General features: G+C 61.5%; 47 protein-coding genes and 1 pseudogene (2 of these 48 cut by a window edge). 16 read left to right on the top strand and 32 right to left on the bottom strand.

The features are described from left to right. Together IQ25_RS16460 and IQ25_RS16455 are read left to right on the top strand one after the other, a co-directional pair. Positions 1–427, top strand: partial view of a carboxylesterase/lipase family protein gene (locus IQ25_RS16460; protein WP_144907364.1) — the 3' end only. It extends 1,241 nt beyond the left edge of the window; 427 of the gene's 1,668 nt are visible here — the last part of the coding sequence; its start codon lies beyond the left edge, outside the window; its stop codon occupies positions 425–427. Positions 428–518: 91 nt separating this feature from the next. Further along, complete coding sequence (locus IQ25_RS16455) at positions 519–1,520, top strand: LacI family DNA-binding transcriptional regulator (RefSeq protein ID WP_144907363.1); 1,002 nt, start codon at positions 519–521, stop codon at positions 1,518–1,520. On the opposite strand, the gene IQ25_RS16450 is transcribed toward IQ25_RS16455, so the two are convergent. Next, positions 1,517–2,707: a glycoside hydrolase family 68 protein gene (locus IQ25_RS16450; protein WP_158637777.1), complete on the bottom strand. Its 1,191-nt coding sequence runs from the start codon at positions 2,705–2,707 to the stop codon at positions 1,517–1,519. The genes IQ25_RS16455 and IQ25_RS16450 overlap by 4 nt on opposite strands. Before the next feature lie 327 nt (positions 2,708–3,034). Here IQ25_RS16450 and IQ25_RS16445 point away from each other — a divergent pair, with 327 nt between their 5' ends. Both IQ25_RS16445 and IQ25_RS16440 read left to right on the top strand, forming a co-directional pair. Beyond that, positions 3,035–5,380 carry a TonB-dependent receptor gene (locus tag IQ25_RS16445; protein WP_144907361.1) on the top strand — a complete coding sequence of 782 codons (2,346 nt, stop codon included), beginning with the start codon at positions 3,035–3,037 and terminating at the stop codon, positions 5,378–5,380. Between the two features lie 261 nt (positions 5,381–5,641). After that, the gene (locus IQ25_RS16440; RefSeq protein ID WP_258537053.1) at positions 5,642–6,430 is read left to right on the top strand and encodes an alpha/beta hydrolase; all 789 of its coding nucleotides are present in this window, start codon (positions 5,642–5,644) and stop codon (positions 6,428–6,430) included. Between the two features lie 1,144 nt (positions 6,431–7,574). Here the strand turns inward: IQ25_RS16440 and IQ25_RS16435 are convergent. From IQ25_RS16435 to IQ25_RS16420, 4 genes are read right to left on the bottom strand one after another with little or no spacing between them, the layout of a single operon-like run. Then, the gene (locus tag IQ25_RS16435) at positions 7,575–9,956 is read right to left on the bottom strand and encodes a xanthine dehydrogenase family protein molybdopterin-binding subunit (RefSeq protein WP_144907359.1); all 2,382 of its coding nucleotides are present in this window, start codon (positions 9,954–9,956) and stop codon (positions 7,575–7,577) included. Continuing rightward, positions 9,953–10,471, bottom strand: a complete 519-nt coding sequence (locus IQ25_RS16430) for a (2Fe-2S)-binding protein (RefSeq protein ID WP_118073339.1) — start codon at positions 10,469–10,471, stop codon at positions 9,953–9,955. The genes IQ25_RS16435 and IQ25_RS16430 overlap by 4 nt, the downstream gene beginning before the upstream one ends. A 42-nt stretch (positions 10,472–10,513) precedes the next feature. Beyond that, the gene (locus IQ25_RS16425; RefSeq protein WP_118073340.1) at positions 10,514–11,509 is read right to left on the bottom strand and encodes an aldo/keto reductase; all 996 of its coding nucleotides are present in this window, start codon (positions 11,507–11,509) and stop codon (positions 10,514–10,516) included. 21 nt (positions 11,510–11,530) lie between these two features. Beyond that, a complete protein-coding gene (locus IQ25_RS16420; protein WP_144907358.1) occupies positions 11,531–12,358 on the bottom strand; it encodes an SDR family oxidoreductase in 828 nt (275 codons plus the stop codon). Between the two features lie 142 nt (positions 12,359–12,500). On the opposite strand from IQ25_RS16420, the gene IQ25_RS16415 reads away from it, so the two are divergent. Next, positions 12,501–13,442, top strand: coding sequence for a LysR family transcriptional regulator (locus tag IQ25_RS16415; protein WP_144907357.1), 942 nt, complete (start codon positions 12,501–12,503; stop codon positions 13,440–13,442). Positions 13,443–13,757: 315 nt separating this feature from the next. On the opposite strand, the gene IQ25_RS16410 is transcribed toward IQ25_RS16415, so the two are convergent. Continuing rightward, positions 13,758–15,161, bottom strand: coding sequence for a vanadium-dependent haloperoxidase (locus tag IQ25_RS16410; protein WP_144907356.1), 1,404 nt, complete (start codon positions 15,159–15,161; stop codon positions 13,758–13,760). 422 nt (positions 15,162–15,583) lie between these two features. Between IQ25_RS16410 and IQ25_RS16405 the strand changes: the two genes are divergently transcribed. Beyond that, on the top strand, positions 15,584–16,216 hold the full coding sequence (locus IQ25_RS16405; RefSeq protein ID WP_144907391.1) for a tyrosine-type recombinase/integrase: 633 nt from the start codon (positions 15,584–15,586) through the stop codon (positions 16,214–16,216). A gap of 492 nt (positions 16,217–16,708) precedes the next feature. On the opposite strand, the pseudogene IQ25_RS16400 reads toward IQ25_RS16405, so the two are convergent. Beyond that, positions 16,709–17,140 (bottom strand): annotated as a pseudogene (locus IQ25_RS16400) (transposase); the annotation flags it as partial. A 60-nt stretch (positions 17,141–17,200) separates the two neighbouring features. On the opposite strand from IQ25_RS16400, the gene IQ25_RS16395 reads away from it, so the two are divergent. Together IQ25_RS16395 and IQ25_RS16390 are read left to right on the top strand one after the other, a co-directional pair. After that, positions 17,201–17,941, top strand: coding sequence for a hypothetical protein (locus tag IQ25_RS16395; RefSeq protein WP_144907355.1), 741 nt, complete (start codon positions 17,201–17,203; stop codon positions 17,939–17,941). Between the two features lie 312 nt (positions 17,942–18,253). After that, entirely contained in the window at positions 18,254–19,102 is an 849-nt protein-coding gene (locus tag IQ25_RS16390; protein WP_144907354.1) for a hypothetical protein, read from the top strand. Positions 19,103–19,159: 57 nt separating this feature from the next. Here the strand turns inward: IQ25_RS16390 and IQ25_RS16385 are convergent, their stop codons facing one another. Continuing rightward, a complete protein-coding gene (locus IQ25_RS16385) occupies positions 19,160–20,047 on the bottom strand; it encodes a hypothetical protein (RefSeq protein WP_144907353.1) in 888 nt (295 codons plus the stop codon). Between the two features lie 670 nt (positions 20,048–20,717). Here IQ25_RS16385 and IQ25_RS16380 point away from each other — a divergent pair. Then, positions 20,718–24,401 carry a MobA/MobL family protein gene (locus IQ25_RS16380; protein ID WP_158637776.1) on the top strand — a complete coding sequence of 1,228 codons (3,684 nt, stop codon included), beginning with the start codon at positions 20,718–20,720 and terminating at the stop codon, positions 24,399–24,401. A gap of 76 nt (positions 24,402–24,477) precedes the next feature. Continuing rightward, a complete protein-coding gene (locus IQ25_RS16375; RefSeq protein WP_144907351.1) occupies positions 24,478–25,029 on the top strand; it encodes a MucR family transcriptional regulator in 552 nt (183 codons plus the stop codon). Positions 25,030–25,667: 638 nt separating this feature from the next. Here the strand turns inward: IQ25_RS16375 and IQ25_RS16365 are convergent. The 3 genes from IQ25_RS16365 to IQ25_RS21190 form a co-directional block, all read right to left on the bottom strand. Next, on the bottom strand, positions 25,668–26,450 hold the full coding sequence (locus IQ25_RS16365) for an enoyl-CoA hydratase/isomerase family protein (protein WP_144907350.1): 783 nt from the start codon (positions 26,448–26,450) through the stop codon (positions 25,668–25,670). Between the two features lie 107 nt (positions 26,451–26,557). Next, positions 26,558–27,691, bottom strand: coding sequence for an acyl-CoA dehydrogenase family protein (locus IQ25_RS16360; RefSeq protein ID WP_144907349.1), 1,134 nt, complete (start codon positions 27,689–27,691; stop codon positions 26,558–26,560). 299 nt (positions 27,692–27,990) lie between these two features. Then, positions 27,991–28,155: a hypothetical protein gene (locus IQ25_RS21190; RefSeq protein WP_181447265.1), complete on the bottom strand. Its 165-nt coding sequence runs from the start codon at positions 28,153–28,155 to the stop codon at positions 27,991–27,993. A gap of 263 nt (positions 28,156–28,418) precedes the next feature. Here IQ25_RS21190 and IQ25_RS16350 point away from each other — a divergent pair, with 263 nt between their 5' ends. Then, on the top strand, positions 28,419–29,387 hold the full coding sequence (locus IQ25_RS16350) for an NAD(P)H-dependent flavin oxidoreductase (RefSeq protein ID WP_144907348.1): 969 nt from the start codon (positions 28,419–28,421) through the stop codon (positions 29,385–29,387). Between the two features lie 90 nt (positions 29,388–29,477). Here IQ25_RS16350 and IQ25_RS16345 read toward each other — a convergent pair whose 3' ends face one another. The 11 genes from IQ25_RS16345 to IQ25_RS16295 form a co-directional block, all read right to left on the bottom strand. Then, on the bottom strand, positions 29,478–31,079 hold the full coding sequence (locus IQ25_RS16345) for a GMC family oxidoreductase (protein WP_144907347.1): 1,602 nt from the start codon (positions 31,077–31,079) through the stop codon (positions 29,478–29,480). 14 nt (positions 31,080–31,093) lie between these two features. Beyond that, positions 31,094–32,539, bottom strand: coding sequence for an aldehyde dehydrogenase family protein (locus IQ25_RS16340; RefSeq protein WP_144907346.1), 1,446 nt, complete (start codon positions 32,537–32,539; stop codon positions 31,094–31,096). 159 nt (positions 32,540–32,698) lie between these two features. Then, complete coding sequence (locus IQ25_RS16335; protein WP_144907345.1) at positions 32,699–33,631, bottom strand: NAD(P)H-dependent flavin oxidoreductase; 933 nt, start codon at positions 33,629–33,631, stop codon at positions 32,699–32,701. 12 nt (positions 33,632–33,643) lie between these two features. After that, positions 33,644–34,930 (bottom strand): FAS1-like dehydratase domain-containing protein, encoded by a 1,287-nt coding sequence (locus IQ25_RS16330; protein ID WP_144907344.1) that lies wholly within the window; start codon positions 34,928–34,930, stop codon positions 33,644–33,646. A gap of 195 nt (positions 34,931–35,125) precedes the next feature. Continuing rightward, positions 35,126–35,971 (bottom strand): enoyl-CoA hydratase-related protein, encoded by an 846-nt coding sequence (locus IQ25_RS16325; protein ID WP_144907343.1) that lies wholly within the window; start codon positions 35,969–35,971, stop codon positions 35,126–35,128. 213 nt (positions 35,972–36,184) lie between these two features. Next, the gene (locus tag IQ25_RS16320; RefSeq protein ID WP_144907342.1) at positions 36,185–37,189 is read right to left on the bottom strand and encodes an NAD(P)H-dependent flavin oxidoreductase; all 1,005 of its coding nucleotides are present in this window, start codon (positions 37,187–37,189) and stop codon (positions 36,185–36,187) included. A gap of 134 nt (positions 37,190–37,323) precedes the next feature. Then, positions 37,324–38,109 (bottom strand): SDR family NAD(P)-dependent oxidoreductase, encoded by a 786-nt coding sequence (locus IQ25_RS16315; RefSeq protein WP_144907341.1) that lies wholly within the window; start codon positions 38,107–38,109, stop codon positions 37,324–37,326. Positions 38,110–38,123: 14 nt separating this feature from the next. Then, positions 38,124–39,053: an SDR family NAD(P)-dependent oxidoreductase gene (locus IQ25_RS16310; protein WP_144907340.1), complete on the bottom strand. Its 930-nt coding sequence runs from the start codon at positions 39,051–39,053 to the stop codon at positions 38,124–38,126. 8 nt (positions 39,054–39,061) lie between these two features. Further along, positions 39,062–39,838 (bottom strand): thioesterase family protein, encoded by a 777-nt coding sequence (locus IQ25_RS16305; RefSeq protein ID WP_144907339.1) that lies wholly within the window; start codon positions 39,836–39,838, stop codon positions 39,062–39,064. Next, positions 39,835–40,782 carry an acyl-CoA dehydrogenase family protein gene (locus IQ25_RS16300; RefSeq protein ID WP_144907338.1) on the bottom strand — a complete coding sequence of 316 codons (948 nt, stop codon included), beginning with the start codon at positions 40,780–40,782 and terminating at the stop codon, positions 39,835–39,837. The genes IQ25_RS16305 and IQ25_RS16300 overlap by 4 nt, the downstream gene beginning before the upstream one ends. Before the next feature lie 3 nt (positions 40,783–40,785). Beyond that, entirely contained in the window at positions 40,786–41,931 is a 1,146-nt protein-coding gene (locus tag IQ25_RS16295) for an acyl-CoA dehydrogenase family protein (RefSeq protein ID WP_144907337.1), read from the bottom strand. A gap of 112 nt (positions 41,932–42,043) precedes the next feature. Between IQ25_RS16295 and IQ25_RS16290 the strand changes: the two genes are divergently transcribed. Further along, the gene (locus IQ25_RS16290; protein ID WP_144907336.1) at positions 42,044–43,174 is read left to right on the top strand and encodes a FadR/GntR family transcriptional regulator; all 1,131 of its coding nucleotides are present in this window, start codon (positions 42,044–42,046) and stop codon (positions 43,172–43,174) included. A gap of 86 nt (positions 43,175–43,260) precedes the next feature. Here the strand turns inward: IQ25_RS16290 and IQ25_RS16285 are convergent, their stop codons facing one another. The 4 genes from IQ25_RS16285 to IQ25_RS16270 all read right to left on the bottom strand — a co-directional run bounded on the left by IQ25_RS16285 (position 43,261) and on the right by IQ25_RS16270 (position 47,124). After that, positions 43,261–44,055: a FadR/GntR family transcriptional regulator gene (locus IQ25_RS16285; protein WP_144907335.1), complete on the bottom strand. Its 795-nt coding sequence runs from the start codon at positions 44,053–44,055 to the stop codon at positions 43,261–43,263. Between the two features lie 99 nt (positions 44,056–44,154). After that, positions 44,155–45,078, bottom strand: a complete 924-nt coding sequence (locus IQ25_RS16280; protein WP_144907334.1) for an SDR family NAD(P)-dependent oxidoreductase — start codon at positions 45,076–45,078, stop codon at positions 44,155–44,157. A 117-nt stretch (positions 45,079–45,195) separates the two neighbouring features. After that, positions 45,196–46,236: an aldo/keto reductase gene (locus tag IQ25_RS16275; protein ID WP_144907333.1), complete on the bottom strand. Its 1,041-nt coding sequence runs from the start codon at positions 46,234–46,236 to the stop codon at positions 45,196–45,198. Positions 46,237–46,359: 123 nt separating this feature from the next. Beyond that, positions 46,360–47,124, bottom strand: a complete 765-nt coding sequence (locus tag IQ25_RS16270; RefSeq protein ID WP_144907390.1) for an enoyl-CoA hydratase/isomerase family protein — start codon at positions 47,122–47,124, stop codon at positions 46,360–46,362. A 124-nt stretch (positions 47,125–47,248) separates the two neighbouring features. Here IQ25_RS16270 and IQ25_RS16265 point away from each other — a divergent pair, with 124 nt between their 5' ends. From IQ25_RS16265 to IQ25_RS16255, 3 genes are read left to right on the top strand one after another with little or no spacing between them, the layout of a single operon-like run. Continuing rightward, a complete protein-coding gene (locus tag IQ25_RS16265; protein ID WP_144907332.1) occupies positions 47,249–48,859 on the top strand; it encodes a class I adenylate-forming enzyme family protein in 1,611 nt (536 codons plus the stop codon). Positions 48,860–48,879: 20 nt separating this feature from the next. Beyond that, positions 48,880–49,944: a phosphotransferase gene (locus IQ25_RS16260; RefSeq protein ID WP_158637775.1), complete on the top strand. Its 1,065-nt coding sequence runs from the start codon at positions 48,880–48,882 to the stop codon at positions 49,942–49,944. Position 49,945: 1 nt separating this feature from the next. Continuing rightward, positions 49,946–50,731, top strand: coding sequence for a tyrosine-protein phosphatase (locus IQ25_RS16255; protein WP_144907330.1), 786 nt, complete (start codon positions 49,946–49,948; stop codon positions 50,729–50,731). Between the two features lie 3 nt (positions 50,732–50,734). Here IQ25_RS16255 and IQ25_RS16250 read toward each other — a convergent pair whose 3' ends face one another. From IQ25_RS16250 to IQ25_RS16230, 6 genes are all read right to left on the bottom strand, one after another. Further along, positions 50,735–51,280, bottom strand: a complete 546-nt coding sequence (locus IQ25_RS16250) for a TetR/AcrR family transcriptional regulator (RefSeq protein ID WP_144907329.1) — start codon at positions 51,278–51,280, stop codon at positions 50,735–50,737. A 256-nt stretch (positions 51,281–51,536) separates the two neighbouring features. Further along, positions 51,537–52,754, bottom strand: coding sequence for a cytochrome P450 (locus tag IQ25_RS16245; RefSeq protein ID WP_158637774.1), 1,218 nt, complete (start codon positions 52,752–52,754; stop codon positions 51,537–51,539). A 67-nt stretch (positions 52,755–52,821) separates the two neighbouring features. Continuing rightward, the gene (locus IQ25_RS21065) at positions 52,822–54,117 is read right to left on the bottom strand and encodes a hypothetical protein (protein ID WP_158637773.1); all 1,296 of its coding nucleotides are present in this window, start codon (positions 54,115–54,117) and stop codon (positions 52,822–52,824) included. Positions 54,118–54,123: 6 nt separating this feature from the next. Then, positions 54,124–54,609, bottom strand: a complete 486-nt coding sequence (locus IQ25_RS16240; protein WP_158637772.1) for a VOC family protein — start codon at positions 54,607–54,609, stop codon at positions 54,124–54,126. A 10-nt stretch (positions 54,610–54,619) separates the two neighbouring features. After that, positions 54,620–55,759 (bottom strand): sulfotransferase family protein, encoded by a 1,140-nt coding sequence (locus IQ25_RS16235; protein ID WP_158637771.1) that lies wholly within the window; start codon positions 55,757–55,759, stop codon positions 54,620–54,622. A 5-nt stretch (positions 55,760–55,764) separates the two neighbouring features. Beyond that, positions 55,765–56,778 carry an alcohol dehydrogenase catalytic domain-containing protein gene (locus IQ25_RS16230; RefSeq protein ID WP_158637770.1) on the bottom strand — a complete coding sequence of 338 codons (1,014 nt, stop codon included), beginning with the start codon at positions 56,776–56,778 and terminating at the stop codon, positions 55,765–55,767. Positions 56,779–56,896: 118 nt separating this feature from the next. Between IQ25_RS16230 and IQ25_RS16225 the strand changes: the two genes are divergently transcribed. Beyond that, positions 56,897–57,671: the 5' portion of a helix-turn-helix transcriptional regulator gene (locus IQ25_RS16225; protein ID WP_144907324.1), read on the top strand. 296 nt of this gene lie beyond the right edge of the window; only the first 775 of its 1,071 coding nucleotides appear in the window; its start codon is at positions 56,897–56,899; the stop codon falls past the right edge of the window.

Raw genomic sequence — 57,671 nt, 5'->3', positions numbered from 1 at the left:
AGGGCCGGAGGACAAGCCCTTCGCACTATGGTCACGCATGGCTACGGCGCCGATCCGTCAGGCAGTGATCGATCAGGCGCGGCGCCGACTGCAAGCCGGCTCCGCGCCGACGTGGCTGTTCTGGTTTACGTGGCAATCGCCAGTTCTGGAGGGGCGACCGATGGCATTTCATTGCCTCGACATCCCGTTCTGGTTCGGCAACGCCCAGACTTGTGCTTCGATGACTGGTGGAGGCTGGGACGCGCTGGTACTTTCAGCCAGCATGGTCAGGTCGCTGCTGGCATTTGCCGCCGATGGCATGCCCGAGGCCAAGGACCTTCCGACGTGGCGCGCGGTTTCAGGTGATGACCTGGCCTCGCTGCAGTTGGCCGATCGACCGGTCATGGTCCGCGAAGTCGATGCCGCAGAGCGAGCAGCCATCGGATGATTACGCGCTTGCAGTTTGCCACCGGCAGCGCTGAGTGTAGGTGTTTGCAAACGCGTACCAAGCGCGTCAGGCCGAAGTAATTGTTGAGAGCATGGTCAGCGTCAAGAATCTCAAGGAATTTGCCGAACTCGCGGGTGTATCCACGGCCACTGCATCGCGGGCGCTTACCGGTTCCGGGCGCGTGAGCGACGATACGCGCAAACGTATTGCCGCCTTGGCCGAAAAGCTGGGATATCAGCCGAACATCGCCGCCCGCAATCTGCGCACGCAGCGAACGATGACCATCGGCGTGCTGGTCCCGTTGGGGCACGAAGCGCTGCAGCACCTGTCGGACCCGTTCTTCAACACGATGACCGGCTTTCTGGCCGATGCCTTTGCCGAACACGGCTACGACATGCTGCTGTCGCGCGTGCTGCCGCGCAACGACCGCTGGATGGACCGCTTCATCGGCAGCGGGCGCGTCGACGGCATCGTCGTCGTCGGCCAGTCGGACCAGTTCCACGTCATCGAGACGGTTTCGCGCCGCTACGAACCCATGGTGGTCTGGGGCGGTCATTCGCCGGGGCAGCACCATTGCTCGATCGGTTCCGACAATCGCCTTGGTGGCAGGCTGGCTGCGATGCACCTGATCGAGCGGGGCTGCCGACGGATTGCCTACGCCGGCCCGGTCGAAGGATCGGAGTTCGGCGAACGCGTGGATGGTGCCCGGCTGGCGCTACTCGAAGCGGGCATGGCCCCTCTGCTCGAACTGCCGACCCATTTCGAACCCGATGCCGCTTATGCGGACGTTCGGGAAAAACTGGGCGAACTGGCCAAGATGCCTGACGGGATCGTCGCAGGATCGGACGTGACGGCGATCAGCGTGATCCGGGCCCTGCGCGATCTGGGGCAACGGGTACCGGACGACGTCCGCGTGATCGGCTATGACGGGTTGCCGATTGGCGAGCACATGAGTCCCCCGCTGACCACGATTGACCAGCAGTTGCGCCACGGGGCAGAGCTCCTGACGAAGACGCTGCTGCGGCGGATCGGCGGAGAGGAAACCCAATCCAGCCAGATCGAGCCGCACGTGATCGTGCGCGGATCTACCTAGAACCCGATCTGGAACACGCGCGACGTTGCGCCATCGAGGGTGATGCGGAAGAATGGCGCCGGGTATCCTGCAAACCCTGCGCGGCGCTGTTCAGCCGTGGTGATCGTTGCAGGATCTGAAACGCCCGGAAAATCGGCGAAACCGATGACCTGCAGATCGTCCATCACCCACCAGCTGTACTCCTGCGCGGGGGCCTGTTCGGGATTGCCGGCAACAAGTCCGCTGCCGTTGAGCAACGTGTAAGGTCCCAGCGGCCCCTCTGCGACCGCGCCGTAGAGCCCGGTCGGCCCGGAGAGCCCGCAAGCGGCGAAGACCTTCCGCTGGGTCGACCAGAACAGGTAATAGCGACCATCGACAAGCCGCATGTGCGGTCGCTCGAGCTCGTTGTTCAGGCCTGCTGCGCTCAGCACCGGCGGCAACAGGCGCCACCCCGAAGCGGCGGCACCGTCGGCCTCGGCTACGCCGATAACGCCGGTCCACCGCGATGACGAGCGGGCACAGGAGCCGGTCAGGAACAGGAATGTCCGGCCGCTTGCCGGATCACGAAAGAAGCCCGGATCGCGAAAGCCGATGATCTCGCCACCGGTACCGGTGATCTGGTTGGCGACCATGTAGTCGCCGCCGTCTGCCACCACCGATTCAACCGGGGCGGACCAGTCCGACAGAATGAAGCTGCCTTCGGACGCTTGGAACCGGCAGCGCGCCTCGAACAGACGCTGCTCGAGCGTGACCGCCACCGAACCGCGTCGACCGGCCGCCGTGAAGTAGACCGTCAGGCGTTCGCGCGCGTCGTCAAGAACGGCTGAGCCGGACCATTCGCGATCCCCGGGCGTGAAGCCATCGGGAAACACCGGTTGATGCAACGTCCATTGTCCGTTGCGCTCGCTGGCCAGATGAATACGGGCGATGGCATGGCGGGCATCGGGATCCGGTTGGGCGGGAGCCGTCAGCACCATCCACAAGGCCGCGCCATCGAAGCGCGGCAGGCTGCCGTCCGCCTGTTCGACCGGCCACATGTCCCACAGATCGAAGCCGGCTATGTGGGCATCCGGCATCGGCAGGAAGGCGGGGATGGTGTTCGCCTCGGACATGATCAGTCCGGCAAGGTCGGCAAGAGACCACGTCGTCTGCGCAGCGCCGGGGACCGGGGCAACACGTTTGCCAGTCTCGGAAACGGTGATTGCCATCCTGCGCTCATCCTCCTGCCGGATCACACGTCCGAGTACGGCGCGTAATCGATAACACATCTGTCCAATTGCCCGTTCCAGCTGCAGGGATCCTTTGCAGAGGAAACGACGGACACGTGCCAGCAAGCTTGGCCATGATCACGAGCGAACCGCTCCCGCCATTGCCAGCACTCGATTGCACTCACCTCTCCTAAGCTAGAGCAATCGATTGCGCAATTCTATCTTTTGTGATGAAAGGTGCAGCGAATCGGACGGCGCCGGAACAGTCGCCTCTGACCAGGCAGGTGGCACTTTCATTCGGAAGGCCACGGAAGAGAGGGAACACCAATGCATATCCGTTCGGTCCTGCTGGCATCAGCAGCCTTTGCCGCATCCGCCGTTTCCGCGCAGGCGCAGGATGGCTCCGCCACGCCGGAGGATGAAGCGGCTACCGCACCCGCCGAGATCGTCGTCACCGCGCAGAAGAGCAGCGAGCGGCTGTCCAAGGCGCCGGTTGCGGTCAGCGTCGTGGCGCAGTCTCTGCTTGATCGCCAGGGCCTTACCACCAGCGAGCAGATCGCGACCACGGTGCCCACGCTCAAGCTTTCGCAGAACGGGTTTGCCATTCGCGGGATCGGTTCGAACAACGGCTTCAGCGGCTATTCCACGGTCGCCACGCAGTTCGACGGGATCTACAATCCCTCGCCCGTCGCCCTTTCGCTGGCGCTGTTCGATCTGAGCGCCATCGAAGTGCTGCGCGGGCCGCAGGGTACGGTCTATGGCCGCAATGCAACGGCGGGCGTGGTCAACATCAACACGGCCGATCCGGGTCGCGATTTCGGCGGCAGCGCCAGCCTGCAATACGGCCGCTTCAACGATATTCGCGCGCAGGCCGCCGTCGATCTGCCAATAAGCGACCTGCTGCGCGTGCGCGTGGCCGCGTTCCATCAGGTCAACGATGGCTACGGGCCAAAATTCGCCGCACGCCGCTTTGACAAGGCCGATCTGTCCGCCGTGCGCGTGACGACGATCTTCGATCCGGCTCCCACCCTCAGCTGGCGCCTGTCGGGCTCCTACGCCCGCAATACTGGCACGGTATCTTCAGTATTCCTGCGCAATTACAACGTCTATCCGCAGGCGGACCTCGTTGCCGGTACGTTCGGCCCGGTCACAATCGTGCCGTCGGACGCGATCAATCCCGGCCTCGACACGGTGACCAGCAACAAGCAGGACATCACCAGCTACGACTTGCGTTCGAAGCTGACGTGGAGCGCTACCGAAAACCTCAGCCTGACCTATCTGGCCGGTTATTCGCTGCTCAAGAATGATGGCGTGACCGCATCGACCGGTGTCTTCTCGCAGGAATATATCGATCACCGCACGAAGACCTGGTCGCACGAAATCGACGTGAACTACCAGAATGGCCCGCTCAAGCTCGTCGGCGGCGCGTTCCTCTATGAAGACCGCCAGCCTTCGGGCACGCGCCTGCTCCATGCGGGCAACACTGCGCCAGCGCCGTTCAATCTGGTCTTCAACATCTTCGGCGCGAAGGTCGTCGGGGCCGGCAACCAGATCTCGACGATCGACGCGGTCGACGTCGTCAACACGTATGCCGGCGTCGGCAGCAAGTCGCGCGCGCTGTTCGGGCAGGCGACTTTCGCGGTAGTGCCATCCGTCCGCCTGGTGGCGGGCATCCGTTCCACTTGGGACACGGTGACCAGCCATGAACAACAACTGGTCTGCCCCGGTCAGTCGTTCACCCGCACCACTATCGATCCTGACACCTGCCCCACCTTCACCATCGCCTATACCGACGATCGCAACCGCCCGAGCGCGAAGTACAGCAAGGTCAGCTGGAAGCTGGGCATAGACGCCGATGTGACCGAGAACCTGCTCGCCTACGCCACGGTTTCGACCGGCTATCGCGGCGGCGGCCTGCAGCCCAGCTCCAACCCGGCAGGCTTCCGCGGCTATGCCCCGGAGACTGTCGACAACTTCGAGGCAGGCCTGCGCGCCAACCTGATGGGCGGCCGCCTGTTCCTTGGCGCCACCGCGTTCCAGATGAACTACAAGGACCTGCAGGTATCCTCAATCATCGTCGATCCGGTGCAGGGCCCGATCCCGGTGACGACCAACGCCGCACGCGCGCGCATTCGCGGGCTGGAGCTGGAAACGACGTTCCGGCCGACCCGGGCCGACCGCTTCACCGCTTATGTCTCGTGGCTGGATACGAAGTTCCTGCGCTTTGCCAACGCGCCCGACAATCTGCGTTCTGCCGATACGCTCTACAACATCTTCGCACCGATCCTCGGCTTTGTCCCCATCGCACCGGCGGTGGCCGATTACTCGGGCAACCGCCTGCCTTTTGCACCGCGTTTCAGCGGACGGTTCAGCTATGCACACGAATTCGAGACAGCGTCGGGCTGGAAGATCACTCCGGCGGTGGATTTCTTCGCGCAAACGGCAACTTTCGCCAGTGTTGACAATGCCGTGCAGGGCCGGATCGTTGGCTACACCAAGACCGACCTCAACCTGCAGTTCGATGAACCGTCGGGCCATGCCTACCTCAACCTGTTCATGAACAATGTCGAGGATCGCCGTATCCCCACCACCATCGTACCGGTGTGGAGTTCGACCACGGCGAGCTATGCCCTGCCGCAAGCTTATGGCGTGCGTGTGGGTTTCAAGTACTGATCCCACCAACGGTGACAAGTGATGCGCCGGGGCCGATGGCCCCGGCAACACGGGCGGGAGTAGGTGATGTCGATGCCGATGGACCGCAGGCAGATGGTGCTGGGGAGTGGATTGCTGTTGATGAGTTTACCGGCCAATGCCGCACGTGAGCCGCTGAAGATTCCGCAAGGAGCAGGGCCTCTGCCCGAGGAGTGGATTGCCGCGCCATCGATTGCCTTGTGGGATGGCCCACCGCCCGGAAGTCCGCATGTTGCTCCCAAAGTGGCGACAACGCTCGATCCGACATTCATCACCGGGGTAGTGCGGCCGGAGATGCGCGTGTTCCGCCCCGCCAGAAGCAACGGGCGGGCCATCCTGGCGATCCCGGGCGGGGCTTACACGTTCGTGTCGATCAGGAACGAGGGTACCGACGTCGCGCGCGTGTTCACCGAGATGGGCTACACCGTCTTCGTGCTGGTCTACCGCCTGCCGGGTGAAGGATGGGCCGATCGGGCAAACGTACCACTGCAGGATGCGCAACGAGCGATGCGCCTCATCAAGAGCAAGGCGGCAGGTTTCGACTTTGCCCTCGAGAACGTTTCTGTCATCGGCTTTTCGGCGGGCGGACACCTTGCAGCATCTCTGATCACCGGTGGCTTGGAAAAGACCTATGAGCCCCGTGATATGGCGGACAAACTTGATCCGATACCCAGCTGTGCAGCTTTGATCTACCCGGTCATCAGCGCCGAGCCGCCATTCACGCACCAACAATCAGCGCAGATGCTGCTGGGCGCTTCGCCTTCCATTGAGGCAATCGCGAAACGCTCACCCGCGCTTCATGTCGGCCAGCAGACGCCGCCAACCTTCATCGTTCATGCCTTGAACGACGAGCCGGTGCCATATCAGAATTCGCTGCTTTACCTTGAAGCAATGCGCAAGGCCAACCGTCCGGTCGAAATCCACCTGTTCGAGGAGGGGGGCCACGGCTTCGGCATCGGCCCGTCAAACGCAACGGCGGGGCAATGGCCACAACTTTGCGGGGCATTTATCTCAAGACATTCCCAAGCTTAAGCCTCACGACGAAGAAATGTTTTACGACTCAGGACGAGCCTTCCCGAACATGCGCCGTTGCCCGATGGTGGATTTGTACGGTATCGTGCAAGGTAAGTTCCTCGGCACCGAAATGAACGCGTTTGGCTCAGTTTGAAAGGTACAATTTTGTCGATCACCGCCTTGCCGGGGTAAATCAACTCATAGTATTTACTGCCATCAGTTTAATCTTATTTTTGTCTAAACCGCCTTTCCGTCAGCCCGCTTCAGCAAAGGCTAACCGTCTTGATCGGGTCGACTTCGGCCATACGCTTTGTCAAGCAGAAGAGGACTGTAATCGATAAATCCAAATGAAGCGCGAACGATCGGGTTTAAGGCCAGAATAGCTGATGCGGAATGCTTGAACTATGCGAATTACTGTAATTTCCGCCTGCGAATGAGCCGCGCGTAATACAGCCATCAAGCTTTCGAATGATGATTTTTGGATCGTCGCCGTCCGACGAGTAAAGCGGCACGCCCTTGCGCGGCCGGAGTATAACGCTAGGTTCGTACAGAAGATCTGCAACGTGGAAGTGAGTAGCCCTTAAATTTCTTGACGCCTTCGATCCTAATTTTGAGGATAGGAGGCGACGATTGGGAAGCGCAATTTCAGCGATGAGTTAAAGCGTGAAGCGGTGGCCCAACTCACCCAGCGCGGTTATCCACTCGCCTTCGGACGGGACCCTGGCCTTCCTGGCTGGCTCAAAGCCGACCTCGGCTTCGGCTAACTGCCAAGCAGAAGATGCCGGTCAGCAACCAGCCATTTGCAATCGCGATCTTTGCCGGCTCACTCACTGAGCGTCAGGTGTTGGCGATAGACCCGCTATCCAACTCAACATGCGGAATGACGGGATTGTCCCAAGCCACGTCATTCTAGTTTGGCTCTCCAATACTGAACGTATGACCGGATTCGACGCTGTGAGAAAGCCTGTTGAACGTCGCCTTTCAAGGCGGCACTCGCCGCGAGTCTGTTGCCCATCGAAGGGACGGCAGCCGACCCACTCATGCCATTCCAGGCTAACGCGGGAATGTCAGCTTCGGCCCAAAACTTGCCTCTTGTTTTCGGTGAAATCGATTATCTGCAGCGTCCGAAACCCGGCTTAGCGTCCACCGGGCTTCTTGGCTATCAAGCGTGAAGCTTGATGGCCGCTCGAACATATTCGGGCTTTAGAGGAATGCGCCTGATGGGCTTTCCAGTCGCATCCATGACTGCCGCCGCAATGGCAGGCGAGGCCAAGGCATTAGCGCTCTCTGAGCCTTGGCCGTAAATGCCCACGGTGGGGTTGTCGGTGATTACAACCTTCAGTTCGGGCATCTCAGCCATGGTGAGGATGGGATAGCCAGTCCAATCCTTGGCCGTCACCGCGCCCTTATCGAAGCTCAGCTCCTCGTGCAGCGCCTGGCTCACGCCCATCAGGCAACCGGCCTGGATCTGACGACGCAATTGGAGCGGGTTGATCACGATGCCCACGTCGGCAACGATCGTCATGCGCTCGACCTTGACTTCGCCGCTTGCGGGAATGACCGTGACCTGCGCAGCGCAGGCCCAGTAGCCATTGTCGCGCAGCATGATTGAAACGCCTTGCCCTTTGACCGGATCGCTGCCGTGGCTTTTGGCCTGGGGTGAGGGCGATGGCCGGTCCTCCCACTTCGCTTCGGTGCGCAACCGCTCAAGGATCGCCACAAAACGCGGATCGCTGACATGGTCGAGCCGGAACTGGAGCGGGTCCTTGCCTGCCAGCATCGCCGCTTCGCTGATCGCGATCTCGCGCGGGCAGTTTTGCTGGAACTGGATTGGGGTGCGCATGGAATGACTGCGCAAGCCTACCACGTCTGTTGCCTCATGCTGGCCGGGGTGCGCGCCTCCCTTGGCCTGTTCGAGCACAGCAGGCACAGTGCCGTAGACCCAGGTGTCGCTCATGTTCAGCACTGTGCTCTGAAAGCCATACGTGGTGGCAGGGGATGGGGCGGGGATGACCGGCATGCCCGCCAGCAATGCGCCGACCAAACGGTCATCCTGCATCCCAGGCCCTATGTGTGATGCTACATAGGCTGCCATCCTTCCGGCATCATCGAGCGCGATGCGGATGTCCGAGATCATCGCCGGTGATTGCGTCGACCATTGCATGTCGTCGGAGCGCATCCATTGCACACGCACTGGTCGCCGCAATTCGCGCGAGAGAAGGACCGCCTCGTCCTCGCTTCCGGCGCTGCCGCCGTTGGAGCGGCCATAATGCCCTGCGCCGGGATAGGTGCGCACCACCACCTTGTCTTCATCGCTCCCCAGCATCAGCGCGATCATCCGCCGCAGGTGCTGCGGGTTCTGGCTATGCGTGTGAAGCCAGACCGAGCCATCCTCGCGATAGTCGGCAAGACTGACCATCGGGCTGATAGGGGCATGCTTATGGTATGGCATCAGATAGCTTGCCCGAAGTTCACGCGTAGTCTTGACCGACGAAGCATTGCCCTTGTTCGCGCGACCATCGCGCACTGGTGTGGGGTCTTCAGTCGCCATCATTCTCAGATGGTCTTCCAAGCGCTCGCTAGGGGGCAGTCCTTCCCACTTTGACCATTCGCAACCGTCGGCGACCGACTGTGCAGCCTGAACCGCCTCCCATTCATCCGGAGATACGACGGCAAGCAGGTTGCCGATCCTTACCAGTCGTGCGCCGGGGAACTGTTTGCCATCCAGCTTGCCCGGCGCAATCAGCGTCGATCCCAGCGTTGCCGGATGGATCGTGCGTGCATGAAGCATTCCAGGCAGTGTCACGTCGCCCACCCATACGGTCTTGCCAGTAACCTTGGGCGCTATCGAAGGGTTGAATACCGGCTTGCCGATAATGGTGTAGTCCTTCACCGGCTTCAGGGGCGGATCGGCATCCACGCGCAGCCCCATCGGCATGGTCAGGTCACCGGAAATCGGGATGACCAGATGCAGGTCTTCGCCTGCCAGAAGTTCGCCATAGCTTATGGCTTTCGTTGCGCCGGAGATTACGCCTTCGCGAACCGATAGGTTGGCGCGCGGCACCGCGAGCCGCCTGGCCGCCAACTCAAGCGAAGCCTCACGCATCAATGCTGCGACCTTGCGCAGGTTCTGACCATAGCGCAGCAGGCCGAATGTGCCACCCCCATCCGGTGTGCGGTCAGTGTCGCCGGAGACCACCTCTGTCATTGCTTCCAGAGGGACGCAGAGTTCCTCCGCTACGATCTGGCGATACGCGGTGTAGATCGTGCTTTGCCCAAAATCACACTTTCCGGTGCGCAACAGGACGGTGTTATCCGAAAGGATCTCGATCCAGCCATTGACGGTAGCGGCTGAATGCGCATGTAAATTGGCTTTGCTGGCGTTTACCCGCGCAACTGCACTGCGACCACCCATCGCGAAAACGGCAGCGAGTGTGCCTCCCGCAGTGAGGAACCCGCGCCGGCTGACACCCATCAAGCGGGCACCGTGGACATTGATATCGTAGATGATTTTCGCTTCGGACTTCGAGGGTGAACGGATCATGCCGACTCTCCCTGCATCATGAGCTTCGCCGCACGGTGAGCGCCTTCGAGTATTGCGGCATAACTGCCGCAGCGGCACAGGTGCGGCGACGGGCCTGACGTGGTCAAAGCTTCCCGAATGTCCTGATCAGTAGGCTTGGGATTGGCCTCGAGCAGTTCGGTGACCTTGATCATCATGCCGAACTGGCAGATCCCACACTGGGGCACCTGTTCGTCGATCCACGCTTGCTGCACTGGATGAAGCGTGCCTGCGGACATCTTTCCCTTCTGGCTGGCCCAGCGTTGGGGAAGACCGTCCACGGTGGTCACCGGTTTGCCTTCCAGCGCCGAGATAGGGGTCACGCAAGCACGCACTTCCTCGTCGCCCAGCAAGACCGAACAGGCGCCGCACTGGGCAAGTCCGCATCCAAATTTGACCCCCATGACGCCCAGTTCATTGCGCAGGACGTAGAGGAGCGGGGTGTCAGGCGATGCCTTGACCTTACGCTGCTGACCGTTGACCACGATGGTGCTCATGTCGCTACTGCCTTTCCAATTGCTTGCCAGAATCAGAGCCTGTCAAAGACCAGTCGCTGCCTCACCAGCAGGAGTGTAGCGCGCTCCTTCCACGCTTACGGTCGCCAGGAGCGCTTCAATCTCGGCAAGATCCTTAGGCGAGAGGGCGATGTCTGCTGCGCCAAGGTTTTCCTCGAGCCGATGCAGCTTGGTAGTGCCAGGGATCGGCACGATGAAGGGCGCTTTGGCCAAGAGCCATGCGAGCGCGATCTGCGCAGGGGTCGCGCCACGGTCAGCCGCGATTTTCTTCACAAGGTCCAGCAACTTCAGGTTGTGAGCGAAAGCTTCGGCCTGAAAGCGCGGCAGGGTGCCGCGGAAGTCACCTTCGGCCACCTGCTCGGCGCTGGCGATACCGCCAGCAAGGAAGCCCTTGCCGAGCGGCGAATAGGGCACAAGGCCGATGCCGAGTTCATGGCAGGCGTCAAAAATACCGTTTGTCTCCACCTGCCGCGTCCACAGCGAGTATTCGTTCTGAAGTGCCGCTACGGGCTGCACCGCGTGGGCGCGCCGTATCGTGGCGGCGCCCGGCTCCGACATGCCGAAGTGCTTGACCTTGCCCTCTGCGATCAGGTCCCGCACTGTGCCCGCCACGTCCTCGATTGGCACCTTGGGATCGACGCGGTGCTGGTAGAACAGATCGATCGCATCGACGCGCAAACGCTTGAGCGAAGCCTCGCAGACGCGGCGGATCTGTTCGGGGCGGCTATCCACGCCGCGCATTGCGCCACTGTCGGGGTCGATATTGAAGCCGAACTTGGTTGCGATCACGACCTCGTCGCGGAACGGTTCAAGGGCTTCGCCGACCATGTCCTCGTTTGTCCATGGGCCGTAGACTTCGGCAGTGTCGAAGAACGTGACGCCACGTTCAACGGCGGCGCGGATCATGGCAATGCCATCAGCGCGAGACAGCTTGCTGCTGTAACCGAAGTCGATGCCCATGCAGCCATAGCCGAGGGCGGAAACAGAGAGGCCAGATTGGCCCAGAGTGCGACTATGCATTGTTCAACTCCTTGAGAAGGCTTAGCCGGGCTGCCGGATCTTGCCCGCAAACATCGCGGCAATGATGCCGCCGTCGATCAGCAGATCGGTGCCGGTCACGAAGCCGGCATCCGGTCCAAGCAGCCATGCGCAGGCTAGAGCGATTTCCTCAGGCGGCGCCATCCGGCCTGCAGGCGACGCATCGACCATCGCCCGGTAGCCATCACCGATTGGGGAAGCGAGTTCGTGGCGCGCGAGCGGGGTCACCACGATGCCGGGACTGACCGCATTGACCCGCGCCCCCCGGTTGCCCCATGACAATGCCGCCGCCCGTACCCGCAGCGCGTTGGCCCGCTTGGCCAGGCAATAGGCGACCATCGAATCCGGCACGAACTCACGCCCGAGGAACGGCAAGGCAAGCAGTTTATCGGCGGGCGTGAAGGCCAGTGCCTGTTCCTGGTCAGCTGGAAGCTGGGGCAGCATGTGGCCCGCCATGCTCGAGACGATCAAGCCCGCCCCGCCGGGTGCAATCACGCTTTCGAACACCTCGAACACCAGCGCCGAGCCATAAAGATCGACTTCAAGCACCCGCTCGGGCCCAGCCATGTTGGGTGATACACCAGCGGTGTTGACGACCTGAACGACCGTGCCAAGTGCGGCCGCACGCGTAGCCAGCGCTTCGACAGACTGGCGCATGGTGGTGTCAACCGGCTGCGTTTGCACCTGATAGCCGGCATCGGTCAGGCGCTGTGCGGCGGCTTCAAGGACGGTAGCGTTGCAATCTGCCAGCAGCAGCTTGCGGCCGAACCCCTGCCTGCGTGCAATTGCCTCGCCGATACCGCCCGCGCCGATGATAACTACAACGTCCATGGGTCACTCTTCCTGCTCGAGACCGGCATTCTTCTGCCCTGCTTGCCGTCAGCGCCATTGCATCTTGGAGAGGAGCATAGACCAAGTGATTATTGCCGATTAGACGTGTCTTTCTGCATGAACCTATATCGAAACGAGATAAATGATGCGCGATGAGCTGGGCGATCTGTCGACGTTTCTGGTCGTCGCCGAGGAGCGCAGCTTCACCCGTGCGGCGGCGAGATTGGGAACGTCGCAATCGGCAATCAGCAATGCCGTGCGCCGGCTGGAAGCTCATCTCGATATCAAGTTGCTTGCGCGCACAACGCGCAGCGTGAGCCCCACCGAAGCCGGGGAGCAATTGCTTGCAACCCTGCGGCCAGCACTCAGCGACATTCGGCAGCAGATCACCTTGCTGGCCAAGCTACGTGAGCGCCCCTCCGGCACTGTGCGCATCACCACCAGCCGTCATGCTGCCCAAACGGTCCTGTGGCCTGCGGTCGATGCAGTGCTGGCCCGCTATCCCGAGATTCAGATCGAATTGTCGATCGACGGTGCTCTGACCAACATCGTGGCGGACAGGTTCGATGCGGGTGTGCGCCTGGGCGAGAGCCTGGAGAAGGACATGATTGCAGTGCGCATAGGCCCGGACTTGCGCATGGCCGTAGTAGGTTCACCTGACTACCTCACAAAGCATGCGCCGCCGAAAACTCCACGTGACCTGATTGCGCACCGCTGCATCAACTTGCGCATGGCGACCCGCTGCAATCTCTATGCGTGGGAATTCGAGAAGGCGGGGCAGACTCTGAACGTGCGCGTGGAGGGGGCTCTGATCGTCAACGATAGCACTCTGGCGATCGAGGCAGCACTGGCTGGTCGCGGCCTGGCCTGTGTAATCGAAGACGACGACCTGCACGAGCATCTTGCGTCTGGCCAACTGGTCCGCTTGCTTGCCGACTGGTGCCCGCCTTTTGCCGGCCACCACCTGTACTACCCCGATCGGCGCAATCTCTCGCCAGCGTTTCGCGTGCTACTGGAGGAGTTGCGTGCGAGGGCTCAGCAAGACGGCTCGCAGCATGACGAGCAAACCAGGACGCGTGTGTAAAAGATGGGCCAAGTGATGTCACATTCGCCAAGTGTCGCCCTTGGCTATTTTGCCAACGAGAAGCTCAACGGAATGACAGCTGGGCTTGGATCACGTCAATCGAGAGTAGCGTTACAAACGTGAATGAACGACCGCTCTCGACCCCATGCTTCGGCCCGCTGAACGTCGTTTTTGAGGGCGGCCTTGGTCAAAAGAAATTTGGAACAAAGTGGGCGCAGCCTGCACTGGTTTTCCTCGACCACCTGTTTTGAGCAACAAGCTAAAAGCTTTGCAGCGGAGTCACGACTGTAGTGACCCCGCTGCACCACTTTAGGGTCAGAACAAGCTGCTGGCTTTCGTCCATGCAGCCTCGCCAACCTTGCGGCCAAGGTCGAGACCGGCGACGTTGCCCTGGTAGAAGTGGATTCCGCCAAACAGCCGGGATTCGCCAGCACTGAATGCAGCTTCAGAGAAGCTGTTCCAGGTTATCGTCACTGGCAGTCCGGCAATATCCGGTTCTGCCGCCAGCGGCGCGGTCTGCGTGTGGCGGAGCGTGAACAGATCGCTGCCCGTGAACTTGCGCAGCACCACAGCGGCGGCCATGCTGAATGCGCTGTGCCCGGATGTGTATTCGGGGAATGGCGGCGTCGGGAAGGTGTCCTTCTGGAATGGTCGCCAGCGTTCACCGTCAACCTGGCCGAAACCGGTCCCGCTGAACCCGGCCAGTCCAAACTGGTCATAGAGCCAGCGGATCGCCGTGATGGGCCGGACATAATCATAGAACCGCTTAGCTTCCCACGTTGCGATGCTCGCGTCCAGAATGGCGTTGGCCAGAGCAAAGAACAGCTTCACATCCTGATCGAGCGTGTAAAACCTTTCCCGCGAGACAAGCCCTGCAACTTCACACCAGTGGCCCGGCGGCAACCACGATTTCGGACCGTCTGCCCAGAACTCGGCAACGATCTTCTGTTCAGTCGTCAGTCGCTGCTGGATCTCGATGACGAAACGCGCCTGATCGAGAAACGCCTGGCTGGTAAACGGCTCTGGTGGAACGGGCCGGAACTGGTCCCCGCTGGTCAGCGCGAATGCTGAAACATTCCCCCAATGAGGTGCGATGAAGCCCGGCGTTGCCACCGTGCCATCGACGGGGTTTATGTAGGAAAGTGGCTGCCACCGTCCCGGATCGACCACGTGCCGACGATGCGTGTCTCCGAATGCCAGCGCAGGTGGATTGATCGGCGCATAACCGGTGTAATCGCCATATGGCTTTCCCGGAACCGAGGAGCCGGGCATGGTGCCGCTCTGGTTGGAGTTGTCATTGGCGCGCGCCGCAATCACCATCTGGGCAGCATTGTTGCCAATGGCAGGTGGCGTGTTTCCGGACGTGCCAGTTTCGCTGATAGGCAGGCCGAGTTCCGCCATCTGGGCGTCCAGTAAGGCCTGGATGCGCTGATCGTTAAACAGGCTCGAAGCCGCGCGATAGATGGCGTAGCTGATCGCGACGGTCTTGTTCTGCAAGGTGCGCTGACCAGCCGGGCGGCGTGCAGGGCCACCGGGCAAGTAGGCTGTCGATGTGTCGCTGAACGGAGCCCACGCCTGATATGCAGACGAATAGATCATCGCAAGGGCGCGCGCCACCATCGGTGGGCCAAGCTGAAGGGCAGGGGTATTGGTGCCGATCTCCAGCGATAGAAGAATCGTGTCATTCCATTGATTTACAACTGTATCAGGCGGTGTCATAGGTCCCTCCACAAACAAGCGTCAAAATAGAAAAGACGTGTTTTTATAAACGACCCACTCGTCACAAGATGACAGGCTTCCTGAACACTATCAGTGTCCGGGAGCACAATTGGACACACTTCGTCGCATTTTAGAAACAACTGAGGGGGTTAACTCGGCAAAAACCCTATTCATGGTCATCTTGCTGCGGGTTCATTAGAGTTTCTGCGTGCGATAACATGCACACGAATGCTTTGGTACAATGACTTAAGTCACCTCCGGCGACGATCTGTTTGAAAAAAAACGTAATTGTTGATTTGGATAGTCTGCCTATCCTGGTCATTGCCGCATTTGGTCATGCTTTCACGCTCGGCATCTGCTGCGCAATTTCAACCTCAGTGTGGCACTCTTTGCTCGGCCATTTGGGCCGCAGGAGAGTAGCAATGGGACATTCAGATCTTGATGCAGCCGTGCACGACCGCCCCCCTTGGAATGCCGGTCAAAATGTGGGGGCGAAACGACCCTTGAGACGCCGGGATATCTGGGCAATCCGATTCTATCTCGATGAACACAAGCGACTTCGAGACCGTGCATTATTTGACTTAGCGATCGATAGTAAGCTGAGGGGATGTGACCTCGTGAAGCTTCGGATCGGAGATCTTGTCAGCGGTCGCCAAATCCGAAATCGCGCAACCGTCATTCAACAGAAGACCGGGAGACCGGTACAATTTGAAATCATGACGGAAACCCGCACAACGTTACAGCGCTGGCTTGAACGTCGAGGCGGAGCGCTCAACGATTTCGTATTTCCAAGTAGGATCGACTACCTCGGTCATCTCAGCACAAGGCAATATGCACGACTTGTTGACGAGTGGGTTTCAGTCGTTGGCCTCGACAGGCGCGACTACGGAACACATTCACTCCGACGAACGAAAGCTTCGTTGATCTACAAGTCGACTGGGAACTTGCGAGCAGTCCAGATTTTGCTCGGCCATACAAACATTCAGAATACGGTTCGATACCTTGGCGTAGATGTGGACGATGCCATTACGCTTTCGGAACGCACAGAAATCTGATTATTAAAGTGCAGGCTCGCTCGGGGTCGGCGAGCCTTTCGATCGCTGAATGGACGGCAGGAATCGATAAGCCCAAAAGGCAATGTGAACGACCGGGTTCAAAGCGCTTGCTGCCGGGATCGTCAGACATATGGCAATGTCGGGCTTCGGCATCTTCGGTCGTTCCCAGGAGCAGCGTCGATTGGCAGCAAAGTCGAAGGGTTTCGGGCGCCGGCAGGCGTACGAAAGTCTTACAAGTACGACCCGCGGTGCGGCTCGCACAGGTCTATGGGTAAAAGGGCTTTGGCGTGGATTGGGGCGACTGAAGCAAGCCTATCAGCCAGTCCGTGATGGACGGAACAGTATGGAAGTCAGATGGCCATTGTGCTCGAAGCGCCGCTGATCGTGTTGGCAATGAGCTCGGTTCTGACTGGGCTGGCGGCATCGACACACGTATCCCCATGGGCAGAGGCGCAACGTTCGCGGCCATGACGCAGGGTCAGCCATGCCGGATCATGGCGTGTTCTTTCGGATCGGTGGCGCCGAGTCCGGCGGAGCACGGGGCTGGCACCAACGGGCGAAGGCCTCAGTGATGGTCATATGCCCGCCGCAGCATGGGCATGGTGGGCGATGGTCGGGCGGCTCGTCTGGTTCGGTGTCGGTCTCCTCGATCGACGCGGCGACGCCAAGCAGGCTGCGGGCCAGCGCCATGGCCTCCTTGTGCGGCGAGCTGGCGAGCAGGCCATAATGCCGGATGCGGTGAAAGCCGCGCGGCAGGACGTGGATCAGGAAGCGGCGGATGAACTCGTCGGTGGCCAGCGTCGTGACCTGCTGGCGCTCGCCATAGTCGCGGCGATAATCCTTGTACCGGAACGTCACGCCAGTCTCGTCGAAGGTAGTGAGGCGCCGGTTCGAGATGGCAACGCGGTGCGTGTAGCCGCTCAAGCCGGTACCATGCAGGCTTGATGGCGCAGGATCGACACCCATGCTGAGAAGCACGCACTCATGACCCGCCCCCTCGATACCCTTGTCTGTAATGGCGACAAGCAAGCTGCCGCAGATGCCCTGCGGCACTTCGCAGAATTGTCAGAAGCCACCCGCATCTTATGGCGTATCCATGAGCGCTGCTCGGCCAAGTTGGATGCCACGCTCACCGTCACCAGCCCAGCTGGCAACGTCACGAAGTGGAAGCTCTTCGCAAACTCCGGAGCATGCGTCTGGCTTCACAAGACCGCAGCCGATACACACGAGCGAGGCATCATGATCGACCTCGCCGTGTACGACAACGATGCGCTCGACGGCGCAGACAAGATCACGAAAGCATGCGCTACGGCCACTGCCATACTCGACGCCTTCGACCGGCTGGCTCACGTCGATGATGCCACTGCATCACTCCAAGGAGAGCCGCCATCACCCTGGCAAGTTGCCATCGCTCTGACTGCCAGCCGCGCCGACACCGGCTTCGACATGGACGACATGCGCATCGCCTTGGCCACGCCGTGCATTCCCATCGAGCTGCTCACAGACGACGGCGACCCCATCCCGATAGCGCCCGAAGCACTCGCCGAGATTGCCAGCCGGGCACCTTGCGCGCTCGAGGTAGAGTTCCACCGGAGCGATCGTCATGACTACGTCAACGTCAATCGCATGATCGGCATTCGGGGCGAGAACATGCCCTCACTCGCAAACCCTGTGGACGTGATGCGCGCCGTGCAGATGGCTGTTCGCCATGGAGCATTGAGGTAGTAGAGAGCAGGCCGTGCGCTGCACGATGAAGCGCCAAAGGTACGCCCGCTATAGCAGCTTTCTCTAGCCCGTTCAGCAGAGGAAGATAGCGGCCTGAACACTTCGGCAGGCGACATTCTCACTGCGCAGTTTTGACATCTGTCTGTCCCCTGAGGCCTATGTTACCAACAGGCCTTGGGTAACTCCGAAGCTCCCTCTCCAGCTGACACTATGCGTCCCCCGTCGCACGTCATCCGGAGAGGGCATAAGCTTCGACGCTGCCCGTCCCAAGCCCTCGCGTAAAAGGGCCAGCGAAGGACCGCAGCAGCCATCATGGCACGACCCGACACCGCCACCTCGAAGACCTTCACACCACCTGCCATGGCCATCGAAGCCAAGCACTCCGACGCCGGCGAACTGATGGCCGCCGCCTACCGCATCGACCATCTCGCCAGCCTCCTGTGCAACACCTGGCGCGGCCCGGCACGCGATCCGAATGGGGCCTTCCATTACGTCGATCGCATGCTCGACGACGGCACCGTCGTTGCTCGTACAGGGGTCTTCACAGACTACCTCGACATGACCTACCTGCGCTTCGAAATGGTCATGGACACACAGGTCTGTCACCCCTTCGTGATGCTCATCGAGGACTATCGGCCGGAGCCAGATTGCGCCACGCTGACAGGGGACGGAGCCACCCTCGCTATGATGCTCGCCACCTACCGGGACGGCCTCACCAAGACCGCCACCGACCTCTTCGCCGGCCGCACTCCGACCCCCGTTGGCGGTGTCGCCGATGCCGTCCTCGACCTCCTCGACACTGTGCTCGAAGGTCGCATCCCGGATCATGCCTTGTCCCTCTCGACCGGGCAATTCCCCAACGGCCTGGCATACGCCTGCGTCGCCTCCGGGCACGAGTTCAGCCTGCCGACAACACCCATCCTGACAGCCTCGGCACTGGCCGTAATCGAGGGGTCTGTAGGACCGGCTGCCGCCTTCAGGGTCGACCACAATCACGAGGGACCGACCTATCATTTCGACGCAGTCCGACAGGAGACGACAACCTTTCGGCCCACCAGTCGCAGGCGTCGGATCGGCTCTCTCGAACGGCCCACCAGCCGCATCGGGCGAGAGGGCCTGACACAGGAATTCGTCGCCATCCATCACGCGATCGCGCGATAAGAAAAGGCCCCCGGCTGGTGACTGCCGAGGGCCTTTTTTCTTGCCGGAGGAGAAGCCTCAAGGCTTGCCGGTAGAGAGACCGGCAAGCACCTTCGCGGCGTCGATTTTCGCATTCACATTGGACACCGACTTGGCGAACGCGCCGGGTCCACGGACCCTACCGTCGCTACGCTCGACCCCTGCGTAGCGCTTGGCAATCTGCAGCAGTGCGTCATGGACCTCGGTCTCATAATCTGCATCGCCACACCAGTAGTCGAGGCTCGCCAAAATTTCCGCGGCGGACGCCTTGCGATCAGCAATTCGACGTTCGATGAAGGCTTCCCGCTGCTCTGGTTTCTTGATCAGGATCATCTCCTGTTCAAGCGCTACCAGATCGACATGAGAGCTTGCCGCACGCATCAAGGTCCATGCTGGACCGAGGGCAAAGATCGGCTCGACCAGGCTGACCAAATGCTCTGTGACGAGGTACTCGATGAAGGCTGCCTCCTTCGCCTCTTCCATGGCAAGCTCGCTCTTCGCATGCTCCAATTTTTCTACTGCCTCGGCGACACCTTCCTCTGCAGATGACACAGTCGAACGCGCGCGAACGACCCCCGCGCTGACGCGTTCCAGCCCCCGCTTGATGCCCATCGTTCCAACCCTGGGGCTGGTCAGATTACGCTTGGAGAAGGGAGCTTCACCGCCTTGCAACCACCGTTCCCACAGCAGCGGATTGACCTCGCTGGGAATGATGCCAAGCGTAAAATCGCGGAGCAATTCCTTGCGCCCATCCTCATCGGAAAGCGCAGACACAACAGCCGCCGGATTGACCAGCGACCCATCCGGTTTCACCGTTCTTTCGGCGACCATCTTGATGATGGCTGATACGCCGATCTTGAAGTTGTCAACGGCTTCGGACGCTTCCGCGCCATCGCCATGGCTGGCCTCGCCAGTGATCGATGTCATGTCAGATTTCCCCCACGGGCGTGTTCAAACCGGCTAGTAAGCCGCACTCCCATACGGTCGTGAAAATGCATTCTCACACGGACATCGTCAACAGCGTCCTGCGGATGCACTCTTCGATTGTGCCGAATTTTGGGTGCCACCTCCGATGGATACTCCAGATTCGGCAAAATCGCTGAAACTCCTGAAAATCGTTACAGGCAGAGTTCGGCAAAACGTCCCATTTGCCGAATTTAGAAAGTTGGGCGCAATACCGCAAAATTGCCGCAGGCATTTTCGCTGCTTTCCGTGTCAGGTTTTCTGCGGAAGCCTTCGCTTTTGCGGTCGTTCGCCACGACGGGCCGGCAACCCGGATTCCGGTTTTGCCGATTGACACGGGTCCGTGTCAGGTCCTGCAACTCTCTGATTTTCCGGAAGGCGTAGCGCTGCGGAGCCCGCATCACAGGTAGGGGATGACCCTCACCCTTGCTCTTGGCCAGGCCGCTCCGTGGGTCTCGTGGGCACGCGTCTACAACGCACTTGTCCCTCTGCCAACCGAGATTGCGGCCTGGCTGACATGTCCGATTGGGTGCTTGCAAGTTACGTCCGATTAAGCGATAACGTCCGAGGAGTCGAGGGGCGTCATCATCGCACAGGACGTGTCTGTGCAGCGTTCCCCTGCAGGGGAATGCACGTGGGCGGAAGCTTGATCAGCAACAGCGTGAAGGCTGCCAACTCGAAGCTCGCGCAGATGCTTCGGACGCGTGAAGAAGACGAGGCGCTTCTTCAGATTGGCAAGCGCAAGATCAAGGATCAGGCAGCGCGCGAGGCCGACTATGGCGGTCGTGTGAAGAAGGCCAGGCGCTGGTCGCAGAAGGCAGACTTCAGCTATCCCTCGCCGCTTGTCGATCGCCCTCGCACGGCTGCTGGCTCAACCAGTTTCCACTTCAGCTACACCACCATTTCGAAGGAAGGTTCGCCTGAAGTTCGCGGCAAGCCGATGGCAAACTTCGGCGGTGCAAGCCGTGTGCCTGGTGCCGACCACGCGGCCTATGTCGAACGCGATGGTGCGGCCGAGATGAGCCGCGGTGCAGAGCATGCGCAGTACGTCGAGCGGCCGGGCGCAATCGAGCATCCTGGACGCGAGCGCACCCCCGATGACGTCGGTGAAGGGCTGCTTCCCGACGAGCAAGCCGTGCTCGGACCGGTTGGCAATGGCATCTTCAGAAGTGTCTTCTCCAACATCAGTTCCGATCGATTTGAACGGGAAGAATACTGGCGAGCAGTGCATCGCTGCGAGCGTGAAGCGAAGACCCATTCACTCATCGTTGACCCATCGCACAGCCCTGCCTGGTGGGCAGCTCTGGAGACGACAGACGTCCTTCCTGCCGACTTCAAAAGTCACTGCATCATGCAGGCTGATCGCTACCGCGTGTGGCTTGCCAATGAGGCCAATGACCCCAAGGCCAAGCCCTTCATCGCGCACAAGTACAAGCGCTCAGCGCGCGGTTGTGGCGAGGCCATCGAGGCTGCCCAGTCGATGCCCGGATGGGACTTTCACAGGCCGCCTCTGACATTCAAGTCGGGTCGCGGTGGACGTGTCCAGTTGAGGCTCGTTGCCGAACTTCCCTGCGAACTCAACGCAGAGGATCGCGCGCTCATTGTCCAGAACTTCACCGACTACCTGGCGAGCTTCGCCAGGGATCGAGAAGGGCGTACCGTGGGGCTCATGTACACGGCCGTCATCCACGCGCCTGACGCCCACAACGATCGCCGGAACTACCATCTCCACATCATTGCACACTCACGGCCGGCGAAGTTTCTTGCCGACTTTAACGCCTGGGATTTCGAGGTTACTGAAACCTATAAGGACCCCGGCAGTCGCAAGGATAGAGTCCGGCATCCCTTCCGTCAGAACAAGATCGGCGAGGTCGAGCGCAAGCTCGCCGACGGCAAGCCCAACAAGCATGCCTACTACAACAACGACATTGCCGGCGGAGATTTCATCCCACACCTGCGCCGCAAGTTTGCCGAGATCAACAACGCGGTCCTCATGGCGCGTGGCATCCAGCGCAGGCTGGACCCGCGTCGCTATCAAGAGATGGGGATCTCGCGCACGGCGACCGAGCACCTCGGGACGCGTGCTGCTGCTCTCGAGGCCATGGGCGTGCCGACGGTGATTGGGCGCCTCAATGCCATCGCAATCTGGAGTGATGCCGAGCGTGCCATTCGTGATCGCGCCAAGGCCGTTCAGGCACAATTGGCATCGACCCAGAATACGCTGCGCGGTGAACTCGACGAGGCGCTGAAGGTCGCGCCCGATGCACCCGAGACTGCCAGGCTTCGCCGCCTGACCGCTGAGCGCGATAACCTTGTCTCGACCATTGCCGATGATCGCCTCGAGCTGATGATCTTCGACCATCTCGAAGCCAAGGCGAAGAGCCGCGCGGTGCGGACGAGGCAAGCCTGTCTGCAGACGTTGACCGAAGCGCAGCGCGTCCCGGGCACGCACAGCAAGGACACCGTTCGCGCGATTGAGCGACGCTATGGTGAGGCGCAGGCGCACATCGAGAAGGTCGACCACGCACTGTCGTTCGATCGCCCGCGCATCGCTGCTGCAGCCGCAGAGGTGTTGAAGCGCGAGCAGCGCATCCAGCAGATTGATCGTGAGCTCGCAACCCTTCGTATCAGCATGCAAGCCGTGCTCGAACAGAGCCGTGCCTACCAAGCACGAGCCAAGGCTCGCAAGGCCAAGCGCGAGGCTGAGGCTGCTGCCGAAGCTGAGCGCAAGAGGCTGGCTGACCTTCAGGCAAAGCCCGCTCAATCACAGGTGACGCCACCCGTTGCAAAGCCGACTGCTGTGCCAGTCGCCAATACCCCGTCCCCGACAACTGTGGCCCAGCCGGCAGCAGCCCCGTCGATGACAACACCCAGCGCCAAAATGGAGAATGACCATGGCCGACGACCAGAACGAAACCCCGCCCTCCACCTTGCCTACTGGCGCGCCATCACCGCACGCGAGTTGGTTGCTGACGGGATCCGACTTCTCCAGCGAGCTCCTTCCCTCGGTCGTCTGCCAGGACTGTCCAGCATCCCTATGGTACGCGACGCTGAGCGGCCTCCGGTGCTACTGCAACACTTACAGGATGCACACTTGGGGGGGCGACACGTTCGACATCAAGAAGGACCCGGTGATGGCATGCGACGGCCGGGAGTTGGCGATCATGCAGATGCTGGAAGCGCAGGCGAAGGCAGCGGGACCGATGTAGCTGGAAGCGGCAAGGCGGCACCCACGCCGCCTCAGCCGCTCGCGCCGCCGGCGATCGGCGGCGTGCCGATCGTCGAGCCTGTGCTTCCAGTCACGAGCGATGCTGTGACGCCGCCGGCACTTCCCGAGGCTGGTGACCCTGAAGGTCTCCAGCCGCTCCGGCCGCAGCCGGTGGAGCAAGCTCCACAGGTTAAGGCAGAACCGGTTGATCTTGCCTCATCGGAATCAGATCAGTCGGCCCAGCCGGCTGATCAGCAGTCGAGCCTAAGCCAGTCTGGCGAGCGGATCGACAAGCGGCGCAAGGTCGAAGACCCGACACTCTTCCCAGTCTCGGAAAGCGTCGCACCCAAGAAGCCCGGAACACCCAAGGCGACTTACGAGGACTGGGACGCGCTTGTCTCCACTGTCTCGCGCAATCGCATTCCAGTTAGCCGTAAAGAGGATCCTGGCGGCAAGGTCCGTTACCTCGTGCCCAGCCTCGATGAAGCCGATGCGGCGCTGATCTCGAATGCCCGGTTTGCCGCCCGCTCAGCCTCTCGCCTGGCTGCGATCTTTGAGCAGCAGGATCTTGAGATCAGCCGCCTCATTCGCTGGATCGAAATGATCGGTCAGGACCCCAAGGCCCTGATCATCGAAGGCCGCAGCGCGCGCATTGGCAAGGCAACAGATTCGATCTCCGGGCTGCTGAACGCGTGGGGCAAGACCGAGCGCGTCAAGAACGCGCTACGGGCCGAGAAGGCCCGTCGGGACGCTCTTGCCGCTACTGCTGAGTCCAGTCGTCAAGACCGCCCAGAGCGCTCAGGTGCTTCGCTCAATTCGCCGGCCAGTGCCTCTCCAACCAATCAGGCCCGGCTCGCTGAGTTGGCCCGGATCTATCCAGATCCTGCTGATGGCAAGATTGCGCAGACGCGTCACTTCATCAAGTTGCTCCGCGAGGATGCACCTCCTGAAGAGCTCAGGAAGGCGGCCGAGGCGATCTCGATTGACGCCGTGGCGCGCGAAGATGTCTATCGCCACCGCGTTGAACTGGCCATGGCCTACGAGCAGGTCATGGAAGATGACGGCGACGCCAAGATGCATGGCAGCCAGAGAGGTTTTAGCAGAAATTGAATATTAATTTTGATAGATGGATAAAGGATGAAATATTTTTGAAGTCTATCAGCTTACATCCCGATTGGAGTATATCATGAATATTATTGAGAATGACAAGGTACCGGTAGAGTCTGAAATGGCTCTACAGATCGTCACTGCGTATCTGTCCAATACCAACTGCGCACCGCAACAACTGGCCGAGCTTGCGCACCATTCACTTGCGGCAGCGCGCGTCTTGCTTGGTGCTGCCGCATCCTCGAATGCGACGGTCCAGCCATTTGCACCGCCGCCGGGGGGCGGGGAGGGGGGTGCCTCGCAGCCGAACCGCAAGAAGACCGCGAAAGTCGTCGATCTTCAGCCGATCCCTTCCGAAAGCGATCCAGAAGATCTCGAGAATGGCTACGTGAGGTACGGGCGCCAAACGGTATATGATGATCGCATCATTTGTCTTGATGATGGTCGTGAAGTTACGTTTCTGTCACGTCACTTGAATAGACTGGGCATTGATCGGAACGATTACTTACGCAGGCACAATCTTCCCAAAGATTATCCGTTTACTACTCCAGGTTACGTTGCACGCAAACGAGATGCAGCCAAAAGGAGCGGATTTGGCAAGTTGCTGCGGCCAAACCGCGAAAACCGCTAATCGGGCGACGACAATAGCTTAAAAAGCTGCATGCGGCCGAGAGCTACTCAAGCAATCGGCCGTGTTGTGGCTGCCCATGACGGCCCACCAGATCATGGTCCGGTTCGCTTGGGAAGCTGAGATGTGGCGCGCGGCATCGTGCTCGTCATGGTGCCGGTCCAGCGCGTAATAGACCTAACTGGTGACGAGCCCGACAGGACGCGCCCTTGAGATGTTCGACAGAGCGGGAATGGCCGCGGTGTGGGTTTTCTGATCCTGACCGTGGCTGCGCTCTGCGCGCGTTGGTGATGATCTGGAGGTCCCACGAGGCTCATATTTAACATAATTCGCATTATCATCTCGACGGTGTCATCATCGACTGCAGCGGCGAAGGCGGCAGATGTCTGCACGCCGACGCACGGGATGGTCATCAATATCTCGCAGGCTTGTGACTGGCTTGCGATGACACGCAGCAGCCGCAATTACACCATAACCCTAAAAAAAGTGGATGCTCGCGCTATGACCGAGAAGCGGAGATCAGAGCACACTGCTCTCCTTCGGCGGCAAGGAACCAACTCCGACTGGTATTTGTACAAAGCCCTCGCTCTTTGGTGACGGATCGAAGGATAGGTCTTGCCACAAGGCTTCATTCAAGATTCTCAATCTGGATGAAATGATGGCCGACGACGGGCAAGGAAGGCGGCGACGCCTTCGCGACCTTCGGGGCCATCGGCTGCTGCAGCAATAGTGCGGGCCTCGCGGTCGAGCTGGTCAGCAAGCGCGCTGGTCGATGAAGCAGCGAGCAGACGGCGTACGTCTCCAAACGCGGCAGTGGGGCCGCCCGCGAGGCCTATGGCGAGCTTTTGCACTTCACCGGCAAGTTCATCTGCCGACACAATACGCGTGATTAGACCAAGCGAAACGGCCTCGGCCGCGCTGACTCGGCGGTTGGTGAGGATCATCTCTTGCGCGGTGCGCAGGCCAACAAGCCTGGGCAGCAGCCATGACATGCCACCGTCCGGCGTGAGGCCTATGGCGGTATAGGCCGCGGTGAAGTGCGCGGCCTCGCTGGCGATCACGATATCGGCGGCAGCAGCCAGGCTGAGCCCTGCCCCGGCAGCTGGGCCATTGACAGCAGCGATCAGCGGCTTGTCCATACCGGCTAGGATCAGCACGGCTTCATGAAGCGTATCCGCCAGCTTGCGGATGAACGCGCCTGCCGCATCGCCTGCGTCCGCGAAGGCGCCGATATCACCGCCAGCGCAGAACATGCGTCCCAAGCCGGTTAGCATGACGCAGCGCACTGCTGCATTCGCCGAGACGGCCTGCGCCGCAGCGCGCAGATCATGGGCGAGCGCCATGTCGATGGTGTTGCCCTGTTCGGGGCGGTTGAGCGTGAGCGTGGCAACGCCGCTCTCGATCGTGGTCAGGACAGTGGTCATCGGCATTTCTCCATGGCCTCACGCGCCAGTGTCGCCAGTCTTGGCAAGGACTCGGCCCGTTCGCGCGCCAAGGCGTTCGGGTGGGTTATCCGTGTGATTGGGCGGCGTCAGGCCGTCAGCGCGCGGGCAATAACCATACGCTGGATGTCCGAAGTACCTTCGTAGATCTGGCAGACGCGCATATCACGGTAGATCCGCGCCACGCCGTATTCCTCGAGATAACCATAACCGCCAAGCGTCTGCAGCGCGCCAGAGACCACTTCTTCCGCCGTTTCGGACGCGACCAGTTTGGCCATCGAGGCCTCGGTCAGGCAGGAAACGCCGGTATCTTTGACGGCGGCAGCGTGCAGCACGAGCTGGCGTGCAGCCTCTAGTTTCGCAGCAAGGCCAGCGAGCCTGTGGCCGACCGCCTGATGCTCGATGATGGCTTGCCCGAAGCTCCTGCGTTCGTTGGCATAACCGATGGCGATCTCCAGTGCTGCCTGCGCCATGCCGATACACTGTGCGGCGATGCCGATGCGACCCGCTTCCAGATTTGAAAGCGCTATGCGGTACCCCTCGCCCTCCGCGCCGAACACCATGTCATCGGGCACGAAGACATCTTCGAACCGGATCGCGCAGGTATCGGAGGCCTTCTGGCCCAGCTTGTCCTCCACCTTGTCAACGACATAGCCGGGGCTGTCCGTCGGCATGAGGAATGCCGTCATGCCGCGCTTGCCGGCCGCAGCATCGCTGACTGCGAAGACGATCGCAAGCTTGGCGATACGGCCGTTGGAAATGAACTGCTTGGCACCGCTGAGCCGCCAGCCGCCATCGACCTTCATCGCGCGGGTGCGCATGGCAGAGGCATCGGAGCCGGCATCGGCCTCGGTCAGCGCGAAAGCTCCGGTGCCACGCCCACTGATCAGATCCTCTAGGAGGCGCGCCTGCTGCGCCTGCGTGCCAAACTTGAGAAGGCCGCCCACAATCAAGCTGTTGTGGATCGACAGGATCGTCGAGAGCGCGCCATCACCAGCTGCGATCTCGATCAGGGCGAGCGCATAGGAAACGGCATCAAGCGCCGAGCCGCCTACTTCCTCGGGCGCGGTCATGCCCATCAGGCCAAGCGCGGCCAGTTCGCCCCACAGATCATCTGGATAGCCGCCTGAGGCCTCGAATTCAGCCGACCGGGGACGAAGCCGCTCCTGGGCAAAATCGCGCACCATGTCGCGAACTGCGGCTTGCGTCTCCGTCAGAATCATAAAACCAATCCGTTGGCTATTTACTCATGAGTAAATTGCATACGAAGCGGTTTCATGTCAATGTGCGGCCACCCAATGAATCTAACCGCATCGCCCTTTCCCGGCCGAGAGGGAAAACGCTCCACCCGCGCGGCGAAGCGAGATGCGGTGCTGCGCGCAGCGATCCAGATGTTCAACGAACGCGGCTTCCACCCATCTCGCTCGACGATGCCGCCGCAAGCCTTGGCATCTCCAAGCCTACGATCCACCACTACCTTGGCAACACGGATCAGGTGCTTCTCGAATGCTCGAAGATCGGTCTAGTTGCCTGTCGGCATGAGGTCCGCCGAGGAACTGGCGGTGAACTTCGAGGGCCTGGCCGAGTAGGTCCGCAAGGCGATTGCCGCCTTTTGGACGCGCGTTGCCGGGTGGAGCCGCGACCAGATGAAGGATGCGGGCGCGATCGTCTGCTTCTCGATGATCAAGGACTTGGCCCATGTCGCTGCGGTGTATGAAATGATGGAAGGCCATACCACTCGGCACGACTTTGACCCCTGAGCTTGCCTCACCGAGAGTTTGCAGGATGCTCCGAACACTGCGACCATAATCATATTATTTATATATCGGATTTATCTTGAATGGATTGTACGGCTGATGCAAATCAACCTGATGGCATCAGAGGAGCCGCAGCCGCCACGCCAAATGTGGCGAGGCAGACGCGCTCCGCAGGGAATGGTGGGAGAGCAACATGATCAAGACCAAAATCACGGAGATGTTTGGCATCGATACGCCGATCATCATGGGCGGGATGACCGGCGTCGGCTATGGCCAACTCGTCGCGGCTGTCGCGAACGCCGGTGCCCTTGGCTTCATCACCGCCCACATGTTTCCCTCGGGCGACGACCTGCTTGCGGAGATCGAGAAGACCCGCGCGCTGACTGACAAGCCGTTCGGTGTCAATCTCACCCTGATGCCCTCGATCACGCCGATCCCCTACGACGACTATCGCGAGGCCATCATCGCGAGCGGGGTCAAGATCGTGGAGACTGCAGGCCGCGCACCGACCGATCATCTCCCGCGATTCAAGGAAGCCGGGGTCAAGGTCATCCACAAGTGCACCAGTGTGCGTCACGCCGTATCCGCCGTGAAAAAGGGCGTCGATATCATCAGCATCGACGGTTTCGAATGTGCCGGCCATCCAGGGGAGGACGACGTCGGCCTCGTGGTCTTGTTGCCAGCGACAGTCGATGCACTGCCCGACGTGCCGATCATAGCTTCTGGCGGGATGGCTGACGGCCGCAGCCTGATCGCGGCGCTGGCGCTCGGTGCCGAGGCTGTCAACATGGGCACGCGCTTCTGTGCGACGCAGGAAGCGCAAATCCATCCGAACGTGAAGCAGAAGATCGTCGACAACACCGAACTCGACACGGTGCTCGTCGGTCGATCCCTGCGCAACACCGCACGCGTCGCCCGCAACGCAGTGTCCGAACAGGTCGCTGAGATCCAGCGCGATCCCACACGTCCGTTCGAAGACGTCAAGGACCTCATGGCTGGCGCCCGCGGCCGTATCAACGTGCTACGCGACGGCGATCTCGATGGTGGTATCTGGACAAGCGGCCAAAGTCAGGCGCTGATCCATGATATTCCGACCTGCGCGGAACTCGTCGCAAACATCATGCGACAGGCCGAAGCGGTTCGGGCCAGGATTGGAAATTGACCGTTGCCTGCGCTGATCAGGTGCCGTCGCGCCATTCGGTGCGCTGGCACCGACATGCGCAAGCCGCACCAGGAACGCCCGCAGTGCGCGTTAAAGTCGCCTTCGGATAAGGTCCGCGCCGCGTTCTGCGATCATGATCGTCGGCGCGTTGGTATTGGCCGAGACCGGTTCGGGCATCACCGAGGCATCGATCACCCGCAATCCCTCCACGCCGCGCACCCGAAGCTGGGTATCCAGAACTGCCATCGGATCACCATCGGGCCCCATCCGGCAGGTTCCCACCGAATGGTAGCCGATTCCGCCAGCGCTTCGTACATAGTCCTCCCACTGTTCGTCAGTTTCGGGTATTGGATCGGGCCGCAGCGTGCCGGTGATCACGCTGGCGAGCGCCGGAGCACGGCAGGCGCTCTCCACGATCTTCAGTGCCTTGACGAGCTTCGCGACATCGCTGTGGGCGCCCTGAAGCCGATGATCGATCACCGGCTTGTCGTCGGGATCGGAACTGCGCAGGCGGATCTGGCCGCGGCTTTTCGGGCGAGCGACATGAAAGCCAAATGAGAACGAAGGCCGCTTTTCGAGGATGGCATCCCCGCGGTCGTTGAAATTGACCGCTACCGGCAGCATCGAGAGGATAATGTCCGGGTCGGCAAGATCGGGATCGGTACGGAAGGCGGCCATCACCTGCACCGCCGGCGTGGTCATGATGCCTTTTCCGGCTACGAGATACTGGATGAGGCCCCTTGCGATCCCGAGCGGGCCCAGTTGCGCGCTCAGCGTCGGGATATTGACCAGCTTTGCGAGTGCCACCGAATTGTGCTCGCGCAAGTTCTCGCCAACTCCGGGCAAATCGGCGTGCACCTCGATCCCCAGCGACGTCAGATGCGCCGCCGGTCCGATGCCTGAACGCATGAGCACGGCAGGCGATAGCAGCGTTCCGGTCGAAAGGATCACTTCGCTGACTGCATGCGCCTGCATCGCCTGCCCGTTGCATCGGAATTGCACGCCTGTCGCAACGCCGTTCCGGATCACGATGCGGTCGGCATGGGCACCGGTCATGACCGTGAGGTTGGCTCGTCCGCGAGCTGGTTCGAGGTAGGCCCGCGCCGCCGAGCAGCGCTGGCCGTTCTCCTGCGTCGCGAAGATGCGGTACACGCCCGATTGGCTGCCGTCGCAATAATCCTCGTTGAGCGGGATACCGATCTGGGTAAACGCGTCGATCACGTGCTGGCCTATCGGCTGCGGGTCGCGGATCGGAGAAACGCTCAGCGGACCATGGCTGCCGTGGCTTTGCGAAGGGGCGCCATGAAAGCGCTCGGCCTTGAGAAAATAGGGAAGTATGTCGGCAAACGCCCAACCCTCGCAGCCCATCTGCGCCCAGGCGTCATAGTCGGAACGTTCGCCACGCATGTAGACCTGTCCATTGATGGCAGAGCTCCCGCCGAGCGCCTTTCCGACAGACCACTGCATCGTGCGCCCGCCGATGGACGGATCGCTCTCGGTCGGCAGGCACCAGTCAAAGGCCTTGTTACCCATCAATTTGGCCGTGCCAGCAGGCATCTTGATGAGAAAGTCCCGTCCCTCTCCACCAGCTTCGAGCAGGAGAACGGTCTTGTCTGCGTCCTCGCTCAGCCTTGCCGCCAGAACGCAGCCGGCGCTGCCGCCGCCGACTACGATGTAATCGAAGCTTCCCAAGTCCTGTCCCGCGCTCACAGGTGCACTACCACCTGCTTGATCTGGAGAAACTCCTCCAGGCCTTGCCGCCCACCTTCGCGCCCGAAGCCGCTGGTCTTGTATCCGCCGAACGGCTGATTGGGCGCCATTGGCAGCATTCCATTGACTCCGACGCCGCCTGCCTCAAGCTCCGACGCCATCCGGTGAGCCCGCGACAGGTCCCGCGTGTGGACATAGGCGCCAAGTCCGAAGCGGCTGTCATTCGCCATCGCCACCGCATCCTTGTCTTCACCGAAGCGCACGATCGCCAGAACCGGTCCGAAGACTTCCTCGCGCGCGAGGTGACTGTCATGCGCGACACCTGCGAAGATCGTGGGCTCGACATAGGCTCCGGCTGCCAGATCGCCTTGTCCGCGACGCCCGCCAAGTACCACGCTGCCGCCGCTTTCCGCCTTTGCACGCTCGATCACACCGATTATCCGCTGCGCCGCTGCCTCATTGATCACAGGGCCGATCAGCGTCTCGGGATCGAGTGGATCACCCTGCCGGAAGCTTGCGCCGATCGTTCGCACGCGATCGACCAGTTCGTCATAGATCGCCGCTTGCGCATAGACCCGCGTCGGCAAGACGCAGCCCTGACCGGCAAGTGGTACGAGGCTCCATGCCGCCGCCATCATGGCAGCCTTCTCCAGATCCGCATCTGCGCAGATGATGTTCGCCGATTTGCCACCGAGTTCCAGCGCGAGTGGCTTCAACTGGTCGGCGCAGCGATGCATGACAGACTTTGCCACAACACCGCCGCCAGTGAAGCTGACCTTGCCAACCGCTGGATGGTCGATCAGCGCTTCGCCCGCTTCAGCATCGCCCGGTACCACGCATAGGGCGCCCGGGGGAACACCTGCCTCAAGCGCCAGCTCGCCGATGCGTATCGCAACGAAAGGCGTGATCGTCGGCGGCTTCAGGATCACGGCATTGCCTGCAGCCAGCGCGGGCACGACTTTCATCGCGATCGCGACAATCGGCGAATTCCAGGGAATGATCGCACCCACCACGCCGTAGGGCTCGTGCCGGTTATAGGCGAAGCCGGCCATACCGATCGGCTCGCTGTAGCCACCCTCGATCTTGTCGGCCCAACCCGCGTAATAACGGATCCATGACAGTGCGAGACTGTTGGCGGGCGTCGAGACCGGGTTGCCGCACTCAAGAGCAGCCAGCGTGGCAAAAGTGTCTCCCTCTGCCTCGACCAGATCGGCGAGCTTCATCAGTGCAGCCCTGCGCGCTTCTGCGCCAAGTCCCATCCAGGCGCGCTGGCCTGCGATGGCTGCAATTGCCGCCGCCTCGATCTCGTCAGCCCCGCAGACCAGAACCTTCGCCTGCGCGCAGCCAGTGGCCGGGTTCACATGATCGCGCGCGCCCAGGCTGGTTTCGCCAGGCCGGGCCGTGCCGATGACCGGGCGACTGTTTTCCAGCAATGCATTCATGTCAGCAACCTTCAGTTCGATGGTGATCGATCACCGTGTCATTCCCTTGGCTCACGCCTGATTTCCAGCCCGCGATCCCGCCGCCACAGCCGCAGGTCGCCATCACTACCAAGCGCCTGCAAAGCGCTTCAGGAATTTCTTGCCACCAACACTTGCGGTCTATCGCATCCATTGTTGGTCAAGCTCACAAAGGCGCTGGCGCCATTGCGCTTCTGGCAACAGTGACGCGAGCGTTGCGATCAGACTTTCGGCGACATCCTCCACCGGGACAATGTCGTCGATCAGTCCCACGCTGTGCCCGGCGCTGAAGATGTCTCGCCACGGCCTGACGCCCTCAGGCATCGTGGTGCGCGTGGCAGGCAAGGTCGCGGGATCGAGCCCGGCGTCTTCGATCGAGTCGCGGATCCAGTTGGCCGGAACGCCGTTCATCGCTGCCGAAACCATGATCCTGTCCATGCCGACACGCGCGATCATGTCGCGGTGCGCCCCAGTCACGCCGCTTTCAGGTGTGGCGATGAAGCGCGTGCCCATGCAGGCCAGATCACCTCCCAGAGCGAGAGCCGCGGCAATGCCGTGCGCATCGGCAATCCCGCCACCCACAATCAGCAGTCCATCCCAGATCCGCCTGACCGCCGGTACGAAGGCGAACGGCGTCAGAAATCCGCTGTGTCCGCCCGCACCGGCGCAGGTGAGCATCAGCCCGTCCACGCCAGCATCGATCGCCTTTTCAGCATGCCGCATCGTGGTTACGTCCTGGATGATCCGGCCACCCCAACCGTGGACACGCTCGACCATTCGCGAAGGATCACCAACGCTTGATAGCACAAGCGGTGCACGATGCCTTTCCAGCATCGCCAACCGGGGCACGCCCCAGTCCTCCGCCGCGCTCCGCGCAGGCAGATTGACAATCGCGGGCGCGCCTTCGATCTGTCCGAGATCGACGAGGTAGCGTTCGAACTCGGCGAGCGAGGTTGCAGGGCCACCTTGCCAACCGGCGAGTATCCCCGCTCGCGCGCAGGCCAGCGCAAGTGGCACCGACGATGCGAAGCTCATCGGTGCACACATCACGGGCAGGGTCAGGCGGTCAAACACCGCCGCACCAGCTCAGTCGCCGCCGAGTTCGCGGTGGCGGGCAAGAATGCGGACCGCCTTTTCTGCCAGGACTTCGGGGACCGGCGGATAGAGCGGCAACGGGCGGTTCTGGCTGGGCAGCGCAATCGTCGCGGTCGAGCGCACGGTTTCCTCGCCGCGCTGGTTGACGAACTTGACCGCCACATCGACCACCGCGTTGCCGTGCTCTTCACGCTTGGCCAGCACTTCTCCGCTCACCCGCTGCACGTCGCCCATGTAATTGAACTTGCGGATCTCGTCATGGACATTGGTGATGATCGCATCGTCCCCGGCCCAGTCGTTGAGGTAGCCCCAGAGGTAGTTCTCGCGCATCACCCCGTAGTCGTAGGCCATCGGGTTGCCGATCGCCTGCGCCCACTTGGGGTCCCAATGAAGCCGCTGGGCAACATCGGGCACGCCCTGCTCGTTCTTGACGTAGAATGGAGCGATACGCTTGCGGTTCTTGTGCGCACGGCGGCCCACGGTTGGTGCATAAGGCGTGAAGCCATAGCCTCCGGCGTGGAAGCAGACGACGTCGGTTACCGTCAGCGGCCCCTTGGCCTGAGTTCCGAGACTTTCACCCAGATCGACGTTTTCAGCCCAGCGCTTTTCCGCACCGCGCACGGATTCAGCAGCATAGATCTCCTCGATCGCGGCAAATTCCTCGTCGGTGTAGGTGGCAGGTTCGATTGCCGAATACTTGCCCTTCTTGACCGCGGTCTTGCGCTCGGTGAGCACGCGCAGGATCTTGTAGACCGCGACGACCTCGCCGCGCTGGTTGATCTTCACATCACGGCGCACGTTGATCACAGAACGGCCGGCGAACTCGGACTGCTTGACCTCGCAGCTTTCCTCGCCGTTGAAGCTGTAGATCGTGTCGCCCGGAAACACCGGCCGATAGAACTCCCAGTCCGAACCCGACACGAACACGTGAATTCCACGGAACAGACTTTTCTTGAGCGCCTTTATCTCATCGGGGATCGGATCACCCTTCAGCGGCTTGTTGATCTGGCCGACCATCATGCCCGGCGCGATCACGCTGCCCCAGCGGGTCTTTTTTGCATAGTTCGGGTCGCAGAACAGCGGATTGTCGTCACCGCAACCGTAAGACCAGTTGCGAATGGAGTCTTCGGACGCCGTCTGGACGTATTCGGCCATTTTCGAGACCTCGTCGAATCCAACCAACTGGCGCTGCCGCTCGATGTCCTCATCCGTGATCTCGTAAGCCGTTGCCTTCTGCCACTCTTCGCTCTGCGTAATATCGCCAGCTTTGCTCGCCATCATCCTATCCCCATGCCAATCGTATAACTAGGTAATAGATATATTAGCGGGGTGGCGCAACCCCATCGACGTACTTCCGTCGGTATTCCAGGCGCCGATCTGCAGATTTCTGAAATTGCCGTCACTGACCATCTGCTCACCCGCTTCACGATCGGTCGTCGCCAGGCAGTCGATGATCGTGCCGCAACAGCAGCCCTACTCTCCCGTGAACGCTGGCTTGGCCTTGGTGCCGAACACCTTGATTGCCGCGACATTGTCCTTCGTCCGTGAGGTGCGCGCTACGGCTGCCGCTTCCGCTTCGAATGCCGAATGGATGTCGCAACGCGGACTGTCGTTGATCAGTTTCTTGATCTCACCCAGGGCGATCGTAGCATCGTTGGCGAATTCGGTCGCAACGGCCCTCGCCCGCCCGGCCAGCTCTGCGGTCGGAACGACCTCGGACAGAATGCCCCAATCAAGCGCAGTCGCTGCGTCGATGCGTTCGGCCCGCATCAGGATCCGCTTCGTCCTGATTGGCCCGATGATGCGAGGCAGCAGCCAGGCAAGCGCCGAATCAGAAGCCGAAGCGAGGTTCTTGAAAGGCGCCTGAAACCACGCACCCTCCGCCGCCACGACATAGTCGGCGGCCAGCGTCATGCCCAGCCCGATGCCGATCGCCAATCCGTTGACACCCACGATCAGCGGAATCTGCAAGGCGTGGATGCGGCGCAGCAGCGGATGGTACAGCGTTTCGACCGCACCAATGTTCGCAAGCTTTTTGCCACCCTCGGACAGGGCCTTGCGGCTGCCCATCAGGTTGGCACCAGCGCAAAAGGCACGTCCCTCTCCGGTAAGCAGAACTGCGCGACAACGCCGGCGAGGCTTTGCGATCTCGGTGAGCGCGACCACCAGCGCGTTGGCCATGTCCTCGCCCATGGCATTCAGCTTCTCCGGGTCGTTCAGCGTGATGATCGCCAGCGGACCGTCGAACTCCAGTCGCACTCCCGAATAGTCGATGCGTTCGATGGCTCCGTCGTCCGGGTTCGATTCGCTGCCGGTCATCCTCAATCTCCTGGCCAACTGCACACTGCTATCGCAGCAGAATTGCAAACTTATCAAATAACGTAGTTATATGTATATTGCGCCATGTGCCAGTCAATCTCGTCGAGCGCAGGCGAATCAGCTATCATCGTGGCACGCCTCGACCGCGTATCGCTGGCAGCATCTGCCTTGCGCCGAGCAGGCAACGCGATCACAGCCGCCCCCGGTTGCAACCTATTCCGCCGCATCGAGTGCCTGATCGACCAGCCGCGCAACGCTCGCAAAGCTCGGTGTCTCGCATGCAGCAACATACTCGCGCCGCAACCGCAGCACGAGCTCATCGATCGTTGGCAAGTCGTCGATCATGTCGATGCCCTGCCCGGCCGACCACAGGTTCTTCCATGGCTTTACGCCTTCGGGCAGGTGATCGTGCGACATGCTGCGGGTCTGCGGAACCGGGAGATTCTTCGGATCGAGCCCGACTCGCTCGATCGAAGGCACCAGCCAGTTTGCCGCGACGCCAGCGATCTTGGGCGTGAACAGCAAGTCCTCGGATTTGCCCTCGACGAGCATAGCCGCATAGGCAGGATCGACCCCGGCCTCCTGCGTGGCGATGAATCGCGTGCCCATGTAGGCAAGGTCTGCTCCGAGGATTTCGGCTGCCCGAATGGCTGCGCCTGTGGAAATCGAACCAGCCATGAGCAGGGTGCCGTCAAAGATTCGGCGGATACGCGGGACCAGCACCAGATGGCCAATGTTGCCAGAATGACCGCCGCCGCCCGAGCCGACGCAGGTCAGGCCGTCGCAGCCGGCTTCGATTGCCTTTTCAGCGAAGCGGAACGAGACGACATCGTGGAATATCTTCAGTCCGTTGTCGTGCACGCACCGGGCCAGTTCGGCCGGATTGCCCGTCGCACTGATGATCACGTCCACGCCGTACTGCCGGCACAGCTTGATATGCCTGTCCATTTCGGCCCCCGGCAGTTTGGTCGCAAGGTTGACCGCAAGTGGCCCTATGCGGGCATCCGGGTTCGCTTCGTGGAAAGCGTCAAGGTCGGCGCGGATATCCTTCAGCCAATCTTCGAAGATCTCGAAGCTGCGCGCATTCTGGCGTGGCAGCGCCCCCATGATTCCCGCCTTGCAAGCTGCCTTGACCATCGCAGTGTTGCTGACAAGGAACATCGGCGCGCAGACCGCCGGAAGGATGAAACGGTCACGAAGCGAAGGGTCAAGTGCCATCGGCAAATCCTCTCGGTAGATTTCGAGCCTGTGCGCTATATGATATAGATGATTATGGGAAGTCGCTTTACGGCGTTGCCGGGCTGATCGGCTACGTCAGCCGAACGAGCCGGTAGCCGCGCCGTTGCTCCAGCTCACAGGTGCGAGCCCATCGCATAAGCTGACATGTCGGGCAGGTGATGTCCTCCATCGACTGCGAGGCTTTGCCCGGTCACGAAGTCGCTCGTAGGTGAGGCGAAGAACAACACCGCATTGGCAATGTCGCTTGGCAAACCAGAACGCATGACCGGTATATTGGACACGATCTGGCGGGCTGTGGATTCGTCCATGCGGGGGTCGCGGTCATCGATGATGAGGCCGGGTTCGATCAGGTTGACCGTCGCCTCGAGTTTCGCAAATTCGAGGGCGAGGCTTTTGCAAAGCCCGGTCATGCCGGCCTTCGATGCGGCATAGGCATCGAGCCCTGCAAGCCAGGATCGGTTCCCTATCAGCGATGCGATTGCGATCATGCGGCCACCGGATCGCGCCGCAAAGTGCGGAAGCGCTGCGCTGGCCAGCCACTTAACGGAATAGAGGTTCGTCCGCATTACTCGGTCGAACTCCTCGTCCGCCAGTTGCGCGAACGGCGTGAACGGAAAGATCGCGCTGTTGTGGACCAGAATGTCAAGCCCGCCGAAGGCTTCGGCAGCTGCCGCTACGGCAGCGTGGCAGGCCGCGCTGCTGGAAAGATCAAGGGCTACCAGCTGGGCGGTCCCGCCATCTGCAACGATCTCGTCGACCACGGCCTGCCCCGTCGCGGCGGTGCGCGTTGCCACAACTACGCTCGCCCCGCTGGCAGCAAGCTTGGCAGCAATGGCCCGCCCGATGCCGCGTCCGCCGCCTGTGACCAGTGCGACCTTGCCCGAAAGGTCAACTTTCATCGTGACACACTCCCTCAAATGGTTTCTTCGATTGCAGCCTCGCTCCAGGCCCAAAGCAGCTTTGCTGCAACGGGATCGATCGCCCAAGGCTTCACGCCATCGCTCCTGCCTGGCTCATTGAGAGCCGCCACATCGCAGTTTTCGAGGTAGAGCCCGCCTAGCCCTTCGAGTTCATGTCCCAGCGCCGCCCAGATGCTTGTCGCTGCGCCCTGTTCGGGGGTTTTCCAGGTGAATTGCCTTGCCGACGCTGCATCGACGCCGAGCGCCTTGCGTATCTCGTCTGTCATCGACCGTCCAAGATTGGTCTGGATGGCGCCGGGCATCAACGAGAACGCGCGGACCCCGTGTTCCCGGTATCGTCGGTCCAGCTCGACGGCGAACAGTGCGTTGGCTGTCTTTGATCGTCCATAGGCCTTGATCGGATCGTATTGCTCCGTCTCGAAGTGCGGGTCATCGAAATCGAAGGCGCTCCAGTGGTGCCCGGACGAGGAGACCGATACCACGCGTGAGCCACCTGCCTCGATCAGGTCCGGCAACATCAGTGTCGTGAGGTGGAAGTGCCCCAGATGGTTCACGCCAATCTGCGCCTCGAACCCTTGCGCGGTCCGTGCGAATGGGCACGCCATGATCCCGGCATTGTTGATCAGGCTGTGCAGTGGCTGGCCTTTCTCACGCGAGACAAAGGCCTCGACGCTGCGCAAGTCGCTCAGCTCCAGCGCCGATGCGTATGCCTTTCCACCCGCCGCGGCGATACGGTCGAGCACGGGCTCGGCCGACACCGGGTCCCGCACCGCGAGCACGACCTCGGCTCCGACACTGGCGAGCGTAACGGCAGTCTCCACGCCAATCCCGCTGTTTGCGCCGGTCACGATCACCCGCTTGCCGGAAAGATCGTGTCCGGCTGCCACTTCGGCGGCGGTGGAGGTTGCTCCGAAAGGCGACATCACACGGTTCAACTGCTTGTCCGATCAAAGAACAGAGTCTGGTGAGCATGGCCGATGTCTCCGTTCAGATCGGCCAGCGATGTTGCGACCACACCTATGCCGTTGCCGGATGATGCAGTGCGCGCGGCTACGCGAATCCACTCGCTGCGCGGCATGCGCGCGAGGTGAAGGCTGATGTCGACGTTCGCAAATGACCATTCGCGCCAATCCATGACCGACGAAAGGCCGCTTCCGAAATCGGCAACCATCGCCGCCGTAACCAGCGGCGAGATCCGCATGCCTCGGACGATCTCGCCAAGGAACCGCGCCCAGACGACGCCGGGGCCCAGCACTTCGAGACCTCCGGATTCCAGCCGCGTCTCGATGATGTGCCCGAACCGGGAGCGCTTGCCGTTGAGTGTGGGCAGTCCCTCCGGTGCGAGCGGGTGGATGGCTTCAGCCAGCGCCGGTGCCTCGGCTTCGCGCACGCGCAGGGCGGTCGCGCGGATCGTCGGCACGCCATCCGCGAGGAGTTCAACTTCCAGCAGTTGCAGCTTCCGGCCCTCGCGCAGGGGGGTGACGCGCGCCGAGATCGGCCCCATCGGCGTCGGTCGCAGGATGTCTAGCGTCAGCCTGGCGGGCACCATCGCCACCGGCGCCGGCGCGCGCTCCCACAGGTGTGCGACGAGTCCAGCCAGTGCGACGCCGTTCTGCCAGCGTCGATCCCACGGACCGAGCGCTAGCACACTAGGAGTGAAGACGCCTTCGCTCTCTTCGTAGAACCATGTCGGCAGCGCCCCGGTCATGCGGCGCTCGCGTCAGGCCAGATCAGCTCAGCTGCCGAGGCGGCCTGCCTGCTCCAGCCGCCAAGCTCTCCCACAAGCCAGCGCAGGCGGAAGGTCCAGAAATGCAGCGCGTGCTCAAGCGTCATGCCCAGCGCGCCATTGAACTGATGGCAGTCATAGACGACCTGCAGGATCGAGCGCTGGGCGTGCAGCGCGGCGAGCGCAGCATCGGCCGCATCGCCACTCCACGCGGCCTTGAGCGCAAGCCAGCGGACACCCTCGGCACGCACCGCGTCGATCGACAGCCGGTGCTGCACCGCCTGGAACGATCCGACAGGACGTCCGAAAACCATGCGCTGCTTGACGTAGTCGTTGGTGAAGTCAATCGCGGCGCGCAAGGCCGCGCCAGCCTCGAGTGCCAGGCCGAGCCGCCACAGCCGTTCGAGTTCGGCGCCACGCCCGGCCAGCCGCTCGCCTGAGGACAGGTCAGGCCCAGTGGCCAATCTCCCGAGCGGCCAGGCATAGGGACCGTCAAGCGGAATGACGTCGAGATCTCCTGCACGCAGAAGAACCGCGTCCTCACCGTCCAGCACGATCAGCGTCTTCGCCGTATCAAGGAAGCGCACGCCTCGCGTCAGGTCTTCGGCGCGCGCGACCGCTACTGGGCGAGAGAGCGACCGTCCGGCAAGCAGCGGGCCGATCAGAGCCGAGCCCGCAGTTTCGACAACAAGCGGTGAACGGCCGCATTCGGCAACCAGCAGCGCTGCCTCAAGCGCCCCGCAGCCCTCCGCCAGTGCCACATCCAGAAAACCGCCCGCCTCCAGCGCGCATTCAAGCCCAACGCCCCGCGCCCATTTGACTGCCGCGACAACGCCGTTTTCGGTCGGCATGGCGCAGTTGTCGTCGACCATGCGGGCCAGCGCAGCCAGCAGCGCCTGCTGTTCGGGTGTGAAGTCGAGATCCATCGCTCAGGCTCCTCGCGGCAGGCCCAGGTGTCGACCCGAGACCATATTGAGCTGCACTTCCGCAGCACCCGCTGCGATGCCGGCGGTGATCGCTGAATTGAATTGGGCGCGTGCGTGACCATCCGCACCGTCGATCAGGAGGTCGGGCAGCCAGGTCGAGGTGATGTTCGCAACCGCGTGGTCAGCCTCGATCATCGCATAGCGCGCGAGATAGGTCTCTGCCCCCGGCTCGCGCTGCTTTGCGCGACCGTCGATCACCCGGTAGGTCAGCAGGCGCGCCGCCTCGACCAGCGAGCGCGCCGCGGCGCATTCGGCACGGCAGACCGGATCGTCCCACTGGCCGCGCGCCTTGAGGATGCCGACGAGATGATCCAGCCCACGCGCCGACTTTTCGTAACGCGCCGCGCCGATGCGCTCGTAATGAATGATCGTCTGGACGATTGCCCAACCGTTGCCTTCCTCGCCAAGCAGGGCGTCGGATGGAACGAAGGCGTCGCTGAAGAACACCTCGTTGAAATCCCATTCCGAATGGACACCGCGGATCGGGCGGATTTCGATGCCCGGCGTGTCGGTTGGGATGAGAAAGCAGCTGACCCCGCCCTTGCCCTTCCCGCCAATCCGGGCAAGCAGGAACATGATGTCTGCGCGCGCGGCATAGGATGTCCAGACCTTCGAGCCGTTGAGCACGTAGCCACCGGGCACCGGGTCTGCGCGGGTCTTCATGTTGCCAAGGTCCGTACCGGCCTCGGGTTCGGAAAAACCCTGGCACCACAGAAGCTTTGCCTCAGCTATTGCACGGAGGTACTTCTGCTTCTGTGCCTCTGTGCCGAATTTCATGATCGCCGGTCCGGCCCAGTTGGCCCCCAGGTAGAGCGATGAGCGCGGCTCACCGAGCGACCACATTTCCTCGCTGATGACGATCTGCTTCCAGGCATCGGCGTCTTGACCGCCATAGGCGCTCGGCCAGTGCCGCACCACCAGGTCGCGGCGTGCCAGTTCAGCGTTGAAGCCACGCGCATTGTCCATGACCTGCGGGCTCGCAGGCCCGTGTGGCGCGTAGTTTTCCCACCAGTCCCGAGGCAGGTCAGCGATCACCTCGCGCAACTCGGCGCGATAGGCTTCGTCGGTTTCGTCCCACGCGAAATCCATCGTGCATCCTCCTATTTGGTATACTTATTGAACTGATAGCTCATCATGTCAAACCCCCTTCACATACGGTGCCGCTTGGCAAACCACGCTTTTGACGCGACAAGGGCCGCCGATGGCTGCGGTTTCCCTCCCACTTGCCGGTGCAAAGCGACGACGGCGCAAGCTGGGCGAAATCGTGGCTGAACGGATCGTCGCTGACATTGTCCGACGTGGCTGGCCTGAAGGAGAGATGCTTGGAACCGAAGCGGACTTCATGGACCGTTATCGCGTTTCCCGCGCGACCTTCCGCGAAGCCATGCGGCAGATCGAAGGCCTGGGTGCTGCCGCAATGCGGCGCGGTGCTGGCGGCGGACTTGTTGTAAAGGCACCGCCAAGGGACGGGATCGTTGCATCGTTACGCACCTGGCTCAGTATGGCGCAGGTGTCTTCAAATGCGCTGGTTGATGTCGCCGAGGTGCTCCGGCGCGCGCAGAGGGTCGATTTGCACGCCGCTCCGAATCAGGCGATCGCGCTGTTTCTCGCTGCTGTCGAACCGGCCGGAGGGAACAAGCAGGAGCCGGCAAGGAAGCTCAGCGAGTGCGTTGCCCAGCGGATCATCAAGGACATCGACACTGCAGGTGCCGCACCAGGCATAAATCTTGGCAGCGAAGACGAGTTGCGGATCAAATATGGTGTCAGCCGCGCCGTGTTGCGCGAGGCGCTTCGCAGCCTCGAACTCCATGACCTCGTCAGGGTAAAGACGGGTGCTCGGGGCGGTGTTCTCGTTCATGCGATCGATCCCGGTTACACGATCGAGATCGCAAGTACCTGGCTGCACTATGCAAGACTTCCCGTTACCCATCTGTGGGAGGCCCATTCGTGCCTCGCGGAGGCGGCGTTCAACCGGTTTGCCTCCCATGCGTCACAGGCCGACATCGCCGATCTGGAACGCGCCTTCACGCGCCTCGCCGATGCCTCGGCCAGCCATTACCTCGTTGCCGCCAACGCGTTCCACGAAATCATCGCGGAGCGGTGCGGCAATAGTGCGATTGCGCTGTTCGTCCGGATCCTGCTGAAATTCGGACCCGAGGTGGTGCCGCAGCCGGACCCGGCGTTTCTACCACGGATCAAGAACGCGCACGCGCTCCTGCTGGCAGAGATCAAGGGTGGGCGCCCGGAAACGGCGACAGCCACGTTCTACGAACTTTTTCAGCATGCTCGTCGCTGGCTCGAAGGGATCGAGCGCCAGCAAGGACGGCGATGACGGGCAACTCCCGTGTCCGGCAGGCACGTGAAACCATGGTTCGTCGCCAGCCGTGCGGGAAGCGACGAGACAGGCCTTCCGGCGCTTTAACCGAGCAGTTCGACAACCGAGTCGGGACCGATCTGGTCTAGCCAGACTTTGCCCGCAGCGATCATGTGTGCCTTCCAGTGCGCTTCTGCTCCAGGCCCGTCTTCGGCTTCGATCAGGTCAACGAGCTTGGTGTGCGATTTGAGACCGAACCGGAGGCGGCGCTTTGAAAACTCCGGATCGATGTCGGCTTGCCGACGCTGCGCCAGTAGAAGGTGCTCGTCCACCAGCCCGCGAAGCGCTTGGGCAACCATGATCAGGGTCTGGTTCCCGGCGAGCTCGATCATGGTCTGGTGAAACTCGGCAATCCGCCGCGATACCGCCATTCGATCGCTGATCAGCGCCAGCTCGATGTCGATCAGCCCACGCAGGACCGGCACGGCCGCCTTGCTGTTGCGCTCGGCCACCATGCGCGCAGCCGGGGGCTCTATCAGAGTGCGCATCTCGTAAAGATCGCCAATCGTGACACCCTTGGCTTGAAGCGTAATGCCGGCCGCGCGTGCGATCATCTCGTAGTTTGGTGAGGAAATCCGCGCCCCACCCCTCGCCCCGCGCGACACAGTCACAAGGCCTTCGGACTCGAGAATGCGCACAGCCTCCCGGATCGTCGGACGCGAGACCTCGAACTCGGCTATGAGGTGCGCTTCTGCAGGGAGCGTGTCGCCGTCCTTCAACTCTCCGCGGATGATCCCGTTGCGGATCTGCCGCGCGACAAGCTCTGCGGTCTTGGGGACGCGCACCGCCTCGGCGTTGCTGCGCGTCCCGGTTGGAATGTCGGCGAAGCCTTTAGACAATGTATATTCCTTGCAAGAAGGCACCCTTGTTATCCACCGGGGCCGAAATTACAAGCTCCGGCTCCCTATGCCGAACTCATTGTGCTCGCCTTAATGCGGTTATTTGCCCGTGTAGCGGTTCCGCACATCGTATGTCAGCGCCGCCGTGACCATGGGATCGCACAGGCCTTCGAATGTCCAGCCCTCCGGGGCGAACTGGCTACGGATCAGTTCAGGCTCCTGTACCAGGGCAACATGACCACCCACGATATACACCTCCCGGCCGCTTAGGTTTGCCGAATGCGGCGCGCAGAGCCAGGCGATCACGGAAGCAACGTGCTGAGGCTGTGAATCGACGCCGTGCGAAAGCAGCCAGTTGTTCGATATGGGCGGGATGTGCAGCGTTTGTGTCTGGTATGCGATGGTTTCCATCACTTCGGGGATGCCCAGATTGGTGCCGCCTGACATCGGCCGAACCACGTTTGCGCGCACGCCGTACTCGCCAAGCTCGCGCGCCACGGCCCGCGTCATGCCTACAACGCCCTCCTTGGAGGCACAGTAGTTCGCCATGCCCCAGTGCCCGAAGCCGGACGGCGATCCCATATTGACGATAGCTCCACCTTGCTTTGCCAGATGCTCGGCACCGGCGCGGATCGTGGCAAAGTAGCCCTTGAGGCTGACATTCAGCACAAGATCGAAGTCTTCTTCGCTCATTTCGGTGATCTTGCGCGGTCGGATGATCCCGGCATTGTTGATCAGGAAATCAAGTCGACCATAGGTGTCCATCGTGCATTCGATGAGCGCCTTGCCGCCTGCCATCGACGCGATGCTCGAGGTTTCGGCCACGGCTTCTCCGCCAGCAACCTTTATCTCGTTGACCACGGCTTGGGCAAAGCTGGTGTCGCCACCGCCGCCTTGCGGGCCACCCCCAAGATCGTTGACGACGACTTTGGCGCCTTCACGCGCCATCAGCAACGCTGCTTCACGGCCGATTCCGCGTCCCGCTCCGGTGATCGCGACGACCTGGCCTTCAAACACACCCATCTCCACCTCCTCAATTCTGAAAGTTTTTGGTATTATTAATTTATACGATTGTCCAGCGCTCGCTCGCTATTGCTCGTGGCCGAGCCCAATCATGCAAACCTACATTTAGGTTCGTTATCAACGACGAGCGTAATACGGGAACGGGGTTTCGTTGCGCTCGCCGCCGTAGATCCGGTGATGCGAATAAGGATAGCGCGGCCTCGTCTGGCTCGCGCGGTCAAGCAATTCCATCTCGGCGTCACTGAGTTGCCATTGCTGCGCGGCGAGGTTTTCGGCGAGTTGCGCTGCGCCGCGCGCTCCTATGAGTACCGAACTGACGCCGGTGCGACGAAGCAGCCAGTTGATCGCAACTTGCCCATGGGTCACTCCGGAGCGCGCCGCGACGATCGTGTCCATCGCGGCAAGGACAGCGTCCCCGCGCGGAGTCTGGTATGCACGTATGCCTCCGCCTTGCTCAAGCCGGGTAGGCTCGCTTCGCTCTTTGCGGAACTTGCCGGTCAGGAATCCTTGCGCGAGCGGGCTCCAGATCAGCGCCCCCACTCCTTGATCGATTCCACAGGGGAGAAGCTCGTCCTCGGCCTCGCGGGCCATCAGCGAATACTGTATCTGCTGGCCAATGAAGCGGGCCTGATGCGTCTTGTCGGCTGCGGCAAGCGCCTTCATCAGGTGCCAGCCGCCATAGTTCGAGCATCCGACATATCGTACCTTGCCTGCGGTGACGAGATCGTCGAGGGCGCGCATCGTTTCCTCGATCGGCACGCGGCCATCCCAGTTGTGGACCTGGTAGAGGTCGATCCAGTCGGTCCCCAACCGCTTGAGACTGGCTTCGCATGCCTCGATCAGGTGTCGGCGCGAAAGACCCATGTCATGCGCGTTGCGGCCCATGCGGCCGAAGGCCTTGGTTGCCAAGACCACATACTTGCGGCGCGTCCCCAGGGCCTCGCCCAAGATCTCTTCCGAGAGGCCCTCGCTGTAGACGTCGGCGGTGTCGAACAACGTGACACCGGCATCAAGGCACATGTCCACCTGATGCCGCGCATCCTCTCCGCGTGTGCCTCCCATGGTGGCAAAACTGCTTTGACCGTCACCGAATGTCATCGCGCCGAAGCCGAGAACAGAGACCTCCAGACCACTTCGCCCGAGAAACCGAGTTTGCATGCCTACTCCTGTAATCCGAAATGGAATGGACCGGGCTCTGTGCCGGATACCGTCGTCTTCGCGACTGCAGATCGGACAAGATCCGTACGAGCGCTCCGCACAGTTTGTGGTCGGCCGTGCATGTCAGCCAGCCTCCTGTCCGCCCCCCACCGCCGCCCCCGGAAACGATGCCCGGCGAGTGGCTGCATCGCGGTCGAACCCGGCGTTGCGCATAACCTCATGATCGATTCCCTGCGCCAGCCGCATCCCGTCCGTGTCGTACACCAGCCGCTTGTTTTCGGCGTTCGAATGCGGACTGATCGCCAGGATCGCTTCTGCGTAGTCGGCCAGCGCAGCATCGAGTGCCCCGTCGACAACACACAGGTTCGCGAGGCCGGCACGCTCGGCATCGACCCCGGTGACCGGACGACACGTAACCATCATCTCGATCGCGCGCGCCGAGCCGACGCGGCGCGGCAGGCGCTGCGACATGCCCCAACCCGGCACGAGACCCCATTTGCCATGGGTATCGGCAAAGCGGGCGGTTTCATCGCAGATGATGAAATCCGCCGCCAGAGCCAGTTCCAGCCCGCCGGTAAAGCAGGTTCCGCGCACCGCGGCGATCACCGGCTGCCTCAGCTTCGAGAGCAGTTCGAGCGTGTGGACTTCCTTGCGCAGCCAGCCCAGTGCATCGGCATGGGGCTTTTCGCCAAGACCGTGGCCCGCGCAGAAATGATCGCCCTCTCCCCTGATGACGACCAGCCGGACCGATGAATCAGATTGCAGCGCGACGACATGGCCTCGCAGGGCCCGAAAGAGCTCGCGATTGATTGCATTGCGTTTTTCAGGACGATTGAGCACGAGGGTGGCAACGCCGCCCGCGTCATTGCGCAACACCAGATCGCTCACCCCATCCCTCCCTGTTGCAGTGACCCTTGGCACGAGGCACTTGCCGAATAACATCATAATCATATAAAGCTTAAATGTCAGCCGGAATTGTCCGGGGCCAGGTAGAGGATTGGGCGGCGCGAGCATGAAGGACGAGGACTTCGCCACGTATGGGCTCCAGCCGCCGCCAGCGCGGATCGATCCCCCCAACAGCCCTCGAGACGTGGCGGAAATCCTCGACCGGGCGATTGCCAGCGCACCAGATGCAGAAGCGCTGGTCGAGGCCTCGCAGCGAATGACCTTTGCCCAGGTCGGGTCCGCGGTCGAGTCTGTGACCACGCTGTTCGAGCAAGCCGGCCTCAAACCCGGAGACCGAATCGCTGCCTCGCTCGGCAACACCTGCGATCTCGTCATCGCCTTCTTCGCGGCGATGCGCCTGGGAGCGGTGTGGGTGGGGATCAACAAGATCCTCCCTGCGGGCGACAAGCGCTACATTCTCGATCACAGTGGTGCAAAACTGCTGCTGGCCGATGCGAGCATCGCAGAACAGATCGACAGCCTGCGCGGCGAGCTGTCCGCCCTGGCGCATGTATGGGTGATCGACGAGCCTGCTCGGGACGGCGGCTGGCACGCGGCAAGGACCATGGAATCGCAAGCCCGCGCGTCACGGCCGCCGGTCGATCCATATGCCCCTGCCGCTATCATGTACACGAGCGGGACCACCGGAGTCCCGAAAGGGGTGGTCCACAGCCAGCACAACATGGTGGTCGTTCCGGCCGCCACGTTCGCCCACGGCATCCTTTCGCCCGATGCTTCACGCGGCGCGGCTCTGCCTCTGACCATCACCAACGTCATGATCCTCGGCCCGATATCGGCCTTCTTCGCGATCCGACCGTTCAAGTTCGGTCCATCCACGAAAGTCGCGCCATTGGTCGAATGGCTTCACGCAGAGCAGATCGGCCAGATCGCATTCGTGCCGACGATGGTCTACGATCTTCTCCAGGCCGGGCTCGACCTGCCACCGGGGCTGTCGCTCGGGGCAGGCGGCGCACCATTGCCGCAGGTCATCCGCGAGGCCTTCTTCAAGCGTTACGGATTTCACATCGGCACCAGCTACGGGCTTACCGAAGCACCCACGGTCGTGGCGATATCGGGCGATCAGGTCACGCCAGACGGTGCCAGCGGGTTGGCTGTGCCGCACATGGACGTAACAATCCGTAGCGAAGATGGCCTGGTCCTTCCCATCGGTGAGACCGGCGAGGTCTGCTTTGGTCCCGTCTCCGAAGGTCCATGGGCTGGAGTCTATACACCTCCGCTGGGATACTGGCGCGAGCCCGAGCGCACTGCAGCGCTGCTTCGCGGCGGGGTGGTCCACTCGGGAGACCATGGCCGGCTCAATGACGAAGGATGGCTGACGATCGCAGACCGCAGTTCCGAACTGATCCTGCGTGGCGGCTCGAACGTATATCCTGCCGAGATCGAGCGCATTCTCCATCGGCACGATGACGTGGCCGACTGCGCCGTGGTCGGTCGGCCTGATCTCAGGATGGGCATGTTGACCGTAGCCTGCGTACTGCCCGCACGGCCCGGCATCGACGCCGACGCCTTGCGAGACGAACTGCGCGCACTCTGCGCCGAACATCTCACACGGTACAAGATCCCCGATGAATGGCGGTTCTTCGAGGAATTCCCGCGCAATGCGATGGGCAAAGTGGTCAAGCCAAAATTGCGCGAACTGGTAGCGCCGACAAACTGACGGGAAGAGGAACGATAACGATGCAGATAAAATCAAGGCTGCCGCAGCTTGTCGAGGAACTGACTGCAGATTGGCTGACAGAGGTACTGTCCCGCGATTATCCGGGGACCGTAGTGACAGAAGCCCATGTCGGCACGGTGATTTCGGGCACTGCGACGAAAGTCCGGCTGCTGCTCACCTACAACGCCGCTGGCCACAGTCACCGTCTGCCGCCTACGATGTGGATCAAGGGAGGTTTCATCCGGCACGACTACTCGTACGACAATTCGTTCGTGAACGAAGCCCGTTTCTTCGGCACCTGGGCGCGCGAACTTGAGATCAATCTTCCCAAGGCCTACTGGTCGGGTTGGGAAGATGGTGTTCAAGGGCTGGTCCTGCTCGAGGACCTCGCCGCCCGTAATGCCACATTCGGCAGGGCCACAAGCCTGATCTCGATTGACCAACAGGCACAGGCGCTCGACCTTCTGGCCAAGATGCATGCCAAATGGTGGGAATCGCCCGAACTGAAGTCTCTCAAGAACTTCTCGAAAGCTTGGGAGGCAGACGGCGACATCGTCATGCAGATGCTGCGTCCGGACTATTTTGACGCCTGTATCAACGATCGCCGCTGCGCCGCCTATGTTGGCCCGTACCGCGATCGTGAGCGGGTCATGGCAGGGCTGCGCACGCAGTGGGCGCGAGGATGCGAAGTGCCGCAGGTGTTCAGCCACGCCGACGCACATCTCGGTAACATGTTCTTCGAACCTGACGGCACGCCCGGCTATCTCGATTGGCAATCGTGGCAGGAAGGTCCTTACATGCACGATGTCGCCTATTCGACAATCGGCAATCTCAAGGTGGAAGACAGGCGCCACGCCGAAAAGGATCTGCTCGCTGGTTATCTTGCAGCGCTGTCTGCCTACGGCGTTGCGAACCCACCCTCTTTCGAGGACGCATGGGCCGCTTATCGTCGCCACGCGATGCATGGGTTCATGTGGCCGTTCACGCCAGAAGAAATGCAACCGCTCGACATCGTGACAGCGGAGGGCGACTGTTTTGGCGCGGCGGTCATGGATCTTGATACCTTCGGGGCACTGGGCGTCTGACGTGATCAGCTATTCGCAACCACGGATGATTGCGGTCCGCGGTGCCCGCAACTTCCGCGATCTGGGGGGTTATCCGACTGAGGACGGTCGGACGGTGCGATACGGCCTTGCCTATCGCGCCGGCCACCCCGGTGATCTGTGTGAAACGGGCATCGCTGAATTCGCGGCGCTCGGCATCGGTGCCATCGTCGATTTGCGCACCACCGAAGAGCGTGAACACCTCCCCTACCCCGCACGAGCCTTGGGAAAAGCGCATTACTGGGCCTGTGACTACGCACTCAGTCGCGGCGACATTGTCGCGATGCTCAAGGACTGCGCAACTACGGCTGATGATATGCGTGAGCGCATGCGGAGCAATTATCGCCAGCTACCCGATGAGCAGCACGCTGCTATCAACGCAACGCTCCAATTCCTGCTTGAAGGCATGACTCCGGTGCTGATCAACTGCACCGCAGGCAAGGATCGAACGGGGGTAGTGGCTGCAATCGTCCTGGCCGCGCTTGGCGTTTCGACCGAAGTCATAAGTCATGACTATGCCTATACCGAAGTCGTGCAGGATCCGGGCCAGGCGCTGTTCCACTATGATAGCGATGGACCGTTCGCATACATGCTCGATGTCCACCCGGAAGTGATGCGAGCGATGATGGGTTCGCATCCTGAAAACATCGCGGCCATGCGCCACGAACTGGTCACACGCCACGGCTCGATGGAGGGCTACCTGCTCGAACGGCACGATCTCGACGAGGTCGCGCTACGGGGACTGCGAGCGCGAATGCTCGAAGGCTGAGCGTCAGCAGCCAACTGCTCGGCAGAATAACTCGACCTCGAGTTCGGTCATCGCGAGCATTTCTGCGGGATCGCGCGCCGCCGTACCAAGCCCGCGCACCGCAAAGACCAATCCTCGAGCCAGATCTTGCGGCGATGCGGGCAAGTGCTTTGCGCCCTCCTCGATAATCTTCGCAATCCGCTCCTGCAGCGCACGATAGACTTCGACCACGACGGGAAAGGCAAGATCATCCATGTCACGCGCGTCGGGCGTGTTGCACTTGAGTTCGAATACCTGGACCAGCCACAGGCGGCACGCAGTCAACAGCTGGTCCCGCAGCGACGTGCAGGTGCTGAGCGCGGCTTCGATCTCTGCCATCCTGATGCGATTGAGATCGCGAACGCTGGCCTCAAACACCGGTTCCTTTCCGGGGAACAGAAGATAGAGCGCCGGTCGAGAGATATCGGCCGCCTGCGCGATCTGGCCCATGGTCGTCCGCGTGAACCCATGGCGCATGAACTGGTCGGCTGCTGCCGCAATTACCCGCTCTCGTTTGTCCTCTGCCGCCATTGTCCGAACAACTCCGTACCATCCTGCCGGGCGCAGGCCCCATCTGCGAACTAACACGATTACAATTTTTGTCAGTCCGTCAATTCGGCAGGCAATGGGCGACGGCAGGCTGGGCCGCAGATCTAGGTTCCGCGAACCCCTTCCAAACCGGCGCGGCTCTTATGGTGCCGTCCCGTTTGGCGCATGGCGGGTCGACGCGCTGCGCAGCGGCGCGCCGCTGCACAAGGCACGCCGACCTTGAACCCGTCCAACCAGCTCAGACCGGCCAGACAAGGCATAACTCTTTGAGGCTGTTGCCAATGCCGCACCTGGCCTTGGGCTCGGTATCAGGCTCGATCGAGAAGTCGGGTATCCTCGCCAGCCACTCTTCGATGAACAGGCCTATCTCTCGCTTGCCAAGTCGGTTTCCCACGCAAGTGTGCGGTCCGATGCCGAAAACCAGATGCTGCGGAGCCTTTCGCTGGAAGTCGACGGTCAGCGGGTCGGGCGTGACACTGTCGTCCAGTCCGGCCAGCGGATACATCAACATCACGGATTCGCCGGCCTTTATCGCGACACCGTCCAGCTCGACATCGTCGACTGCAACCCGCGCGATGTTGCTGACCCCGTAACGGCGCAGCATCTCGTTGATGGCATTGTCGATGCGCTCGGGATGTTCGATCAGTTCCCGCCGGTGCGCAGGGTGGCGGGCGAGATGCGCTGCGGCAAAACCGATCGAGATTGCGACCGTGTCGAGCCCACCGGAGATTGTCAGCAGAGCGAGGCTGAAGATCTCCTCGTCGCTCATCTTCCTGCCCATGACTTCAGCCTTGAGCAGGGAACTGATGAAATCGTCCTGAGGATTTGTCCGGCGCAGCTCGATCTGCGTGCGCACGTAGTTTCCGAGGCTGGCCCAAGCCGCCTGCTGATCGGGATCATCTGGGCTAAGCTTTCCAGCAATTCCAAGAAGATAATCGAGATCTTCGCGAGGGAGATTCACCAATACCATGAATGCGACGACCGGCATTCTGGAAGCGAAGTCAGCCATGAACTCGCAGCGGCCTCTGGGCTTTATCTCCTCGATGATCGCGATTGCTGCTGCCCGTGCTTCTTCGGTCACACGCCTTAGCGCTGCCGGTGAAAAGAACGGCTCCATCAGTCGGCGATACTTGGAATGTAGCGGCGCGTCGGCGTTGGTCGGTATGAGAAACGGAGCGGTTCCTTGTGGGACGAAGATGTCGCGGCTCGAAAAGCGTGCTGGATCAAGCGCTACCTTTCGAATCCCGTTCCAGCGCGTCAGGACCCAGTGTCCCCCGTTGCGTGGTGTCCAGAAGATGGCGGGGTGACGATCCTGCCACGCCCGCCATTCTGCGTGGATATCGGGGTAGGAGCGCCCCGCTTCGCCGGGGCCGACGTAGAGATCGAAGTCGTGGACCAGCGACGCCGGAACGTGCGCAGGCTTTTCGACGACAGGCAGTTCAACGGTTGCGCTCATGACAGAAACCCTTTCGCGTATCCGAACCACTAGACTTGCAGACCTGCTGTTCCAGAACGCCTGCAACTCACCACTTCTTGCGGAACTGGGCGCCACGGAAGCGTTCGAGCAGGCGCTCCTTGCGGGTAGCCTCGTCGACAACGGGCGTTCCGGTGGGAAGATGGTCGCGCAGTTCCGAGAGCTTGATCCGTTTGATGGTGGGGTGCGGGGCAGAACTGGCCTGATACCACCGGCCCTGGACAACGCCCTTGAACCGCCCCGCGGTGTCCAGCCAGTTCGGCACGCCGGGGTCGACATTGCAGATCACCGCCCGGAACTTGCCGTCGCGGTAGCGCTGCGCCTGGAAGCCGTTGAGGCTCGACTGGCACTTGTCCCACTCGATGGAGTTGAAGAGCTGGTCCGCCAGCAGCACCTGCCAGTACCGCACGCGCTCGGGGACGTCGGTTTCGAGCAACAGGCACTCACCTTCGGCAAACTCGAACAGGCCTTCGTAATAGGTCTGGTCCTTGAGCCCGCCGATGCTCGCCCAGTCGTTCAACGTCACCGTGTTGACCGGATTCTGCCTGAGCGTCTGTACAAAGTGAACGAACAACTTGGCATAACGCTCGGGAAACCCGGCAAGACGTTCCAGGCGATAGGCAATCTCATCGATCGGCCAGCGGCGGTAGGTGGCCGGTCCGTCGAGCCGCTCGATCGCCATCGTGCTGTCAACTTCGTTTATCCAGTCGTAGCTGGCTTCGCGTATACCGACGGTGCGGGCGTTGGGGTCAAGCTGGTAGAAGTCCCCGGTATAGCCTTCAGGCCGTTCGGGCGCGAGGATGAGGCTGAAGCTTCCGTCCTTTCCGATCGTCAGCGTGTCGAGGTCAATGTCCCCCACACTCGGACCCGGCACATCGTCCACCCCGATATAGCCCGAGCCAATGCCGATGTGGACAAATAGCGTCGTTCCGCGCTTGCCTGAAATCCGATAGGTTCCATGGCCTTCGATGAAACTCGAGCGGTACATGTAATCGGGGTTCGGCGCTGCGGATTTGATGATCGGGTTGAGGAAGGTGTAGAATACCGGATGCTGGGGATCCGAGTGAAAGATTGCCATGTAGCCCTGCGCCAGGCTCATCGCCATCTGCTGGATCGCCTCCTGCTTAAGCCAGGCATCCTGAGGGTCGATCACGTATTCCAGCGTCTTGTCGACACCCCTGATCAACTCGATGAAGCGTGGCCAATCCATCGGCACTGCAGGACTCTGGCTCATCGCAATCTCCTTGGCGATCGTAGCTCCTGCCGCTCGCGGAAACAGCAGCGGCAGGGCAAGTGTGGTGGTGGTGAACGCCCGGCGCGTTGTGGCGAAGGGTGTCGAGGGCATCGAGTTTCAGTTCTGCGGCACAGGTGCGAAGTACGCCTTGCCCCCTTCGCCCTTGAGCAGGATCAGTTCGTAGTAGTGGCCAAGCGCCCTGGTCGTGTCGATGTAGGCGTATCGCAGCGCATCGCCCGCAGTCCCTTCGGTCGAAACCGGGCAACCGCCCGCGCCAAGTTGCGCAATTATCGCGTCGAATTCCGCGTCAGTCTCTGGCTTGAATCCGAGATGGTGGAGGCGCGGACCTGCGCCCAGGTCGGGGCGCCAGTTGCTGTAGATCGATTCGACTGCCGGGTTGGGCTCAATCAGTTCGACCATCAGGTCTGCATCGGTCCATGCCAACGCGATGGCATTCGTGGGCGAGCCTTCGCCGTACAACGCCGCCATGTCCATGAGGTGCCAGTTCGACACGCCGTGCTTCGCGGCGAATTCGTCCATCCCTGCGCGGATATCGTCGACGAGATATGCGATCTGGAAGTGACGTTTGAAAAGCACGGTCATGGCCAAATCCTCACTCGAAGCCGAAGCGGTCCATGTAATCTGCAAAAGCAGCGCGGATCGGTCCCGCATCCTCGGTGGGCGGGTAGCTGTGTCCTCCATCCGACCGATCGGAATTGGCGGCGGCCCAAGTGCGCATCCGCGCCTCGGCTTCGGGCGAAAGCGTGATGCCGAAGTGATCGTAGATCGTGTGCACTACGCCCAGCGGATCACGGCGAATGTCTGGCTGCATCACGTTGACGAAACGATCAGGTACACGGTCCTGCGCGGCCATTGTGCGTTTCAATGCCTCCGCCCAGAACCAGGTTTCGCGCGCGAGGCGGCGCGGCCGGTCAATGTCTTCGCCGGTATAGGCCAACATGACGTTGCCCAGCAGGCTCACGAGGCTGGCCAGGCTCGAGACCGGGTTGCGGTGAGTCTGTACCACGCAGGCATCCGGAAAGACGGAAAGCAACGCATCGATCCCGAAGACGTGACTCGGGTTCTTCAGTAGCCAAGGCCGGTCATCGTGGAGGCCGACCAGTCGCAACATGTCCTTGTATCGAGCAAACGAAGCACGTTCATCGGCCGCAGCGAACCATGCATCATAGACAGGCACATCGATCTGGGACGGGATGTGGTTGCAGCAAAAGGACTGCGCCATCGGCAGCAGACATTCGTCCACGTCATCCGCCTGCACGCCATGCGCAATCATGACTTCGGGCGCGACTTGGGCCATCAACGCGGTCTGTTCGGTCACGGCGCGGTATTGCGGATGTGCGTCCCATTCCTCGCGGGGCGGGCGCGGCAGCGGTGCCGGGCAAATCCACTTCTCGATGCCCTGGAGTTGCGGGTCCTGGCTGAGCAGATTGTGCAGTGCGGTGGTGCCGGTCCTGGGGGCGCCTATCACCACGATCGGACGGGGAATCTCGCGCGACGCATAGCTCGGGTTTGCGCGGAAATTCGCTTCGGTCTGTAGGCGGCTGGCGAGGGCACTGACGATCAGACCCTCTGCCGCTCGGGCGTTCATCGGCGAAGGCGGCGGATCGGCATCGAGAGCCTCGAGCAGCACGCGCAAGCCTTCGTGATAGTCATTGCCACCGAAATCGGCGATCCCGCCAGCCTGCGCGCGTGCCGTTTCATGCAACTCGTCGAAGCGATCAATCCAGCGCATGCTCATCAGATCCATGGATCGACCAGCAACTTGCCGCCGCCGCCGATGCCCTTGCGGAATTGCTCGAAGGCTGCAGGTGCGGCGTCGAGACCGACCGTCTCGGTCACCATCGCTCGAGCAAGATAACCCTCCGCAGCGAGTGCGTCGGCGCAGGCTGCATAGTCCTCGCGGGTATAGATGATCGACCAGCGCATGGTGACGTCCTTCATCAAGTTCATTGCCGGTACGATGGGATCGGGCTGCATGCAGAAGCCCAGCCCCATTATCAGCCCCTGCGGTTTGACCAGATCGACCGCGCGACCAAACACGCCCGGCACGCCGGCCGCCTCGAACACCACGTCGGGTGCACCACCGAGGATCGTCTGGATATCCTCCTTCGCGCCGTCACTTTCGACCACGAACCGGGTGCCGCCCATTCCTGCTGCAAGGTCGCGCCGACGCCCACTGGAAGCGAGGAGCACTACGTTCTCGACCCCGCGGCGGCGCAGCCAGAACAATACTGACAATCCAATCGGGCCAGGCCCGATGATCAGTACCCTTGCATCCTTTTCCGGATTCGCCAGCCGCACTGCGCGGCAGCCGACCGCGAGCGGTTCGACCAGCGCGCTATCGACGAGGCTGACCGTCTGCGGCAGCCGAGTTGCTCCGCGCGCGCTGACCTTGGCATATTCAGCCAGACCGCCGCCATAACCTTGCCACTGGTTGTTGCAGAGAATGTCGATCCCGGTCCTGCACCCTTCGCAATGACCGCACCCGACGACCGGCAATGCTGACAGGTGGTCGCCGATGCGCCACCCTTCGACTCCCTTGCCTATCGCAACGACTTCGCCACCGTATTCGTGACCGAGCTGGCTGCCGGCAGGCAAGGTCATGCCATGCCCGCTCGTCGCATGCAGATCCGTGCCACAGACCCCGCAGCGCGAAACCCGGATTACCAGCTCCCCTTCGGCTGGTTCCGGATCAGGCAAGCTTGCGACCTCCAGCGGTTTTCCCACGGCGTTGAACACCAATCCGCGCATCACACTCTCCTCCGGACACGTCATCCGCCCGTTTGAAATGAGGTTACGTCGGGTATAGTTGGGGCAATACCCTCGGTTGAGGGTAATCGGGAGGAAGGCAATTCCGGAACTGGACGAGATGGCTGTGGCCGCAATGCGCGGGGTGACCACGGACCCGCCTTGGGAAGCCTTTGTCGTTCTGATGCGTGCCTATTTCGAAGGTACACACGCAAACCTGATTTTCCGTAGGGCCGATCACGAGCAGCCATTCATGACTGCGGACTTTGCCGCCGAAGTGTTGGCCGCCGGAGATCCCCATGCCTTCTACCGGCCGGCGGACGATCCGATCCCCTACTTTCGCATGACACCGCTGCGGGTCTACGGCATCGAGGAATTCATCGATGGCCAAGGCCATCCGTTTCTCGCCCAATTCCTCGCACCGCTCGCCATGCGCGCACTTATGATCGTGCGGGTCGCAGCGGATAACGGACTTCAGGCATGGCTGTCGGTAACGCGAAACAGTGCCGAAGCGTTTGGTTCGGTCGAGCGCGCCGAACTGGAGCGAATCGCAAGACTGTTCTCTCCGGCGCTGTCCCTGTTCGGCGCATGGCGCGAGGCGAACGACCAGCGCGACGCCTATGCCAGAGTGCTGCGAGCACGCGCTACCGGGCTGTTGCGTATCGACCAGACCGGCCGCGTGCTCGCGTCAGAATCTTCGACGCTTGACTGGCTTGCTGCGGAAGCGTCGATCACGCTTGAGGATGGGCGCTTGAGTGCAAGTGCGGGGTCCGATCAGCAGCGGCTCAACAAGGCGCTCGGCAGAATCTTGTCTGGTGAGAGCGAGGAGGAACTGCTCGGCCTCGAGACGAACGATGGCCGCCGCATCGAACTGCTGTTCTACCGCGTGTGCGAGG

Source organism: Novosphingobium taihuense, assembly GCF_007830315.1.
Classification (GTDB): Bacteria; Pseudomonadota; Alphaproteobacteria; order Sphingomonadales; family Sphingomonadaceae; genus Novosphingobium; species Novosphingobium taihuense.
The sequence above is the reverse complement of the archived record's forward strand: the minus strand, read 5'-3'. Positions and strand labels throughout refer to the sequence as shown.

Coding starts and splice junctions, on each gene's coding strand:
- IQ25_RS16315 (WP_144907341.1), bottom strand. CDS start 38,109: ATGAAAGTTGACCTTTCGGGCAAGGTCGCACTGGTCACAGGCGGCGGA.
- IQ25_RS16450 (WP_158637777.1), bottom strand. CDS start 2,707: ATGGCAATCACCGTTTCCGAGACTGGCAAACGTGTTGCCCCGGTCCCC.
- IQ25_RS16375 (WP_144907351.1), top strand. CDS start 24,478: ATGAATATTATTGAGAATGACAAGGTACCGGTAGAGTCTGAAATGGCT.
- IQ25_RS16290 (WP_144907336.1), top strand. CDS start 42,044: ATGGCTGCGGTTTCCCTCCCACTTGCCGGTGCAAAGCGACGACGGCGC.
- IQ25_RS16360 (WP_144907349.1), bottom strand. CDS start 27,691: ATGATTCTGACGGAGACGCAAGCCGCAGTTCGCGACATGGTGCGCGAT.
- IQ25_RS16320 (WP_144907342.1), bottom strand. CDS start 37,189: ATGGCACTTGACCCTTCGCTTCGTGACCGTTTCATCCTTCCGGCGGTC.
- IQ25_RS16420 (WP_144907358.1), bottom strand. CDS start 12,358: ATGGACGTTGTAGTTATCATCGGCGCGGGCGGTATCGGCGAGGCAATT.
- IQ25_RS16410 (WP_144907356.1), bottom strand. CDS start 15,161: ATGACACCGCCTGATACAGTTGTAAATCAATGGAATGACACGATTCTT.
- IQ25_RS16230 (WP_158637770.1), bottom strand. CDS start 56,778: ATGCGCGGATTGGTGTTCAACGCCGTGGGAAAACCGCTGGAGGTCGCA.
- IQ25_RS16245 (WP_158637774.1), bottom strand. CDS start 52,754: ATGAGCGCAACCGTTGAACTGCCTGTCGTCGAAAAGCCTGCGCACGTT.
- IQ25_RS16310 (WP_144907340.1), bottom strand. CDS start 39,053: ATGTCGCCTTTCGGAGCAACCTCCACCGCCGCCGAAGTGGCAGCCGGA.
- IQ25_RS16265 (WP_144907332.1), top strand. CDS start 47,249: ATGAAGGACGAGGACTTCGCCACGTATGGGCTCCAGCCGCCGCCAGCG.
- IQ25_RS16405 (WP_144907391.1), top strand. CDS start 15,584: ATGGGACATTCAGATCTTGATGCAGCCGTGCACGACCGCCCCCCTTGG.
- IQ25_RS16235 (WP_158637771.1), bottom strand. CDS start 55,759: ATGCGCTGGATTGATCGCTTCGACGAGTTGCATGAAACGGCACGCGCG.
- IQ25_RS16280 (WP_144907334.1), bottom strand. CDS start 45,078: ATGGGTGTGTTTGAAGGCCAGGTCGTCGCGATCACCGGAGCGGGACGC.
- IQ25_RS16260 (WP_158637775.1), top strand. CDS start 48,880: ATGCAGATAAAATCAAGGCTGCCGCAGCTTGTCGAGGAACTGACTGCA.
- IQ25_RS16305 (WP_144907339.1), bottom strand. CDS start 39,838: ATGACCGGGGCGCTGCCGACATGGTTCTACGAAGAGAGCGAAGGCGTC.
- IQ25_RS16455 (WP_144907363.1), top strand. CDS start 519: ATGGTCAGCGTCAAGAATCTCAAGGAATTTGCCGAACTCGCGGGTGTA.
- IQ25_RS16350 (WP_144907348.1), top strand. CDS start 28,419: ATGATCAAGACCAAAATCACGGAGATGTTTGGCATCGATACGCCGATC.
- IQ25_RS16435 (WP_144907359.1), bottom strand. CDS start 9,956: ATGATCCGTTCACCCTCGAAGTCCGAAGCGAAAATCATCTACGATATC.
- IQ25_RS16340 (WP_144907346.1), bottom strand. CDS start 32,539: ATGAATGCATTGCTGGAAAACAGTCGCCCGGTCATCGGCACGGCCCGG.
- IQ25_RS16275 (WP_144907333.1), bottom strand. CDS start 46,236: ATGCAAACTCGGTTTCTCGGGCGAAGTGGTCTGGAGGTCTCTGTTCTC.
- IQ25_RS16425 (WP_118073340.1), bottom strand. CDS start 11,509: ATGCATAGTCGCACTCTGGGCCAATCTGGCCTCTCTGTTTCCGCCCTC.
- IQ25_RS16325 (WP_144907343.1), bottom strand. CDS start 35,971: ATGACCGGCAGCGAATCGAACCCGGACGACGGAGCCATCGAACGCATC.
- IQ25_RS16385 (WP_144907353.1), bottom strand. CDS start 20,047: ATGACATCGATCACTGGCGAGGCCAGCCATGGCGATGGCGCGGAAGCG.
- IQ25_RS16390 (WP_144907354.1), top strand. CDS start 18,254: ATGGCACGACCCGACACCGCCACCTCGAAGACCTTCACACCACCTGCC.
- IQ25_RS16250 (WP_144907329.1), bottom strand. CDS start 51,280: ATGGCGGCAGAGGACAAACGAGAGCGGGTAATTGCGGCAGCAGCCGAC.
- IQ25_RS16415 (WP_144907357.1), top strand. CDS start 12,501: ATGATGCGCGATGAGCTGGGCGATCTGTCGACGTTTCTGGTCGTCGCC.
- IQ25_RS16395 (WP_144907355.1), top strand. CDS start 17,201: ATGACCCGCCCCCTCGATACCCTTGTCTGTAATGGCGACAAGCAAGCT.
- IQ25_RS16240 (WP_158637772.1), bottom strand. CDS start 54,609: ATGACCGTGCTTTTCAAACGTCACTTCCAGATCGCATATCTCGTCGAC.
- IQ25_RS16300 (WP_144907338.1), bottom strand. CDS start 40,782: ATGGATCTCGACTTCACACCCGAACAGCAGGCGCTGCTGGCTGCGCTG.
- IQ25_RS21065 (WP_158637773.1), bottom strand. CDS start 54,117: ATGCCCTCGACACCCTTCGCCACAACGCGCCGGGCGTTCACCACCACC.
- IQ25_RS16445 (WP_144907361.1), top strand. CDS start 3,035: ATGCATATCCGTTCGGTCCTGCTGGCATCAGCAGCCTTTGCCGCATCC.
- IQ25_RS16295 (WP_144907337.1), bottom strand. CDS start 41,931: ATGGATTTCGCGTGGGACGAAACCGACGAAGCCTATCGCGCCGAGTTG.
- IQ25_RS16365 (WP_144907350.1), bottom strand. CDS start 26,450: ATGACCACTGTCCTGACCACGATCGAGAGCGGCGTTGCCACGCTCACG.
- IQ25_RS16330 (WP_144907344.1), bottom strand. CDS start 34,930: ATGGCGAGCAAAGCTGGCGATATTACGCAGAGCGAAGAGTGGCAGAAG.
- IQ25_RS16430 (WP_118073339.1), bottom strand. CDS start 10,471: ATGAGCACCATCGTGGTCAACGGTCAGCAGCGTAAGGTCAAGGCATCG.